A 53,654-nucleotide genomic window follows, 5' to 3' on the forward strand; every position below is an offset into this window, starting at 1 on the left:
ATCCTTGCGGGCCCGATTTTCGCCGGTGCGTTTCCGCCTTTCGGCTTCTTCGCGTTTCCAACCTTACCAGATCCGTTTCCGTCTCTGGCGCCCTGCTGGAGCGGGCTCGGCCGTTTGGCTTTCGCTTTTCGGCCTTTCCGACTCTATCAGATCCGTTTCGGTCCGTTGCCGGTCCGAATTGGCTTCCGATTCCCCGTCGGAGGAGGTTCGCCTTTTGGCTTTTCCGACTTTATCAGAAGACATTCGGTCGAATTGATCGGCCGGAGCTTCCGGTAAGTGGTCGGTTGCGCTTCGCCGAATTGAAATTCCGGCCGAAGCGGAGATGAGACTAACCGTCGCGGATGAACTTGTCCAGTTCGTTGCAACCGTTCGAATCTACCTCCCCCTGCTGCCTGTGTCAACGGGCTTTGGGGGCGAAGAGGAGATTAGCAGGTCAGCGGGGCTCGATGCACATCACGCGGCGGTCGGCAGGGGGGCTTCGCGGTCGGCGAGGTCGACGTCGCCGGTTGCTCCGGCGCGGACGGCGCGGCCGCCGAGGACGTAGACGTACAGGAGGAAGGCCAGTTCGGCGGCGATCCCGATGCCGATGCGGGCCCAGGTGGGGAGGCCGGAAGGAGTGACGAAGCCTTCGAGGGCGCCGGATATGAAGAGGACGGCGGCCAGGCCGACGGCGACGCCGAGGGCGGAGCGGCCTTCCTCGGCGAGCGCCGTACGGCGGGTGCGCGGGCCGGGGTCGATGAGGGTCCAGCCCAGGCGGAGGCCGATGCCGGCGGCGACAAAGACGGCGGTCAGTTCGAGGAGGCCGTGCGGGAGGATCAAGCCGAGGAAGGTGTCGAGGCGGCCCGCGGAGGACATCAGGCCGATGCCGACGCCGAGGTTGAGCATGTTCTGGAAGAGGACCCAGAGGACGGGGAGGCCCGCGAAGGCGCCGAGGACGAGGCACAGGGCGACGGCCTGGGCGTTGTTCGTCCATACCTGGGCGGCGAAGGATGCCGCGGGGTGGCTGGAGTAGTAGGTCTCGTACTGGCCCCCGGGGCGGGTCATGTCGCGGAGGTCCTCCGGGGCGCCGATGGCTGCCTGGACCTCGGGGTGCGCGGCTATCCACCAGCCGATGAGGGCGGCGACCGCGGTGGAGAGGATCGCGGTGGGGATCCACCAGTGGCGCAGTCGGTAGACGGCTGCCGGGAAGGCCGTGGTGAAGAAGCGGGCGGTGTCGCGCCAGGATGCCTTGCGGGCGCCGGTGACCGTACTGCGGGCGCGAGCCACGAGGGACGTGAGGCGGCTGGTCAGCGCGGGGTCGGGAGCGCTGGAGAGGAGCAGGGAGAGGTGCGTGGTGGTGCGTTGGTAGAGGGCGACCAATTCGTCGGTCTCGGCTCCTGTGAGGCGGCGTTTGCGGCCCAGCAGTGTTTCGAGACGGTCCCATTCGGCGCTGTGGGCCGTGATGAAGACATCGAGGTCCATAGGGTGTCGCTCCTCGCAGCGCCGTGGGTGAGTGCTCGGTCAGCTTGGCAGACTGGCCGTGTCCGGCGTGGGGTGGGCGGGATTTCGGGGATCGAGAGGGAGTGGGGCGCGGCGTGAGTGAACTCGTCACGGGTGAAGCGGTGGTGCTCGGGCTGCGGCCGGCCAGGCTGCCGAGCCGGGGCCTGGCGGTGGCGGTCGATGTCGCCGTGGCCTGGGTGACCTACATCGGCATCTCGCTGATCCTGGTGAGCGCGACCTCGTCCATGGACAGTGCGGCGGTGGCGGCCGTGTCGGTGGCGGCGTTCGTGCTGGTGCAGGTCGGGATCCCGATCGTCATCGAGACGCTGAGTCAGGGCCGGTCGCTGGGAAAGCTGATCTGTGGGCTGCGGGTCGTACGGGAGGACGGCGGGCCGATCCGGTTCCGGCACGCGTTGGTGCGCGGGGCAATGGGGGCCATCGAGATCGTGATGACGATGGGGGTGGTGGCGGCCATTGCGTCCTTGGTGTCGGCGCGTGGGCGTCGACTGGGTGATGTGTTCGCCGGGACGCTGGTCATACGGGAGCGGTTGCCCGTGGCGGAGGCCGGGACGGCGCTGCCGCCACCGCCTCCGTGGCTGGTGGCGGAGCTCGGGGCGCTGGACCTTTCGCGGGTGCCCGATGGGTGGTGGCTGACCGTGCGGCAGTACCTGGCGCGGATGGGACAGCTGGATCCGCAGGTCAGCGGGGCGATGGCGGGGCGGCTGGCGGAGGACTTGCGCGGGTTCACCGGGGTGCCGGCGCCTGCGGGGGTGCATCCGGCGGCGTATCTGGCGGCGGTGGCCGGGGAGCGGCAGACGCGGGAGTCGCAGCGGGCGTTCGGGACGTCGGCATCGGCATCGTCGGCGGCGTCGGCGGTGACCGGGCCGACGGGAGCTGTCGGGGCTGCGCCTGTGGGGTGGGGAGAGGCTGCTCCCGGTGGGCAACCTGGCGTCGGTGGTGGCGGGACCTGGGCCGGTGGGCCGTGGCCGTCGCGCGGGCCTATGGAGACAGCGGGGGATGTCGTGGCTTCCGGGGGCGGGCACGGGGCGCCGTCGGCGGGCGGGGCTTGGGCTTCGCCCGGGGGTGGGGCCGGGGCTTCTGAGGCTGGGGGCGATGCCGGGAGGCCGCGTGGTGACGGTGCTGACGGTGCCGGGTCATTGGGGGCGCCGGTGCAGGGGCGTGCGGGTGAGGCGGGGGACGGTGGCGGAGGGCGGCCGCCGCGTACAGGGTTTGCGCCGCCGGTGTGAGGGGCCGTGGACGGGGGCGCGGCGGGGGGCGGAGCGGAGCAGGCGGGTCAGGAGAAGGTCGACGGTGGGGACTCGAGGGATTCGAGTTCGATGCCGGGGGCGGACAGGACCACGTCGCCGGCGATGTGGACGGTGTGCTGTTCGCCGGTTTCCAGGTCGTTGACCTGGTATTCGTCGGCGATGAGCGGGGCGTTGTCAGTGGCGTGTGGTGTGCTTTTCAGCAGGGCCCAGGACTGGTCGAGCGTGCGGGGGGCGAGGACGGGGGGTGTGAAGGCGACGAGGCGGGTGCGGACGGCGCCGGCGCCGAGGGCGGGGCGCAGCAAGCGGGCGGTGGCGATGAGGAACGCGGGGGACGCGCCGGTGAAGGCGTGGGCGGGGACGTTGCCTTCGGTGGCGTGTTCACCGGTCGGGTCGGTGCGTACCCAGGTGACGCCGTCCAGGGCGGCGCCGCGGACCTGCCAGGCGGAGGCGTGCAGTTCGAGGCGGATGGGGCGGCCGAGTTCGTCGAGGGTGAGGTCGACGGAGCCGGTGTGGTCGCCGGAGGGGTTGACGATCTGGGAGACATAGCGCCAGCCGGAGGGGCCGGTGGCGCAGTGGAAGTGCTCTTCACCCAGGGGGGCGTGATCGTGCGGGTCGTGGAGGGAGTAGTGGCCGCGGGGCATCGGGGGCAGTCCTTCGGCCGGCGACGGGCCGGTGTGTCGGGGATGGCGGGTCTGTATGGAGACCTTATGGGCCAGGCCCCCGCCGTGGAGGGCGAGGGCCTGGTGTCACCGGCTGCTGTGGGTGAGCACCAGCTGGTCAGGGCGGCTGACCGGCCGGTGATCGCCGCTGGATCAGTAGCGGTAGTGGTCGGGCTTGTACGGGCCCTCGACCTCGACGCCGATGTAGGCGGCCTGCTCGGGGCGCAGCTCGGTGAGCTTGACGCCGAGCGCGTCGAGGTGGAGCCGGGCGACCTTCTCGTCGAGGTGCTTGGGAAGCACGTAGACGTCGGTCGGGTACTCCGCGGGCTTGGTGAACAGCTCGATCTGGGCCAGCGTCTGGTCCGCGAACGAGTTGGACATCACGAAGGAGGGGTGACCGGTGGCGTTGCCCAGGTTGAGCAGACGGCCCTCGGACAGCACGATCAGGACCTTGCCGTCCGGGTGGGTCCAGGTGTGCACCTGCGGCTTGACCTCGTCCTTGACGATGCCCTCGATCTGGGCCAGACCGGCCATGTCGATCTCGTTGTCGAAGTGACCGATGTTGCCGACGATCGCCTGGTGCTTCATCCGGGCCATGTCGGACGCCATGATGATGTCCTTGTTGCCCGTGGTGGTGATGAAGATGTCGGCGGTCTCGACGACCTCCTCCAGGGTGGTGACCTGGTAGCCGTCCATCGCCGCCTGAAGCGCGCAGATCGGGTCGATCTCGGTGACGATGACGCGGGCGCCCTGGCCGCGCAGCGACTCCGCGCAGCCCTTGCCGACGTCGCCGTAGCCGCAGACCACGGCGGTCTTGCCGCCGATGAGGACGTCGGTGGCGCGGTTGATGCCGTCGATCAGGGAGTGGCGGCAGCCGTACTTGTTGTCGAACTTCGACTTCGTCACGGCGTCGTTCACGTTGATCGCCGGGAAGAGCAGGTCGCCGTCGCGGTGCATCTCGTAGAGACGGTGCACGCCGGTGGTGGTTTCCTCGGTGACACCGCGGATCTCGGAGGACAGGTTCGTCCACTTCTGCGGGGACTCCGCCAGTGTGCGGGTCAGCAGCTCCAGGATGGCGCGGTGCTCGTCGCTCTCCGCGGTCTCGATCGCGGGGACCTTGCCGGCCTTCTCGTACTCAACGCCCTTGTGGACCAGGAGGGTGGCGTCGCCACCGTCGTCGAGGATCATGTTCGGGCCGCCGGTGGGCGAGTTGGGCCAGGTCAGCGCCTGCTCCGTGCACCACCAGTACTCCTCCAGGGTCTCGCCCTTCCAGGCGAAGACCGGGATGCCCTGGGGCGCGTCGGGCGTGCCGTTCGGGCCCACCGCGATGGCCGCGGCGGCGTGGTCCTGGGTGGAGAAGATGTTGCAGGAGGCCCAGCGGACCTCGGCGCCCAGCGCGGCCAGGGTCTCGATCAGGACCGCGGTCTGCACGGTCATGTGCAGGGAACCGGTGATGCGGGCACCGGCCAGCGGCTGGGCGGCGGCGTACTCCTTGCGGATCGCCATCAGACCGGGCATCTCATGCTCGGCGAGGGTGATCTCCTTGCGGCCGAAAGCGGCGAGGGACAGGTCGGCGACCTTGAAGTCCTGGCCGGTGGCTGCTGTCGTCATGCGTGCTGCTCCTCGAGCGTCGAGGTGGATGGGCGGGCAGTCTGCGGCGCGGGCTGGGGTCCCCCCAGCTACCACTGGGGGAGTTCGAGCGTACGCGGAAGCGGACGCACCTCTCCCCCTGGCCACAGCGCAGTCCGTCGGAGGCCCTCTCTCCCTCGGCCGGTCCGCGGTGCGGGCCGCCCGACCGCCATCAGCAGCGACGTCTGGCACTGGTCACGAATCTACACCGATCGACCGCGTGCACCACAGCCCGGAGGGGCCGGTCCAGTGCTGTCCCAGCCAAGGAGGGGCGCGGGGACGGCACGTGATTCCTGGGGTTCCGGTGGGTCGGGGGCCGGTGTCCCGGCCGGCGCGGAGGGGGGCGTCGGAGGGGTTTGCGGGCGCCGTGCCGTCATGCAGGATGCCGGGAGCGCGGATCACGGGCACGACCGCGCACACGTTCGTAAGGAGAGCCACGTGACCACCAGTGCAGCTGAGCCCCTCAAGGGCGCGGGGACGAGTGGGCAGGGGCTGAAGCTGCTCGCAGTGACGGCCTGCCCGACCGGTATCGCCCATACGTACATGGCCGCGGAGAAGCTGGCCCAGGCGGCCCGGTCCCTCGGGCACGAGATCAAGGTGGAGACGCAGGGCTCCATCGGGGCTGAGAATCTCCTCTCTGACAACGATGTCAGAGACGCGGACGCCATCATCATCGCCGCGGACAAGGACGTCGACCGCAGCCGGTTCGTCGGCAAGCGGGTCCTGGCGGTCGGGGTCGCCGAGGGCATTCACCACCCCGAGCAGCTGATGGAGCGGGTGCGGAGCGCACCGGTATACGGGCGCGCGGAGGGCGACGGGGCCGGTACGGGTTCCGGCGCCGCGCCGCGCCGCGGAGGCTCCGGTGGCGGCAAGGAACGCAGCGTCGCGTACAAGGCACTGATGAACGGCGTCAGTTACATGATCCCGTTCGTGGTGGTCGGTGGTCTGCTGATCGCGATCTCGCTGGCGCTGGGCGGGCATCCGCAGGCCGACGGCGGTCTGGTCATCCCCGACGGTTCGTTCTGGAAGCACGTCAACGACATCGGGGTGATCGGCTTCACGCTGATGGTGCCGATCCTGTCCGGCTATATCGCCTACGCGATCGGCGACCGGCCCGCGCTGGTGCCGGGCATGATCGGCGGCTGGATCGCCAACACCGGCTCGCTGTACGACTCCAAGGCGGGCGCGGGCTTCATCGGCGCGATCGTCACCGGCTTCCTGGCCGGGTATCTGGTGCTGTGGATCAAGAAGGTGGAGGTCCCCAAGTTCGCCCGGCCGATCATGCCGATCATCGTGATCCCGATCGTGGCGACGACGGTGCTCGGGCTGTTCTTCATCTACGTGATCGGCAAGCCCATCTCCTGGGTGTTCACCCATCTCACCGACTGGCTCGGTGGGATGACCGGGTCCAGCGCGATTCTGCTCGGCGCGCTCCTCGGCCTCATGATCGCGTTCGATATGGGCGGTCCGGTCAACAAGACCGCGTTCCTGTTCGGCGCGGGGCTGATCGCGTCCGGCAACCAGACCGTGATGGGCATGTGTGCCGCGGCGATCCCGGTGATGCCGCTCGGCCAGGGGCTGGCCACGCTGGTCCGCCGCCGCCTGTACTCCGAGCAGGAGCGGGAAACGGGCATGGCGGCGCTGTTCATGGGGCTGTTCGGGATCTCGGAGGGCGCGATTCCGTTCGCCGCGGCGCGGCCCGCGCAGGTCATACCGGCGAACATGCTCGGCGGTGCGGTGGCCGGAGCCCTCGCGGGGACGATCGGGGTGACGGACGCGGTGCCGCACGGCGGACCGATCGTGGCGGTGCTGGGCGCGGTCGGCGGGGTGCCGGCGTTCTTCCTCGCCGTAGTGGCGGGCTCGGTGGTCACGGCTCTGACGACGGTGATGCTGGTGGATGTCGCGGAGCGGCGGAAGGGCCGGGGGCCGGCGGGTGCCGGTGGGGGTGGGCTTGCTGCCGCCGCCGAGGGCTCCGTGGTGGTCGCTGGCGGGGAGGCGGTGGAGGCCGGTGTGGAGCCGGTTGTGGCCGGAGTCGGCGTGGGTGGCGGAGCCGGTGGGGGCGGCGGTGCCGGTGGAGGTGGCGGTGCCCGGGTGGCGTCGCGTACGGGCGCGGGGGCGGATTCCGTTCCGGCGTCCGCTGGTGGTCCGGGGCGGGATGCGGGCGGCGACGCGGGCGGCACGGACGCTGATGGCGGCGGCTCCGAGAGCGAGGTCGGCGCCGATGGCAACGTCGGCGCTGGTGGCAACGATGTCAGCAACGGCGGTGCCGGCGACGACGAAAGCCCCGCTCCCGAGGTGCTGTCCGGGTACCTCACCGGGCAGACCGTCAAGACGCAGCTCACCGCCGACGAGAAGGAGGCGGCGATCCGCGAGATGGCCGAGCTGCTGGCCGCTACCGGCAAGGTGGCGGACGTCGACGAGCTGGTCCGGGTGGCGCTGGCCCGTGAGGCGCAGGGGACGACCGGGCTCGGTGAGGAGATCGCCATCCCACACGCCAAGACGGACGCGGTGACCGCTCCGGTCGTCGGCTTCGCACGGTCGGCGGAGGGTGTCGCCTGGGGTTCGCTCGACGGCACACGGGCCAGGCTGATCTTCCTGATCGCGGTGCCGGAGGCGGCGGCCGGGGACGAGCACCTGCGCATCCTGGCGCTGCTGTCGCGGAAGCTGACGGACGCGGACTTCCGGGCCCGGCTTCAGGGGGTGGAGGACGGGGCGGGGATTCTGCGCGTTCTCGGGGAGGTCCAGTAGTGGCTGGGAATTCAGATTGGTCGGGAATTCAGTAGTTACCAGGGCGATCCAGTAGGGCGGGGGCGAACGCATCCCGTAGGGGTGGTGCGGGCCCCCTCGGGGCCCACAACGGGTGGGCTGGGGGCGGTATTCCCGTGGCGTCCAGCGTTCCCTGGGGGCCCAGCATTCCCCGGGGCCCAGCATTCCCCGGGGCGCAGCAGTTCCCGGGTCGCAGCATTCCCCGGGGCGCAGCAGTTCCCAAGGAACGCAGCGTGATCGACGGGACGGGGGCCGAGCATCGACGGGCGGGGGGAGCCCCGAGCGGCTTGGCGAGGCTCGGCTCGTACGGCGAGGGGGCTACGCGCCCCATGAGTACGGCGGAGGCCGCACGTGGCCCGGAGTGCGGCGAAGGCGCCACATGCCCGGGAGTACGGCGGAGGCCCCAGCTGTCCCGCGAGGGCAGCGAAGGTGTCCGCACTCTTCGGAGTACAGCGAAGGCCCCCGCACTCCTGGGGAGTGTGGGGGCCTTGCCGCGTTCTGTGGCGGTGGGGGTGGGCCTGCGACGCGTCAGCGGCCCAGGTGGGGCTGGCGGCCCAGCGTCCCGTGAGGCCGGGGCTCAACCGTCTCATGAGGCCGAGGCTCCACCGTCCCGTGGGCTAGATGCTCAGCAGCCCGCTGACGTTGGGGGCTCAGCAGCCCCGCCGCCCTGCCGCCCCGCCGGACCCGGCCCCGGCCCGGCCCCGGACCCGGAGCCTCAGCCGACCAAGCCCCGACGCCGGACGCCCGGCAGTCCCCCGGCCACCCGGCCCCCCGGGCCACCCGAGCCACCTGATCCCTCGGCCCGCACCCCCGGCCGGAGCCGGCTTACGCTCCGCCCGGTGTCTTCGACGGGTCCGTGCCTGCGGCTGCTGTGGCCTCGTTGTAGATGTCCGGTTCCAGGTAGATGACGCGGGCGATCGGGACGGCCTCGCGGATGCGGGCCTCGGCGGCGTTGATGGCGTTGGCGATCTCGGTGGCGGTGTCGTCGTGCTGTACCGCGATCTTGGCGGCGACCAGCAGTTCGTCGGGGCCGAGGTGGAGCGTGCGCATGTGGATGACGCGGGTGACGACGTCGCCGTCGACGACCGCGGCGCGGATCTTGGCGATCTGCTCGGGGCCGGCCGCCTCGCCCAGCAGCAGCGACTTGGTCTCCGCGGCCAGGACCAGGGCGATCAGCACCAGCAGCGCGCCGATGCACATGGTGCCGATGCCGTCCCAGATGCCGTCGCCGGTGGCGAGGGTCAGGCCGACGCCGCCCAGCGCGAGAACCAGACCGACCAGTGCGCCGAAGTCCTCCAGCAGCACGACCGGCAGCTCGGGGGCCTTGGCGCGACGGACGAACTGGGCCCAGGTCTGCTTGCCGCGCAGCTCGTTGGACTCCTTGATGGCCGTACGGAAGGAGAAGCCCTCGGCGATGATCGCGAAGACCAGGACGCCGACCGGCCAGTACCAGTTGTCCAGCTCGTGCGGGTCGTGGATCTTCTCGTAGCCCTCGTAGAGCGCGAAGACGCCACCGATGGTGAACAGGACGATGGAGACCAGGAAGCCGTAGATGTAGCGCTCGCGGCCGTAGCCGAAGGGGTGCTCGGCGGTCGCCGCGCGCTTCGCCTTCTTGCCGCCGAGCAGCAGCAGGCCCTGGTTGCCGGAGTCCGCGATGGAGTGCACGCCTTCCGCCAGCATCGAGGACGAGCCGCTGAAGGCGAAGGCCACGAACTTCGCTGCGGCGATCGCCAGGTTGGCGCCCAGCGCCGCAACGATCGCCTTTGTCCCGCCTGATGCGCTCATAGGTGCCGCATACCCCTTCCGTCGTCCGGGCTTTACCGCCCCTTTAATGCTGTGCGGCGGTCATTGTTGCAGCCCGGCCCGGGGCGGTGACCAGGAGGCCACCTGGCGGACGGTTTCCGGCCGCCGGGACGAGCCTGCCAAGGGCGCTGTCCCGCCCTCTGCACCGTTGCCGACGGCCAGGGCGTGCCGGGCGGCCCGAGCCGGACGCCCCCGACCGGACCATGCGGAAACCGCTACACCACCACCGTCGCGCGAAAAAGCGTGCCGTCCCCGGAGAGCGTGATCCGCTCGCCGGCCGGTACGAACACCGACTCGCCGGGCGCCAGGGCCAGCCCAGCGTCGGCACCGTCACCGGCCCCGGCCTCCGCCCCCGCATCGGCCTCCCGCAGCCGTACGGTGCCCGCCGTGCAGAGCAGGATCTGCGGCGTGCGGGAGGGCAGTGCGCGCGGTGCGGCGCCGGGGGCCGTCGCGAAGCGGGAGAGCCGGAACTCGTCGATGGGGGTCTCGTAGACCTCCTCGCCGTTGACGTCCTCGGGGCGCAGCACGCCCGCGTCACCGGCCTCGAAGCGCACCACCCGCAGCAGCTCCGGGACGTCCACGTGCTTGGGGGTCAGTCCGCAGCGCAGCACGTTGTCGGAGTTGGCCATCAGCTCGACACCGAGCCCGCCGAGGTAGGCGTGCGGGATGCCGGCGCCGAGGAACAGCGCCTCGCCGGGCTGGAGTTGGACGTGGTTGAGCAGCATGGCGGCGAGGACGCCGGGGTCGCCCGGGTAGTGGTGGGCGAGGACGGCGTAGGCGGCGTAGGCGTCGGCGTGCGGTCCGCCCTTGGCCGCCAGCTGGTCGGCGGCGACGGCGGCGCGTTCGACGGTGCCGGCGATCGCGTGGTGCTCGGCGCTCAGTACGGCGGTGAGCACCTCGCGCAGCGCGTCCTCCTCGGGGCTGGCGCGCAGGATGTCGACGTACGGCTTGAGGTCGTCGACGCCGAGGCCCTCCAGGAGGTCCGCGGCCTGCGCCGGGTGCCGGAAGCCGCACAGCCCGTCGAAGGGGGTGAGCGCGACGATCAGCTCGGGCTTGTGGTTGGCGTCCTTGTAGTTGCGGTGGCCGGCGTCGATCGGGATGCCGCGCCGCTCTTCGTCGGCGAAGCCTTCGGCGGCCTGCGTCCGGTCGGGGTGGACCTGGAGGGAGAGCGGGGAGCCTGCCGCGAGCAGCTTGAGCAGGAAGGGCAGCCGGGGGCCGAAGGCGCGGACGGTGTCGGCGCCCAGTTCGGCCTCGGGGGCGGCGTCGATCACCTCGGCCAGGGAGACCGGCCCGGCACCGCGGTCAATCCGGGAGGGGGCGCCGGGGTGGGCGCCCAGCCACATCTCGGCCTGGGGTTCGCCGGTCGGCGCGGTGCCCAGGAGCTCCGGGAGGGCGGTGGTGGAGCCCCAGGCGTAGGGGCGCACGGTATTGGCGAGGCGGTCCATGGGGCGGCTGCTTCCTGACAGTGGTACGTGCTGCGGGGTGGTGCCACGGGCCCGCGGGTGCGGGCCGACCGTCAAAGATCACTCGGTCCCGGCGAGCGCCAGGTAAACGGCGGCGAAATCCACGATGGCGAGTAGCTCAGCGGCCTTCTCCAGGTCGCTGCCGGTGTCGGCCTCCAGCTCGCTGACGGCGGTGTCGCGCTCCTCGGCGAGCGCCTGGGCGGCGCGGGTGGCGGACAGCGGGCCCGGCTCGCTCTCGCGCAGCAGGACGACCCTGGCGTGCAGCGCGGCGGGCTGCTCGACCCGGTCGCGGAAGAAGTCGTCGGGGTCGGCGCCGGCGGCCAGGGCGCCGGCCAGCAGGGTGCGGTGGGTGGCGAGCGCCTCGGGCAGCTCGGCGGCGAGCGCGGGGCGGCCGGCCAGCCCGGCCAGCTCGGTGGCGAAGTGCCGGCCGACGGCGCCGGCGATGGTGCCTTCGGTCCAGATCAGCGGGAGCGCGTCGGCGAGGTCGGCGGCCAGGGTCTTGCCGGGGTTGGTGTACGTGGGGATGGCGGGGCCGCAGCGTTCGGCGAGCTGGTCGAGGCGGTCGGCGAGCTTGCCCAGGGCCTCCGGCGGGGCGCTGAGCAGGCCGATCCGGTCGGCGAGCGAGAGCAGCGGGATGAGCACCGACCAGAGGGTGCCGGGGGCGGCCGGCGGGGCGCCCTCGACGTCGAATTCGGCGTCGTAGGGGGTGGTCGCCAGGGGGACGGCGAGGCCGCGGGCCTGGGTGACGGCGTCGGCGAGCGGGCCGCCGGCGGGGGTGACGGCGACGACGGCGCAGCCGCGGCGGGATGCCTGCTCGACCAGCTCGGCGAGGCCGGGGTCGGCGGCGTCGGGGCCGGGGAGCAGCAGCAGGTCCAGGGGTCCGGCCCAGCCGGGCAGGGCCCAGCGCAGTGCGCCGGGCAGCGGGGCGACGCCGGTGGGCTGGATGAGGGTGACCGGGCAGTTGCCGCCGCCGAGCGCCCTGAGGAGGTCTGCCACACCGGCCGCGGCGGGGCCGGGGCCGGCGACGAGGACGGCGCGCGGCCGCCCGTCGGGGGTCAGCTCGGGGATGCCGGACTCGGCGGCGCTGCGGGCGGCGGTGCGGACCCGGGCGCCGGATTCGGCGACGCCGCGCAGCAGGCCGAAGCGGTCGGCCCCGGCCAGCGCGTCAGGGGTGTCGAGGAGTGACTCGTCGAGCATGGTGGGCGCGGCCTCCGAATCGCCGGATCGGGCGGGGGTGTGCCGGGCGGCGCCGGGACGGGCCCGGCGGGGCCCGGTCAGGCGGGGCGGCGTGCCTCGTCGACGAGGAGTACGGGGATGCCGTCCCGGACGGGGTAGGCGAGGCCGCAGTCGCCGGAGGTGCAGATCAGCTCGGGGTCGGACGCGGAGTCCGCGGTCCGGTCCTGGAGGGGGGCATGGCATGCCGGGCAGGCAAGGATCTGGATCAAGCTGGCTTCGACCGGCATGGAGGCTGCTCCTTCGGGGCGGTTGCGGCGTGGCCAGCGTACCGCCGGGCGGGGGCGGGAGGCGTGCTCGGCGGTGATTCCGGGTGGTGCACGGGGGTGCGGGCGGCGGGGACACCGCTGCCGCCCGCCCCCTCGGCGACGTGCTCCGACGGCCCGCCGCGGGTGTCGGGCGGCGGGGCGCGGGGGCTCAGCCGCGGATGATCGCCAGGGCCTCGTCGCGGATCCGGTCGGCGGTGGCGGTGTCGCGGGCCTCGACGTTCAGCCGGAGCAGCGGCTCGGTGTTGGAGGCGCGGACGTTGAACCACCAGTCGTCGGCGGTGATGGTCAGGCCGTCCAGCTCGTCGAGGGTGACGCCGTCGCGGCCCTGGTAGGCGGTCTTGATCGCGGCGAGCCGGCCGGTCTGGTCGTCGACGGTGCTGTTGATCTCGCCGGAGGCCGCGTACCGGTCGTACTGCGCGACCAGCTGCGACAGCGGGCCCGGCTGGCCGCCGAGGGCCGCGAGGACGTGCATCGCGGCGAGCATGCCGGTGTCGGCGTTCCAGAAGTCGCGGAAGTAGTAGTGCGCGGAGTGTTCGCCGCCGAAGATGGCGCCGGTGGTGGCCATCTCCTCCTTGATGAAGGAGTGCCCGACGCGGGTCCGGACGGGCTCGCCGCCGCTCTCCCTGACGACCTCCGGCACCGACCAGGAGGTGATCAGGTTGTGGATGACCGTGCCGCCGGGGTGCTTGGCCAGTTCGCGGGCGGCGACCAGGGCGGTGATCGCGGACGGGGAGACCGGGTCGCCGTTCTCGTCGACGACGAAGCAGCGGTCGGCGTCGCCGTCGAAGGCGAGGCCGAGGTCGGCGCCGGTCTCGCGGACCCGGGCCTGGAGGTCGACGATGTTCTTGGGATCGAGCGGGTTGGCCTCGTGGTTGGGGAACGAGCCGTCCAACTCGAAGTACATCGCGTCGAGTTCGAGCGGCAGGCCAGCGAAGACGGTCGGGACGGTGTGGCCGCCCATGCCGTTGCCCGCGTCGACCACGACCTTCAGCGGGCGGATGCCGCTGAGGTCCACCAGGGCGCGCAGGTGGGCGGCGTAGTCGCCCAGGACGTCGCGCCGGGTGACGGTGCCGGGTGCGGCGACCGGTTCCGGGGCGCCCTGGTCCGACCAGCGCTCGACCAGTGCGCGGATGTCGGCGAGGCCGGTGTCCTGGCCGACCGGGGCCGCGCCGGCCCGGCACATCTTGATGCCGTTGTACTGGGCGGGGTTGTGCGAGGCGGTGAACATGGCGCCGGGCAGGCCGAGGGAGCCGCTGGCGAAGTACAGCTCGTCGGTCGAGCAGAGACCGATCTGGGTGACGTCCGCGCCGCGGGCCGCCGCACCGCGGGCGAAGGCGCCCGACAGGCCGGGCGAGGAGGGCCGCATGTCGTGTCCGATCACGATCGCGTCCGCAGCGGTGACCTCGACGAAGGCCGCCCCGAACAGCTCGGCCAGGGGTTCGTCCCACTGGGCGGGGACGACGCCGCGTACGTCGTACGCCTTCACGATCTGCGACAGATCAGTCACAGCCAGCCCTCCTGGAGAGTCTCTATGTCCTCCCAACCTACCGGGCGGCCCGCTGCGGTGGCCCGCTGTCCCCGTGTGCCTGCCGCCGCGTGGCCGTAGTTGGCCGGATGCGGCGGGCGGGGGCGGTGATGTGCCGGTGGGACTGCGCGGTTCAGGAGTCCGGTGAGCGCAGCACCCGGAGGTGGCCGCGGCGGGCGACCTCCATGGGGTGGGTGTCGCGGTCGCCGGGGGTGTGGGTGCCGCCGGCGGCGCGTTCCTGGGGGCGGGCGGCTTCCCGCACGGCGTTCGCCAGGGCTTCGAGATCGTCACCGCTGGGGCGGGCCGGGCCGGAGTCGAGGGCGAGGCGGACGACCTCCCAGCCGCGGGGCGCGGTCAGCCGCTCGGAGTGCTCGGCGCACAGGTCGTAGCAGTGCGGTTCGGCGTAGGTGGCGAGCGGTCCGAGCACGGCGGTCGAATCCGCATAGACGTACGTCAGCGTTGCGACGGCGGGGCGGCCGCACGCAGTGCGCGAACAGCGACGTACAGGGCTCACGACGTTGGACGGTACCGCACTCTTGAGCGGGCCGCGACGACTCTCCCCCGGCTCACCCAACCGTGTCGTCCCGCTTCGTCCGATGCGTCTGACCTGCACCCGCTCGACCTGACCTGGACCGGCCGGGCCGCGACGGACCGCGTGCGGCACGGAAACCCGTCACGACTCGATGCATTTCCTGCCATTCCGCCGTCGATCTGCGATCTCATACAGGGATGCAAACGAACACATCGCGGACAGGACCGGTCAGCCGACGACATGCCACGTCTTGCCGCGCTCCCCGGTGTCCGGGGGTCCTTGACGGCTACGCTCGATGCTGATGGACAGCCCTGTACCTCCCCGACCGCCGAAGCCGCGGCTCCGGCGCCGCGACCGGCACGGCCGCGGCATGCGCGGCCCGATCGCGCCGCCCCAGGTGCCGCTGTCGGTGACCCGGGCCGAGGCTTTCGTGGATCTTGTGTATGACTCCCGGGACCGGCTGGAGCGGCGCTGGCCGCAGCTCTCCCAGGTCGACTTCCTGATCCTGGAGGTGCCCGGTTTCGGCCCGGACGACGGGCCGGACGCGACCGGCGACGCGGAGACCGTGCCGCTGGGGCGGATGCTGCCGGCCGCGGGCGGACATCGCGACCGGATCGTGATCTACCGGAGGCCGGTGGAGATCCGTACGAAGGGCCGCGACGAGCGGGCGCTGCTCGTCCATGAGGTCGTGGTCGAGCAGGTCGCCGAACTCCTGGGGCTGGCCCCGGAGTCGGTGGACCCGCGCTACGGCCAGGAGTGAGGCCGTCGCGCGGGTCCGGGGGCGGGTGCGCGGCTCAGTTCGTGAGGACCGACAGGTCCTGGCCCGCGGCCGGGACGAGCACCGAGCCGCGGTCGTCGGGCAGCGGCTGGACGGTGAACGCGGGCACCCCGCCCTGGGGGCGGGCGAGCATCCGGGCCGCGTAGACGGGACCGCTGCCGGGCTCCGGCTCCACCGTCAGGGCGTAGGCGCCCTTCAGCCCCTGCGGGCGGGGCGGCTCGACATCGAGGCTGCTGCCGCCCTTGACCGTGTAGGTCTTGGTGACCGGGGTGCCGCCGCCGCTGCCCGCCGAGGCGGTGACCTTCACCTTGGCGTCCTTGCCCTTCTCCGGCGCGACCAGCGAGAGGGTGCTGCCCTTGTCGCGGTTGTCGGCGGCGGTGGCGCGCTTCTCGACCGGCCGGGTCGCGGGGATGAACGCCATCTCCTGCTTGGCGCCCTTGCCGCGGGTGACCCGCAGCGCGGCCGTGACCGGGGCCTTGGAGTCACCGTCGGAGGGCGTGAGCACCAGCGAACCGGCCTCGCCCTTGGTGAGGTCCTTGAGGTCCACGGCGGTGGTCATCCCGCTCTTGAGGTGCAGGGTCTCCAGCCCGGCGGGCGTGATCAGCCCGGTCGGGGTGGCCAGTTGGACCTTCAGATCGGCATCGGACTCACCGGGCGCGAGGGCGACCAGCCGCACGGAGGTGGCGTCCTTCGGGATGCCGGGGAGCACCACGCTCGGCGCCGGGTCGGCGGCGGGCGGCAGCCAGTCGCTGCCGAGCGTGCCGTCGCTCGCCTGGACCGCGGCACCCACCCGGCCCTCGCGCGCGACGACATGCAGCGAGGCGTTGGTGGTGGGCGTGGCGGTCAGCGTGGAGAGCAGCACCGGGACCGTGGTGTGCGGCGGTACGGAGATGTCCTCCCCCGCCGAGCCCGCCAACGACCCGTCCTTGCCGTGGAGTTCGAGGTCCACGACGGCCGGGACCGGGTCGGGGTTGGTGAGGTGGACGTAGTCCTGGCGGTCGGTGGCGGTGCTGACACCGGGGAACCAGAACGTGGTGTCGGGAGTGGTGCAGCTCAGCCCGAGGAGGCCACGGCCCGCGCCGGCGGCGACGGAGGTGGTCTGCTGCACGGTCCAGCCGGGCGCGAACATGCCGTCCGCGGAGCCCACGAGGGCGGGGGCGTCGGGCTTGTCGGTGGTCGCGGTGACCGGCTTGCCGGCCTCCTGGAGGGGCACGACGGGCTTGGTGTCGCGGGGGGCGACGGTCTGCCCGGCCGCGGCGTCCGCGGCGCCCTTGCCCTTGTCCTTGCCCTTCTTTCCGCCCTTGCCGCCGGCTCCGTCGCCGGCGTCCCGCACGGTCCCGGCGGGCCGCAGCTCGGCGGTGCCCTTCTTGCCGTCCGCGCCGGCCGCGGCGCCCTTGGGGGCGAAGGCCGTGTAGTTGGTCTCGCCGACCTCGGAGGAGGTCGGGGCCGGGCAGAGCAGCGCGGAGCGCTGGACGGGCAGCCGGCTGCTGCCGCGCGGGGCGTCCCGGCCGTCGCCGTCCGGGGCGGCCACGGCGGCGACGCCGGTGACCGCGGCCAGCGCGACGGCCACGCCGATCAGGGACATCATGGTGCGCTTCACTGCTGGTCGCTCCCGTCACGGCGCGGCTCGGGGTAGGAGCCGGAGTACCCCGGGTACTCGGTGCCGTCGTCGTAGGGCTGCTGGTGCTGCGGCCCGCCGTCGCCGTACTGCTGCTGCCCGTAGCCGTACGGGTCGTAGGCGCCCGCCTGGTAGGGGTCCGCGTACGGGTCGGTGGCCTGGTAGGGATCGGCCGGCGGGTACGGCCGGCCGTACTGCCCGGCCTGGAACGGGTCGGCGGGGGCGTAGGGCTGCTGTCCGGCGGGGTGGGCCGGGGGCACGGTGCCGTCCGGCACGCCCTGCTGGGCGGCCTGCCACTCCTCGTAGGAGGGCTGCTGCGGCACCGCCGCATACGGGTCGCCGGGAGCGGTGGGGACGGCGTCCTGGACCGCGTCCTGGCCGGGGGCCGGTGCGGCCGCCGGGGCGGGCGGCTGCTCACCGGCCCGCGCGGCGGGGACGCCCGGCCCGGCCGCCTCGGGGGCGCCGGCCGCCTCGGCCTGGGCCCGCAGGCGGCGCGCCCGGCGGCCGTCGCCGGATACCGCGGCGGCCTGCGCGGCGGCCGCGTCCTCCGGCAGGTCGTCGTCGATCTCCCGGCGGCGGCCCGGCAGCGCCAGCACCACCAGGACGACGGCGAGCAGGCCCTGCGCCCACAGCCACAGGGTGTGGCCGATCGGGTTCTCGTGGGTGAGGTCGAGGGTGCCGCCCTCCGCGGGGAGCGTGAAGCCCTGGGCCCAGCCGTCGACGGTCACCGGCTTGAGCGGAGTCCCGTTGAGGGTGGCCTGCCAGCCCGGGTCGGCGGTGTCCGCGAGGCGCAGCACCCGGCCGCTGTCGCCGCCGGACACCTTGGTGTGTGCCTCGACGGGGCCGGAGGGTACGGCGACGGGTGCGGCGGTCTCGCCCGCGCTGGTGCCGTCCTTGGCGGCGCCCGGGACGATGGAGACCCGCGAGACCCGGCGGTCGACGCGCCACAGGGCGCTGCCGTCGTCCTGGCTGAGCCGGGTCAGGCCCGGCGTCGCGTCCAGCACCCGGCCCATTTCGCGCGGCGCCCCGTCCCTGACCAGGACGTAGCGGACCGCATAGCCGCCGAGCTGGTTGGTCTGGTCGGCGCCGGAGCCGGCCACGAGATGGGCGACGATGCCGCCGAGCCGCTTGTCCTCGCCCGCCGCGGCGGCCAGATCGGCGTCGCCGAGCCGGGCACCGGAGCCGCGGACGAGGGTGTAGCCGACCCGGCCGGGCGAGCCGTCGAGGACGAGGGTGCGGGCCCGGTCGGCGGTGCCGGACTCCTCGGCGACGAACGCCGGGACCTGCTCCGGATTACGCCGCTCCAGCGGACCGGACGCGCCGGTGATCATCCAGCTGACCGCGGCGTAGAGCGGGGCGAGCACGGACGCCAGCGCGATCAGCACGGCGACCGGCTGCTTCCAGCCGAAGCCGAGGCTGGCCATCCGGGTCCGGATGCCCTCCGCGCCGATCGCCGCGGCACACAGCAGCGCCAGCCCGTAGACCAGCATCGCGGGCCCGGTCCAGCCGGAGCCGTTGCCCAGCGCCGCGAGCAGCAGCCCGGCCAGCGCCACCGCCCAGGCGGTACGGATCGCGCGCTGCCGCTCGTCGCGCAGCGTCGCGGCGAGCGCGGCCAGGACGATGCCGAAGAAGAGCACCCCGCCGGCGGCCTTGGGACCGCCGGGGCTGAGCCCGATGAGGTCGAGCACGGAGGCGGATCCGGCGCCGTAGTCGAGTCCGGCCTCCTGGAAGAAGGCGGACGGCCGGCTCAGCAACGACAGCGACCAGGGCGCGAGCACCACGAACGGCACCACGGCCACCACCAGGAAGCGCAGCCCGTAGGCGAGCATCAGCCCACGGCTGCCACTCCGCTTCGCTCCGTCTCCGCTCGTTCCCGAGCCTCCGGATGCGGAGCCCAGGAACCGCAGCACCAGCAGCCCGATGCCGAGCAGCACCGCGATCGGCCAGACGACCGGGGTGAAGGCCATGGTGAAGGTGATCAGCAGCGCATACGCCCAGGTGGCGCGCCAGCTGGGGCGGGTGCCCACGGGCAGCCGCAGTCCGCTCGCGGCGAGCGCGGCCCGCGCCATCAGCGGCAGCAGGACGGCGAGCACCGCGGTGCCCAGCCGGCCGCCCGCCAGCGCGCCGGCGGCCGCGGGCAGGAAGGCGTAGGCGATGCTGCCCCAGGCCCGCAGCAGCCGGGAGGCGACCAGCGGGCGGGAGGCGAAGTAGGCGGTGAGTCCGGCCAGCGGGACGGAGCAGACCAGCAGCAGGGTGACGGCGAAGCCGGTGCTGCCGAAGAAGATGCTCGACAGCAGGGCGACGATCGCCAGGTAGGGAGGCGCGGAGGCGCTGCCGCCGACGCCGACCGCATGCCAGCTGTCGAGATACGCCGACCACAGGTCGGACACGCTGCCGGGCGCGGGCAGCATCGCCCCGCCGGTCAGCGCACCGGAGCCGAGCAGTCCGCGGCAGGCGACCAGCGAGACCACCAGCAGCAGGAGGAAGAGCAGCGGGGCCGGTTTGCGGGCGATCCGCTTGAGCCGGGCGAACTGCTCGATCTCCAGGAAGTCCGCGTCATCGCCGCCGGGCCCGGATTCCACCGCACCGTGCCGGCCGGCCGAGGCCACATCCGGTGCGGCCCGCCCGGCGAGGTTGCCGGCGACCTGTTCGACGGTGGCGCGGACGGTCGCGCCGGGAGGCGGGAAGAGCGGCCGCAGCTCGCTCGCGTCGACCGCGGGCCGGCCTCTCCGTTTCCGCGCGGCGAGGATCTTGCCGGGCCGCAGCAGCGTGCCGAAGAGTCCGGCGAGTTCGTCCAGCGCCTGGCCCGGGACCTTGCCGACGAGGTAGGCGAGCACCCGCAGGAAGGTGCCGATCAGCAGCCGCAGCAGGACGTACGGGAGGGTCGCGCCGCGGGTGTTGGCGAGCAGGGTGTAGACGGCGCCGGCCTTGTCGACGCGGTGCGGGTTGGCGACCGAGCGGCCGACGCAGTCGATGGGGCGGCGCTCGCGGGCGGATGCCTCGGCGTGCCGCAGGATCGCCTCCGGCGCGATCAGGACCTGATGCCCGGCGGCCTGGGCGCGCCAGCACAGGTCCACGTCGTCCCGCATCAGCGGCAGCCGGCGGTCAAAGCCGCCCAACTCCTCGTAGACGTCACGGCGGATGAGCATGCCGGCGGTGGAGACGGACAGCACCGAGCGCACCTGGTCGTGCTGGCCCTGGTCCTGTTCGCGGCGGTCCAGGCCGGTCCAACGGCGGCCGCTGCGCGCGATGCTGACCCCGGCCTCCAGCAGTTGCCGGCGGTCGTACCAGCTGCGCAGCTTGGCGCCGACGATGACGGTGGAGGGGCTGGCGTCGGCGACCCGCAGCAGCTCGGCGAGCGCGTCCGGCTCGGGTGCGCAGTCGTCGTGCAGCAGCCACAGCCACTGGACCGGTTCGCCGTGCGGCAACTCCGGCATCTCGTACGCCTCGTCGTGCCAGGTGCGGGTGACCGGGTCCCAGCCGCTGGGCCGGCGCAGATACGGCAGGTCGTCGGGGGTGAGCACGGGGGCCGTGCGGACCGCTTCGTCGACGGCGGTGCCGAATCCGGAGCGGCGGGCGAGGTGCAGCACCCGCTGGTCCCCGATGGCCTCCGCGAGCAGCTGGGCGGAGTGGTCCGCGCTGCCGGTGTCGGCGCCGATGACGTTCTGCACCGGGCGCTCCTGGCCGAGCAGGCCGGTGAGCGCGTCGGGCAGCCAGCGGGCACCGTCATGGGAGACGATCACGGCGGTGACGACATGCCGTGGGAACTCTGGGGCTGCGGCTGCGTATGAGGCGGACTGGGCCGCCGACTGGCTGTGCACGGACATCGAGGTACGGGCCCTCCGGACCCGGGAGTTCGAAGGCCCGCGGCGAAGTCGCGCTGGGCCCCCGCCCCCGGAAGACACTGCGACGGACTACGAGGCGACGCGCGCGGCCTGCGGGGCGGCGGCGCATCTCGGACGGGGCCCCACACTAATGGTTCGCGCCGGTGCCCCGACCGGGCCCGTACGAAGGAGTACACAGCAGTCCGCCTCCGGCGAGCGGGTCGCTGGAGGCGGAGGGTTCGCTATAGGGGGATATGGGGAGTTGAGGGGGTACGGCGGCGTGGTCCACGGGGCCGCCCGCCGTCGGTCCGGCCGGCTGCGCTGTCATCGTCAGACGGCGGCCTTCTTCAGCCGGCGCCGCTCGCGCTCGGACAGGCCGCCCCAAATGCCGAAGCGCTCGTCATTGGCGAGCGCGTACTCCAGGCATTCGGACCGGACTTCGCAGGCGAGACAGACCTTCTTGGCCTCGCGGGTGGAGCCACCCTTCTCCGGGAAGAAGGACTCGGGGTCGGTCTGGGCGCACAGTGCGCGCTCCTGCCAGCCGAGCTCCTCATCCGCCTCCTCGACCAGCAATTCCTGGAACAGCTCGGTCATGTGCGCCCCTCGTCTGTCTTTACGTCCCCGTGATCAAGCCGTGATCGATTTCGGCTGAACGACACGAGTGAAATTACAAGTGTGGTGATCCGGGCCAGTCAAGCCGAGATCTGCTATTGAGCCTCTTATTCACTCGGCGGAACCAAGCGGATGCGGAAAGTGTTCAAATCAGTAAAAACCAGGACACTTTCCCGGGCGTGCCACCCGGCACGTCCTCTTCACTCACCAAGACGCAACCAGGCGGCGTTCACGTTGCACCCCACGCTGCCGAAGCGGGGGAGATCACAGACCGATCACGGGACCGCAACGGCGTTTGAAAGCGCGGTTGCCGGTCGATGTCTCCGCGCCGGAAGCTGCACAAACCTTTCGCCGGGCGGAGTAACCGGATGAGGTGAAAGATTTACGTCAAACCAGACATCCGGTTGACATCGCGGCGCGAACCCGGTCTCCTTGACCCCATGCCAGCGACCCTCGCGCCCCGACCGACCCGTAGCCACGGGTCGCTCTGCGCTGCGCAGGCTCTCTGTTGCTGTCGCTGTTCCAGCTGTTGAAGCCACCGAGCTCCAGCCTTTCGCTCGCACCACCCCGCAGCGCGTTCTGCTCCGCGCCGTAGCGCCACGCCCCCCACAGGGAGAGCCCGCGCCGCGCCGCAGCCCTCCCCCGCGTCACCCCAGCACTTTTGCCGAGGAACCCGAAACGCCATGAACAGCGACGTCCAGATCGCCGGCGACCCGCTCGCCATCCCCCACCTGCTGCCGCCCGTTCCCGCCCACCCGGCCACCGTCGCCGGCTTCGCGGGGCTGGCCCGCTCGATCGCCGCCGACCGCGCCGCCTGGGCCCCGCTGGTCCGCTACGACGCCACCACCCGCTGGTACCACCGGCTGCGCACCGGGCCGGGCTACGAGGTGTGGCTGCTGAGCTGGGTGCCCGGGCAGGGCAGCGGCCGGCACGACCACGGGGCGTCCTCCGGTGTGCTGACCGTCCTGGAAGGCGAGTTGACCGAGCACGTCGAGGACGGACCCCGTACGCTCACGGCCGGCGCCCAGCGGGTGTTCGCCCCCGGCTACGTCCACGAGGTCGTCAACGACGCCCTGACGCCGGCCGTCAGCCTGCATGTGTACTTCCCCGGGCTGACCAATATGCCGATGCACCCCAGCCAGGCCACGGACACCGGGGCCGCCACCGCGCCGCCCGGGATACCGGCGCCCTGACACAGCGGGGCGTTCCGCACTGCCGTGCCCGCCCGTCGCCCGGCCACCGCCCCTCATCGACTCAGCCTTCGGCTGACACACTGCCCGCCCGTCGCCCGGCCACCGCCCCTCATCGACTCAGCCTTCGGCTGACACACTGTCTTTATGCGAATCGTGGTTCTGGCCGGCGGTATCGGCGGCGCCCGCTTTCTGCGGGGACTGAAGGCAGCGGCTCCGGACGCGGACATCACCGTCATCGGGAACACCGGCGACGACATCCATCTGTTCGGGCTCAAGGTGTGTCCCGACCTCGACACCGTGATGTACACGCTCGGCGGCGGCATCAACGAGGAGCAGGGCTGGGGCCGCACCGACGAAACCTTCCGGGTGAAGGAGGAGTTGGCCGCCTACGGCGTCGGCCCCGAGTGGTTCGGGCTCGGTGACCGGGACTTCGCCACCCACATCGTGCGGACCCAGATGCTCGGTGCCGGGTACCCGCTCAGCGCCGTCACCGAGGCGCTGTGCGCACGCTGGAAGCCCGGTGTGCGGCTGCTGCCGATGTCCGACGACCGGGTCGAGACCCATGTGGCCGTCGACGAAGAGGGCGAGCGCAAGGCGATCCACTTCCAGGAGTACTGGGTGCGGCTGCGGGCCTCGGTGCCCGCCCATGCCGTGGTGCCGGTCGGCGCCGATCAGGCCAAGCCCGCGCCGGGCGTGCTGGAGGCCATCGCCGCGGCGGATGTGGTGCTGTTCCCGCCGTCCAATCCGGTCGTCAGTATCGGGACGATCCTGGCGGTGCCGGGTATCCGGGAGGCCATCGCGGAGGCCGGGGTGCCGGTGGTCGGGCTCTCGCCGATCGTCGGCGACGCCCCGGTCCGCGGGATGGCCGACAAGGTGCTGGCGGCGGTGGGGGTGGAGGCGACCGCCGCGGCCGTCGCCCGCCACTACGGGTCCGGGCTGCTGGACGGCTGGCTGGTCGACTCCGTCGACGCGGGTGCGGTGGCCGAGGTCGAGGCGGCCGGGATCCGCTGCCGGGCCGTGCCGCTGATGATGACCGACCTGGACGCCACGGCCGCGATGGTGCGCGAGGCGCTGGAACTGGCCGCGGAGGTCCGGGCGTGAACGACGCCGACGGGGTGCCCGCCTACCGGGTGTGGGCGCTGCCGGGAGTGCCCGAGGTGCGGCCCGGCGACGACCTCGTCAAGCTGATCGTGGCCGCGGCGACCGCCGACGGAGTGCCCCGACTCGTCGACGGCGACGTGCTGTTGGTGACCTCGAAGATCGTCAGCAAGGCCGAGGGCCGGGTGGTCGAGGCCGCCGACCGGGAGGCGGCGATCGATCAGGAGACGGTGCGGGTGGTGGCGCGCCGCGGCACCCTGCGGATCGTGCAGAACCGGCAGGGGCTGGTGATGGCCGCGGCCGGTGTCGATGCCTCCAACACCCCCTCCGGGACGGTGCTGTTGCTGCCGGAGGACCCGGACGCCTCGGCGCGGGCGCTGCGTGCGGGTCTGCGCAGCACGCTCGGTGTCGATGTCGGTGTCGTCATCAGCGACACCTTCGGGCGGCCCTGGCGCAACGGGCTCACCGATGTCGCCATCGGCGCGGCCGGGGTGCGGGTGCTGGACGATCTGCGCGGCGGCACGGACGCCTACGGCAATCCGCTCAGTGCGACGGTGGTCGCCACCGCCGACGAACTGGCCGCAGCGGGCGACCTGGTGAAGGGCAAGGCCGCCGGGCTGCCGGTCGCGGTGGTGCGGGGGCTCGGCCATGTCGTCGGGGAGACCGGCGAGAGCGCCGGGGCGCGCGCCATGGTGCGCAGCCCCGAGGACGACATGTTCCGGCTGGGCACCTCGGAGGCCGTACGGGAAGCGGTGACGGCGCGGCGTACGGTCCGGGCCTTCACCGGCGAGCCGGTCGATCCGGGGGCGGTCCGGCGCGCGGTGGCGGCGGCGGTCACCGCCCCGGCACCGCACCACACCACGCCCTGGCGGTTCGTGCTCCTGGAGACGGCGGAGGCGCGGGTGCGGCTGCTGGACGCGATGCGGGACGCCTGGATCGCGGATCTGCGCCGGGACGGCAAGTCGGAGGAGTCCATCGCCAAGCGGATCCGGCGCGGCGACGTCCTGCGGGCCGCGCCGTATCTGGCGGTGCCGTGCATGGTGACGGAGGGCGCGCACCCCTATCCCGACGCGCGGCGGAGCACGGCGGAGCGGGAGATGTTCCTCGTGGCCCACGGCGCGGGGATTCAGAACTTCCTGGTCGCGCTGGCGGGCGAACGGCTCGGGTCCGCCTGGGTGTCGTCGACGATGTTCTGCCGGGAGGTGGTCCGGGACGTGCTGGGGCTGCCGGCGGACTGGGAGCCGATGGGGGCGGTGGCCATCGGGCGGCCGGCGACCGCACCGCCGCCGCGCCCGGCGCGGGACGCCGACGCCTTCGTGGTGGTGCGCTGACCCGCGGCCCCGCTGCCCTTCGGTCCGCGCCCCCGCGTGCCGGTCACAGCCGGGCTATGTCCCCCACGGGGAAGCGCGGGGCGCGGCGCGGCGGGACGCGGCCGGACAGCAGGATCAGCCGGGCGGCGCGGTGCCGCTGGCCCTCGTAGGGCGCGAGGAGTTCGAGCATCTCTTCGTCGGTGGTGCCGCGGCGGCCGGTGAGGGCATAGCCGATGATCTTCGGCAGATGCAGATCGCCGACCGTGATCGCGTCGGGGGCGCCGAGGGTGCGCTGAAGGGTCTCCGCGGCGGTCCAGGGGCCGATGCCGGGCAGCGCCATCAGCCGTCGGGTGGCGTCCGCGAGGTCCATCCGCGCGGCCTCCTCCATCCGGCGGGCGGCCCGTACGGCGCGCAGGATCGCGGACGAGCGCTTGGCGTCGACGCCCGCGCGGTGCCACTCCCAGGAGGGGATCAGCGCCCAGCCGCGCGGCTCCGGCATCACCCGCATCCGCTCCCAGGGGCCGGGGGCGGGCTCGCCGTGCCGCTGGAGCAGCAGGCGCCAGGCGCGGTATGCCTCGTCGCTGGTGACCTTCTGCTCCAGGACCGAGGGGATCAGCGACTCCAGGACCAGGCCGGTCCGCGCCAGCCGGACGCCGGGGTGGCGGCGGCGGGCCTCATGGACGATGCGGTGGCGGGCCGTCAGCCGCGCCGGGTCGTCGGACTCCCCCAGCAGCTCGGGGAGGCGGTCCAGCAGCCAGTCGGCGCCCGGTCCCCAGCCCTCGGCCTCGACCTGGCCGGCGGCCGGGCGGGCCGCGATACGGAGCGTGCCGGGCCCCTCGGGCGTACGGCAGGCGCGCCACACCTCGCCGTCGCGCACACCGAACGCGGGGTCGCCGGGGCCGCGCTGGAGCACACCGAGCGTGCGGTGCAGGTCGAGCGGGCCGGGCGGATCCCAGGTACGGGCGGGCATGCGGCCAGGTTAGGCGATGGGGGTGACAGGCGAGGCGGGCCGTGGGGGGCGTAGGCGGGTGGGCCGTGGGGGTGGGCCGTAGGGGGTGGGCGAACACATCCCGTAGGGGTACCGAGCGCCCCCTCGGGGCCGACAACGGGGTGGGGTGGGGCGGTATTCCCGCGGGTGGGCATTCACGGGGTGGGGCGGGGGCGATGGGGTACGGCGGGGCGCGGCAGGAGCGAGCGGGCGCCCCGGCGTCGCCTACTGGTCGGACGAGAAGCGCACCGAGCCGGTGGGGATCTCGGCGTTGCACCAGATGCGGATGCCGTCGCGCAGTTCGTTGTCGGCGCCGATTCGCGCGCCGTCGCCGATGACCGCGCCGTCCAGGACCGTACGGGCCCCGATGTGTGCGCCGGCGCCGATCAGGCTGTCGCGGATCCGGGCGCCCGGCTCGATGACCGCGTCTTCGAGGACGGCGCTGCCGTCGATCTCCGCGCCGGCGCCGATGACGGTGCGCGGGCCGACGACGGTGCCGCCGGTGAGCTTGGCGTCGGTGGCGACCTCGGCGGTCTCCAGGATCAGGCGGTCGCCGCAGCGGCCGGGCACCGCCGGGGACGGGGCGCGGCCGAGGACCAGGTCGGCGGAGCCGCGGACGAATGCCTGCGGGGTGCCGAGATCGAGCCAGTAGGTGGAGTCGACCATGCCCTGGAGGTGGGCGCCGTCGGCGAGCAGGCCGGGGAAGGTCTCGCGTTCCACGGAGACCGGGCGGCCGGCCGGGATGGTGTCGATGACCGACCGGTTGAAGACGTAGGCACCGGCGTTGATCTGGTCGGTGACGATCTCCTCGGGGGTCTGCGGCTTCTCCAGGAAGGCGGTGACCCGGCCGGTGTCGTCGGTGGGCACCAGGCCGAAGGCGCGCGGGTCCTCGACCCGGGTGAGGTGCAGGGAGACATCGGCGCCGGAGGTGCGGTGGGTGCCGACGAGGGCGGCGATGTCCAGGCCGGTGAGGATGTCGCCGTTGAAGATCAGCACCGGGTCGTCGGGGGCGGAGTGCAGCCGCGAGGCGACATTGCGGATGGCGCCGCCGGTGCCCAGCGGCTCCTCTTCGGTGACGTACTCCAGGTGCAGGCCGAGCGCCGATCCGTCGCCGAAATACGGCTCGAAGACCTCGGCGAGGTAGGAGGTGGCGAGGACGATGTGCTCGATGCCGGCCGCCCGGGCGCGGGCCAGTTGGTGGGTGAGGAACGGCACGCCCGCCGCCGGGACCATGGGCTTGGGCGTATGCACCGTCAGCGGGCGCAGCCGGGTGCCCTTGCCGCCGACCAGGAGGATCGCTTCAGTCACCTTGTCTTCTCTGCTTCCTGCTGGGGTCGGCCGATCGGCGGACCAGTGTAGGCAGACGGGCGCCCGGGCGGCCCGGTGGTGGGGCGCTCCCGTGCCGTTCAGGCCACGGGGGTTCACGGGCCGGGAGGGCGGACGTCGTGGCAGCTAGGACGAGCGGGGCGCGGGAACGGTTGAGTGGTCCCCGCAGCCTGCACCGTGACAGACCCGCGCAAACCCGGAAGATGCCGAAAGCGCTGAAAGCGCCGAAGGTGTCGCCGTGCCCGGCCGGTGGCGGCTCAGCGGCCCCGGCCGCCCGTGGCGCCACTGGCCAGCCCGGACTGCGCAACGGCCCCGGCCGCCGGTGGCGGCTCAGCGGCCCTGGAGGGTGGCCGCGGCGCGGCGGGTGGCGGCGAGCTTGCTGTAGAGGTGTTCGCCGGGGCAGTCGGTGGTGAAGCCGTCCCGGTGGCCGGAAATGACGTGCAGCGGGACCTTGGTGCCCTTGGGGAAGCGGTTGCCGCCGCCGGACAGCAGCTGGGTGGTGGCGCGCGGGTCGACGCTGTGGAGCCCGAGCTTCCAGGCCGTCAGACGGGCGATGGCCTCGACGGCGGGCTGGGGCGGCTCGTCGTCGGTGAAGGTGCCGAGGACGGCGATTCCGGTGCTGTCGGTGTTGAAGCCGAGGGTGTGGGCACCCATGACGGGTTTGGCGACGCCGCCCGCGCGGCCCTCGTAGACCGTTCCGCACCTGTCGATGAGGAAGTTGTAGCCGATGTCCCGCCAGTGGTTGCTCTTGACGTGGAAGCGGTACATGGCGCGGATCAGCGAAGGGGCCTCGGCGCAGTCGTAGTTGTTGCCCGAGCCGCTGTGGTGGACGAAGGCGGCGCGGACGGTACGGGTGTAGGTGAATGCCTTCTCGCGCAGCTGCTCGTCGGCGCCCCAGCCGGCCCGGGTGACGATCCGTGGGCGCGGCCCGACGAAGGTGTGGCTCGGCGGCGCCCCGTCCACCGCGGCGATGTCGGCCTGGGAGGCGGCCTGGTCGAGGGCCGGGATCTCGGTGGCGCCGAGCGGGGCGAGCTTGGTGTTGGCGGCGGAGGCGGCGGTGGCCTCGGGGGTGAGCGGGGCCGGGGGGTCGGCGTGCGCGCCGCGGACGGCGCGCGGGGGCCGGCCGGGGTCGACGAGTTCCAGCCGCAGCCCGCCCGGGAGGGTGGCCCGGGCGCGGTGGCGGGCCTCGGGGGTGATGCGCAGTTGGACGGCGTCGGAGTCACCGACCCACAGCGGTGCGGTGCTGCCGCGTACGTCGCTGTCGCGCCGCTCGGCGGAACCGGGGTCGGGGGCGTCGTCGTTGTGGACCTGGACGTCCTGCCAGCCGGACCAGTCGCCGCTGCCGGTGGCGCGGGTGCGGACCTGGACCCGGCCCCGCAGCTCGGCGGCGGCGTCGTCCCAGACGACTCCGAGGAGCGAGAACGGCCGTACGGTGCGGGCCGGCAGGCCGAGCGACTGGGGCGTGGGCGCCGGGGTGGCGTCCCGGGCGTCGGGGCGCGGGGCGGGTGCGCCGAGCGCCGCCACCGGCAGGGACTGGGTGCTGCCCGGCAGTTCACCGGAGCGGGCGGGGCGCGGCGCGGCGGCGGGGGCGGCGCTCGCACCGGCCGCCGGCACGAGGGGCAGCGCGAGGGCGGCGGTGCACACGGCTCCGAGACAGGTCGCAAGGAAGGGGCGCATGGTCAAAATCCTGGACATGGCCGGGCTGAACGCGCCAACGGTGACCTGACGGGGCATCGGCCGATCCGGTGGCGTGGGCGCGCCGGGCCCGACCCGCCGTCAGCCGCCGCCGCGCGTACCCTGGCCGCGATGAACGCCACCGATCGCACCCCCGCCGACCTGCTGAGTTCCGCGCTCGCCGCGGACCCGGCCCGCCCGCTGGTGACCTTCTACGACGACGCCACCGGCGAGCGCGTGGAACTGTCCGTCGCGACCTTCGCCAATTGGGTGGCCAAGACCGCCAACTACCTCCAGGGCGATCTGGCCGCCGAGCCCGGTGACCGGCTCGCGCTGCTGCTGCCCGCGCACTGGCAGACCGCCGTCTGGCTGCTGGCCTGTTCGTCCGTGGGCGTGCTGGCGGAGGTGGACGGCGATCCGGCCGCCGCCGATCTCGTGGTCGCCGGGCCGGACCGGCTGGAGGCGGCGCTCGCCTGCTCCGGGGAGCGGGTGGCGCTGGCGCTGCGCCCGCTGGGCGGCCGTTTCCCGCAGCCGCCGGCGGGCTTCGCGGACTACGCCGTCGAGGTGCCGGGCCAGGGTGACCGGTTCGCGCCGTTCGCTCCGGTGGACGCGGGGGCCGCGGCGCTGGTCGTCGGCGGCGAGGAGCTGACCGGGGCCGGCACCGTGGCACGCGCGCTGGCGGACGCCGAAGCGGCCGGGCTGCCGGAGGCGCCCCGGGTGCTGTCGGGGCTGGGCTACGACACCTGGCAGGGCCTGTCGTACGGGCTGTACGCGCCGCTGGCGACCGGCGGCTCCGTGGTGCTGTGCCGCCACCTGGACCGGCTGGGCGCCGAGGCCGCCGCCGACCGGGAGAACAGCGAGAAGATCACGTTCCGGGCGCCGCTGCCGCACTGAGGAAGCGGACCTCCCCCGTCCGGCCGACCGGACGCGCCCCGGGCGGGCCGGTACGTCCGTTTCAGGCCAGGATCTTGAGTACGTACAACCCTGCGCGGGTTTCGTCCGTCTCTTGTTCCGTCCGAGCCTGCGTGCGGGCGCGACGCCGACTCCGTGAGGGATGGACGCACAGGTGACCGAGACCCCCGAGCCCCCCAGGTTCGCCGGCTGGGCCGCGCGCCCGGCCGGGGGCCGGGGAGCGGACGGGCCGGGGCCGCCGCGCATCCCGCCGTACCGGTGGCGCCGCCGGCTCGCGCTGGGGATCGCCGGTTTCGTGCTGGCCGGGGCCGGTACCGGCTGGGCGGTGTACGCCAAGCTCAACGGCAATATCCACACCGACAGCGCCACCGAGCGGGAGCTGCGGAAGTGGGAGTCCGAGCGGCCGCCGGCGGGCCCGCCGAACGCCGGGAACGTGCTGCTGATCGGCTCCGACAGCCGTACCGGCGGCAACGTCCGGTACGGCCACAGCCGCGGCCAGCGCTCGGACACCACGATGCTGCTGCATCTCGCGGCGGACCGGCAGAGCTCCACCGCGGTGAGCATCCCGCGCGATCTGATGGTCGAGCTGCCGCACTGCAAGCGCCCGAACGGCACGGAGACCGGCCCGGCGCCGGCCCCGTTCAACGAGGCGTTCGCGGCGGGCGGCCCGGCCTGCACGATCCGTACGGTCGAGAAGCTGACCGGGATCCGTATCGACCACTACTTGATCATCGACTTCGTCGGCTTCACGAAGATGGTGGACGCGGTGGACGGTGTGGAGGTCTGTCTGCCGCGGCCGGTGCACGATCCCGAGGCCCATCTGAGCCTGTCCGCCGGCCGGCAGACCCTGCACGGTGAGGACGCGCTCGGTTACGTACGGGCACGAAAGAGTCTGGGGAACGGCAGCGATACCCAGCGCATGGAGAGGCAACAGCGATTTCTTGGCGCACTCGTGAAGAAAGTGCAGAGCAATGGTGTCCTGCTCAATCCGACCCGGCTGTATCCGGTGCTGGATGCCGCGACGAGTTCACTGACCACGGACAGCGGGCTGGCTTCCCTGAGGGGGCTGTACGAATTGGTGCGCAGCACCCGCCGCATTCCTACCGACCGGGTGCAGTTCATGACCGTGCCGCGGCAGGAGTACCACCTGGACCCCAATCGCGATGAGCTGCGGCAGCCGGACGCCGGGCGGCTCTTCGCGCGGCTGCACGGGGATCTTCCGGTGACCGTGACGCCCCCGAAGGACGCCGGGGAGGAACCGGTCCGCACCGGAAACGGATCGTCGGACGACCGGCCGGACGCACCGTCCGGGCCGGCCCCGAGTTCGGGTCCGGCGTTTCCCGGGACGACGGCGGAACACGGGGTCTGCGAATAAAGAGGCCGCAAAACAAGTAGACGACTCGAATGGATTGGGCGGATTGCCCAGTTGTAGGTAAGTGGAATTTGTCACGAGCGTCGCGGGGCGCTGAACTGGGCGGATAGTGTGAGCGATCCGGTCGCTCGACCAAGCCGACCGATGAACCAGCAATCTCGATCGACCTACCGAGCGCCTTGAGGGGATGGCGCCGCGTGGCACCGACGGAGGACTCAAGGCACCGTGGACGCGCAAGGCCGTGGGCGAGCGGGCGACAACAACGTCGATCCCGCCGATCAGTGGGTGTTCGATCCGGACACCGGCAACTACGAACTGCGGCTTGACCCTGGTCAAGCCGCCGCTCGGCCCTCCGACCGCACTGCGGCCGGCAGACGCGCCGCCCGTAAGCGGGACGCCGAGGTCGGCGACACCGACACCCGGCCGCTGCCGACCCAGCGCGGCCGGCGGGACGGGAGCACCCCGGACGGAGACGGCGAGCGTCCGGCCGGCGGCCGGGCGGCGCGCCGTGCTGCCGCCGCCCGTACGGCGACAGCCACGGCGGCGGAGGCGGGCCCGGCGGGCCGCCGGAAGCGCAAGCCGAAGAAGTCGGGGAAGAAGCGGGCGCTGCACTGGACCGCCGGTGTGGTGGGCTTCGTCCTCGTCGCCGGCTGCGGCGCCGCGTACTACATCTACCAAGAGCTGGACGGCAACATCTCCAAGGTCGATGTCGGCGTGGAGAACGACGCGGTGTCCGACGGCCCGGTGAACCTCCTGATCATCGGCACCGACTCCCGCTCCGGGAAGGGCAACGGGGGCTACGGCGACGCCGGCAGCGTCGGGCACGCGGACACCACGATCCTGATGCACATCTCCAAGGACCGGACGAACGCCACCGCGCTGAGCATCCCGCGCGACATGATCACCGACATCCCCAACTGCCCCACGAAGCAGAAGGACGGGTCGACGAAGAACATCCCCGGCGAGCAGGGGGTGCGCTTCAACACCAGCCTGGGCCAGGAGAGCCGGGACCCCGGCTGCACCTGGCGCACCGTCGAGAAGATGACCGGGCTGAAGATCAACCACTTCATGATGGCCGACTTCAACGCGGTCAAGGAGCTGTCCAACGCGGTGGACGGCGTCGAGGTGTGCGCGGGCAAGGACATCAACGACCCCAAGTCGCACCTGAAGTTGAAGGCCGGCCGGCACATCGTCAAGGGCGAGCAGGCGCTGGCGTTCGTCCGTACCCGGCACACCGTCGGCTTCGGCAGCGACCTCAGCCGGATCGAGCTTCAGCAGCAGTTCCTCAGCTCGCTGATCCGCAAGCTGAAGTCCAGCGCCTTCAGCAGCCCCACCAAGCTCCTCCAGGTCAGCCAGGCGGCGACCAAGGCGCTGACCGTCGACACCGGGATCGGCACCGCGAGCAAGCTGCTGGACTTCGGCACCGATCTGAAGAAGGTCGACATCGACAAGGTCACCTTCGCCACCGTGCCGGTGCTGGACAACCCCAAGGACCCGGCCACCGTCATCATGGACAAGGCCAAGGCGGACCCGCTGTTCGCGATGGTGCGGGCGGACCACACCCTGGCCAAGGGCAAGAAGGGCAAGGGCAAGAAGTCCGGCCCGGTCAAGAAGGCCCCGCCCGAGGCGGTACGCGTCGATGTCACCAACGGCGGCGGACCGATCGGCTCGGCCCAGGAGACCGTGGACTGGCTTCAGAACACCAAGTCCGCCAAGCTCTCCACCAACGCCGGCAACGCGCCGTCGAAGCTGTCCGCCACCCGCCTCGAATACGCGCCCAACCAGGCCGACCAGGCCGCCACTCTGGCCGACTGGATGGGGCTGCCCAAGAGCGCGCTGAAGAAGTCCGGGCAGAACGCCGGTGACCGCCAGCCGATGAAGCTGGTCCTCGGCAAGGACTTCAAGGCGCCGGGTTCACCGATCGAGGCACCGACCGAAACCCCGGACGGGGTGCAGAACGTCAATGCAGATGACAAGAACATCTGCGCAAAGTGAATTGAGCGGGATCCGGCCGCCCCGCCGAGGCGCCGAGCGCACGACTGACAACGGGGAGAGGGCCGAATGGGGCAGAGCAGTGTGCGTGGGGACCGGTCGCGTCGGAGACGCCGGCCGGAAGCGGCGGAGCCGGTCCGGGACGACGGTGTCTATGAGGACCAGGGGCTGCCCCCGGACGCACCCGGCTGGACGCCGCCCGAAGGCGGTGCCGTCGCCGCCGCGGACGGGGACGGGGACGTGCCCGCCGACGGCGGCGGGCACCGCCGAGGGGGGCAGCCGCGCCGCAAGGGCCGCAAGGTGCTGCGGTGGACCGCCCTCACCCTCGCCGTCCTGATAGTGGGCGGCGCGGGTGCCGGGTACTGGTACTACGAGCACCTCAACGCCAACCTCCGCAAGGCGCCGAGGTCCCTGGGCGGGGACGGCCTGAAGAAACCGGACCCCAACGCCTTCGGACAGAGCCCGCTGAACATCCTGCTGCTGGGCTCCGACGGCCGGAACAACGCCAAGAACATCGAGCTCGGCGGCGCCCGCCAGGACGCGGACCGCAAGCCGCTCGCCGATGTGCAGATGCTGCTGCACGTCTCGGCGGACCGCAGCAACATGTCGGTGATATCCATCCCGCGGGACACCCGGGTGACGATCCCCCGGTGCACGGACCCGAAGACCCACGAGGTCTTTCCGCAGACCTCCGCGGCCATCAACCAGTCGCTCCAGCACGGCGGTCCGGGCTGCACCCTCGCCACCTGGCAGGAGCTGACCGGCATCTACATCGACCACTTCATGATGGTCGACTTCTCCGGCGTGGTGGACATGGCGGACGCCATCGGCGGCGTCCCGGTCTGCGTCGACGGGAACGTCTACTCGCACGACAGCAAGGGGCACGGCAGCGGGCTGAAGCTCACCAAGGGCACCCACTCCGTCAAGGGCGTCCAGGCGCTCCAGTGGCTGCGCACCCGTTACGGCTTCGAGGACAACACCGACATCGGCCGGGCCAAGGCCCAGCACATGTACATGAACTCGATGGTCCGTCAGCTGAAGAAGGACGCCAAGCTCACCAACCCCGGGGAGCTGCGCGATCTGGCGGAGGCGGCGACCAACGCGCTGACCGTCGACGACGGTCTCGACACCGTCAAGAAGCTCTACGACCTCGGCGGCGATCTCAGCCGGGTGCCGACCAAGCGCATCACGATGGTCACCATGCCCTGGCAGTACGGCCCCGGCGAGTCGTATGTCATGCCCAAGCCCGGCGACGCGGAGGCGACCTTCGGGCTGCTGCGCAACGACACCGCGCTGGACGGCAAGGACAAGAAGAAGAAGGCCACCCCGGCCCCCAAGGCGTCAACTCCCAAGGACCAGCTGAAGGTTGTCGTGCAGAACGGCACCAACAGCACGGTGAACGGCCCGGTCTCCGGCCGCGCGTCGGCCGTCCAGCAGCAGCTGTCCGGGCTGGGCTACACCGCGGCCGGCACCGACTCCGCGCTCACCACCCAGGCCGACACCACGATCACGTACCGGGACAAGGCGCAGCGGGGCGACGCCCTGGCGCTGGCGAAGGCGCTCGGACTGCCCAAGGACGCGGTCCGGGAGTCGAGTTCGGCCACCGGGATGCGGCTGGTGGTCGGCAACGACTGGCGTACCGGCCCGTCGTACCCGGAGCAGCCGGGCGACGAGAAGGACGCGGACAAGGCCCCGGACAGCGCGGACGCGCTCAACGGTGAGGACACCAAGGCTTGTATGAAGGTGAATCCGTCGTACAGCTTCTAGCGCGTACGCCTTCTAGGCGGGGCCCGGGGTTGCCGCTACCAGGCCGGGGGCCGGGCCTGCCTCGGCCGGCGTTGCGCTGCGGCGCCCCTGTGTTTTTTTCCCCGCCGCCCCCCCTTCGGGGGGTGGGCGGGTGTAGAGGGCAGGGCCTCGCGCGCCGGCCCCGCGAAGGAGCCGGCGGTGACCCGTCTACTCGGCGTCCGCCGCCGGGGTCATGACCGCCGGGCGGCGGCTGGCGATGACCTTCTTGGCGAGTGAGCGGGGGCTGGTCAGGAAGCCCGCGCCCCAGGCCATGTGCATGGTCGCCAGGGCCACCGGGATCTGGACGCGGGCCTTGAGCGACAGCCCCTTGCCGGCCGGCACCGAGCCCGCGGTGATGGCGGCGAGGTAGCCGGCCGGGACGACCAGGCCCCAGGGGGTGACGGCGGCGCCGACCACCAGGCCCGCCGCGATGGCGCACACCGCGGCCGGCGGCGCGAGATAGCGCAGATTGATCGAACCGGCGTGGTAGCGGGCGACGACATGGCGCCACTTGCCGTAGTCCTTGTACTGCTTGGCCAGCGCCTTGACGCTCGGCCGCGGGCGGTACTGGACCTTCAGCTCGGGCGAGAACCAGATCGCCCCGCCGGCCTCCCGGATCCGGAAGTTCAGCTCCCAGTCCTGGGCGCGGATGAACTCCTCGTTGTAGCCGCCCTGCTGCTCCAGTGCCTCGCGGCGGAAGACGCCGAGGTAGACGGTCTCGGCGGGACCGGCCTGCCCGCCCGTGTGGAAGGCGGCGTTGCCCACCCCGATCTTGGAGGTCATCGCCGCGGCGACCGCGTCCTCCCAGGCGTTCTCGCCCTCGGCGTGCATGATGCCGCCGACGTTCGCGGCGCCGGTCTCCTCCAGGAGGCGCACGGCGGTGGCGATGTAATTCGGCGAGAGCATGCCGTGGCCGTCGACGCGGACCACGATCGGGTGCCGGGACGCCTTGATCGCGGCGTTCAGCGCGGCGGGGGTGCGGCCGGTGGGGTTGGGCACCGTGTGCACCCGGGCGTCCTCGGCGACGAGCTCGGCGGCGATCTCGTCCGTACGGTCCGCGGACGGGCCGAGGGCGATCACCACCTCCATCTCACCGGCGTACTCCTGCTCCAGGATGTGCCGGACCGAATTGCGCAGGTGACGTTCCTCATTGAGCACCGGCATGATCACGGAGACGGCCGGGGGCTGCTGCTGCGGCATGGTTCCTCGGGGGTACGGCCCGCGGCGGAGCCGCCAGCGACGGCAGCGCCCGCCGGGAGACTGCAGAATCGCGCCCACGTTACCGCGAATGGGGGACGCCCTCGGACGCAGCCGGGTGGCCGGATGCCGGACGCCCGGCGTGTGGTGCTTTGCAGCCGATCATATGGACCTACGGTGTCCTCGTCCGATTGATCCCGGCTTGCCCGCTCCCCTGCTGCCCCGTCCCCGTGCCGCCCCGCTCCCCGCCGGGCCCCGACCACGCCGTCCAGCCGCGGAGGTGTCCCCCGTGACCGCGCCGTTCCGCTCCCCCCGTCCGGCCCGGCGCCGGGCCGCCCGGCCCGGTACGCGCCGGCGTCCGCCGGGCCCGCGCTGGGGGCTGCGGATCGGCGCCGTCGTGTCCGTGCTGCTGCTGGCCGCGAGCGGCGTCGGGCACGCCGTGGTCACCGGGGTGGAGAGCGGCATCGGCCGGGTGGACGCCTTCACCGGCATGAGCAACCGGCCCGGGGGCGGCGACGGGCTGAACTTCCTGGTCGTGGGCACGGACGGGCGCGACCGGCTCAGCGCCGCGGAGAAGCAGAAGTACCACCTGGGCGGGGCGCCCTGTCACTGCACCGACACCCTGATGCTGGTGCACCTCTCCGCCGACCGGGACCGCGCCAGCGTGATCAGCCTGCCCCGCGACTCCTACGCCGAGGTCCCCGCCCATACGGACGCCGTCACCGGCCGGCAGCGCGCCAAGCACCCCATCAAGCTGAACGCGGCCTACGCCGAGGGCGGCCCCAGCCTCACCGTGCGGACCGTCGAGCACATGACGGGGGTGCATATCGACCACTACCTGGAGGTCGACTTCACCAGCTTCATGCGCAGCGTGGACGCGGTCGGCGGGGTGGAGATCTGCACCGTACGGCCGCTGCGCGACAGCTTCACGGGGCTGGATCTGCCGGTCGGCAAGTCGCGGCTCAACGGCGGCCAGGCGCTCCAGTACGTGCGCTCACGGCATGTCGACGGCTCCGCCGACCTCGGCCGGATGCAGCGCCAGCAGCGCTTCCTGGCCGCTCTCATCCACAAGATCACCTCCTCCGGAGTGCTGATGAACCCCATCCGCTTCAGGGATGTCGCCGACACGATGCTCCGGTCCGTACGGGCCGATTCGGGCTTCGGGGCCGGCGACCTGGTCGACCTCGGGCAGGCGATGCGCGGTTTCACCCCGTCGTCCTCGGAGTTCACGTCCGTGCCGCTGGGCGATGTGGCCCAGCCCGTGCCGGGGGTCGGCTCGACCGTGCGCTGGGACCCGGTGCAGGCGCCGAAGCTGTTCCGGGCGATCCGCGAGGACCAGCCGATCACGGTGCCCCGGGACCGGGAGGAGCCGCGGGCCAGGGTCGTGGACATCCCGCCGGGCCAGGTCCAGGTGCGGGTCGACAACGGCAGCGACCGGACCGGGCTCGCCGCCACGGTGGCGAAGGAGCTGCACGCCACCGGCTTCGCCACCACCGGCGTCCCCGGCAACTCCGCCCACGGCAAGGTGCCCCGGACGGTCATCGTCTACGACCCGCGCTGGGACCGCTCGGCCCGCTCGCTGGCCGCCGCGCTGCCGGGCGCACAGCTGCGGCCGGCGGCCGGGCGGGGCCCGGTGATGCAGGTGACGGCCGGCCAGGGCCAGGGGGCGGTGCAGCGGGTACGGGCCGAGGAGCCGCCGCAGAAGCCGGGCCGGATCTCGGCGATCACCGGGGACGAGGCAGTGTGCCCATGAGTGAGCGGAGCGAGCTCATTATCAAAGGGTGCGTGCCTCGCGAATGCGAGGCCGAGCGAAGCGAGGGTTCGGCATGAGCGTTCCCGCGCCCCGTCGTACCGCGCCCCGGCCGCCCGTGCGTCGTCCGGAGGCCCGCTGCCGTGCGCGCCGGGTCACGGTGGCCGTCGCCGCGCTGTGTCTGGTCGCGGCCACCGCCGCCGCGGCGCCGCCGGCGCCTCCCGCGCCGACCGGCTGCGGGGAGCTGGTGCGCGGCCGGCTGTGTCTCCAGGGGCCGGTGGGGGCCGACGGGATGTACACCGCGACCTACCGGCGGAACGGGGCGGCGGCCGGTCTCGACGAGATCGCCGTGCGGCTCGGCTACCAGCGCAAGAACGACCGGATCACCGCCTTCCCCGGCTGGTTCGGCACCCGGCGGACCCAGGGCGGCGCGGTCGGGCTGAGCGGCCGGGTGGAGATGCTCGCGGAGGAGTGCATCCGGGGCGTCATGGAGCGGGGAGAGACGCTCTACGTCACCAAATGGACCTGCGATTGATGCCCGTGATGCCTGAGATGCGCGAGACGCACGAGATGTATGCCATGTACGGGATTTCCTGAAAGGGGCGCACTGTGTGGCAGGTTGTGCTGGGTATCACCCCCACCACGGTGACGCTCTTCCTGGTCCTGGCGCTGGCCGTGGCGGTGGCGTTCGCCCTGTGGACGGCGCTCGCCCCCGACAGCGGCGCACCGCGCAGCGCGGCCCGTGCGCTGCTGGCGGGCTGGCTGCTGCTGTTCCTGCTGGCGACGCTCGCGCCGAGCCAGCCGATCGGCTCCGGGGACGCGACGGTGTGGTGGCGGCCCGGTGAGGGGCTGTTCGATCTGGGCGCCCAGCTGGAGCCCGGGGAGCTGGCGATGCTGGTGCGGCGGCAGATCGCCAACGCCGCGCTGTTCGTGCCCGCACCGCTGCTGCTGCGGTTCGCCGCGCCGCGCACGTCGGCCGCCGGGGCGTTCCTGCTGGGCGTGGGGCTGTGCCTGGTCGTCGAGACGGCGCAGCTGCTGATGCGGGCGGGGCGGATCGCCGATGTCGACGATGTGATCTGCGCGGCGGCCGGCACCGTCATCGGTACGGGGCTGGCGCTGGCGGGGCAGCTCGGGGTCGCCGCTATGCGTCGTCGATGCCTTCCGCGGCGCGCCGTTCGCGCAGCTCCATGATCGCGCGCCGGCGGGCGAGGCGGTGCGTCCGGCGGATCTGCGCCTCCTGGTAGCGGCGCTTGTCACGCTCGGTCTCGGGGAGCACCGGCGGCACCCGGCGCGGCTTGCCCTGTTCGTCGACGGCGGCGAAGACGAGGTAGGCGGAGCCGACCTGCTGGGCCGGGCTGGATTCGTTCCAGCGCTCGGCCAGGACCCGTACGCCGACCTCCATCGAGGAGCGGCCGGTCCAGTTGACCTGGGCGCGTACATGCACGAGGTCGCCGATCCGGACCGGTTCGAGGAAGGCCATCTCGTCCATGGAGGCGGTCACGGCCGGCCCGCCGGAGTGGCGGCCGGCCACCGCGCCCGCCGCATCGTCGACGAGCTTCATGATCACGCCGCCGTGCACCGTTCCCAGGAGGTTCGTGTCGCCGGCCGTCATGATGTGGCTGAGCGTGATGCGGGACACGGAAGTGGGCTTGCCCACCACCTCGTCCTCGGGATTGTCGGTGACGAGTTCGGTCATGGAGCCAGCCTAAGCGTCGCCCGTACGGCCCCGCCCCGCCCCCGTCGTGAGACTGGTCTCGCCATCTGCGCAGGTCCGTGACACAGGTCTCATGGCCACCGCCGGAAACCATCCGGAATGGTTGCTTCCATTAGTGCAGGTCGGAATGGTCATGGCCGCTTCTGGTATGCGGCGGAAGGCCGCCGTAGCTTTGCATCAGCTCTGCAACAGCACTGGCCCGATCCGGCACCCGCCCTATGGAGCACCCCCCTTCGGCGTGCACACTTCCCCGTATGAATGAGTGGCCCAACGGGTGGTCCGGCGACCAGAGCGGCAACCGGTACGGATACGGCAGCGGCAGTGCCGAGCCGGAGGGTGCGCGCGCCATGCCCCAGGTGCGGCGCGGCGCAGGCCCCGGCTATCAGGGGCACGAGCCTCCGATGCCGGCCTCGATGTCCCCGCGCAGGGGCGCGACCGTGCCGCCGCAGCAGTCCCAGGGCTACGACGATTCCTACGACGACGGCTACAACACCGGCCAGGTCTACGGCGGTGGCCGCGGCGGCGGTGCCGGCTACGACGACTACGGCGCGGCCGGCCGCGGCCGGCCGCGCCCCCGCTGGGGCAAGCGCATCAAGTGGACGGTCATCACTCTGGTCGCGGTGCTGGCGGTCACCTCGGTCGCCACCTACTTCTGGGCCGACGGCAAACTCCGCCGCAAGGTCGACCTGAGCAAGGTCATCGACCGGCCGGAGACCGGCGACGGCACGAACTACCTGATCGTCGGCTCGGACAGCCGCGAGGGCATGACCGCCGAGCAGAAGCGCAAGCTGCACACCGGCTCCGCCGAGGGCAAGCGCACCGACTCGATGATGATCCTGCACGACGGCAGCAACGGCCCGACGCTGATATCCCTGCCGCGCGACTCGGACGTGGAGATACCCACCTACATCGGCTCGGACTCCGGCAAGAAGTACCCGGGCACCGGACGGCACACCAAGCTCAACGCGGCCTACGCCGAGGACGGCCCGGAGCTGCTGGTGCGCACCGTCGAGTACAACACCAAGCTGCACATCGACCACTACGTCGAGATCGGCTTCGCCGGCTTCGCCAACATCGTGGACGCCATCGGCGGGGTCGAGATGGACCTCCCCAAGGCGATCAAGGACAAGGACTCCGGCGCCGACTTCCCGGCCGGCAAGCAGACCCTCAACGGCCAGCAGGCGCTCGCCTACGTCCGCACCCGGCACGCCTTCGCCCAGCAGGACCTGGACCGGACGAAGAACCAGCAGAAGTTCCTGGCGACGCTGGCGAGCCAGACCGCCACCCCCGCCACGGTCCTGAACCCCTTCAAGCTCTACCCGACGATGAGCGCCGGCCTGGACACGCTCGTCGTCGACAAGGACATGAGCCTGTGGAGCCTGGGTGAGATGTTCTTCGCGATGAAGGGCGTCACCGGCGGCGAGGGCAAGTCCATGAACATGCCGGTCTCCGGCAGCAACGGCGGCAACCTGGTCTGGGACAAGGCCAAGCTCCGCCAGCTGGTGCAGCAGCTCAACAACGACGAGAAGGTCACCGTCAGCGGCAACTGACCGCGGAGACTGCGGAGACTGCGGAGACAAAGAGGCCCCGGACCGCCGCTGCGGTCCGGGGCCCTCTGCTGGTCCCTGCGCCTACTGCGGCAGGTTGCGCGCCATCACGATCCGCTGGACCTGGTTGGTGCCCTCGTAGATCTGGGTGATCTTGGCGTCCCGCATCATCCGCTCGACCGGGTAGTCACGGGTGTAGCCGTAGCCGCCGAGCAGCTGGACGGCGTCCGTGGTGATCTCCATGGCCGCGTCCGAGGCGTAGCACTTGGCCGCCGCGCCGAAGAACGTCAGGTCCTCGCCCTTGCCGCCGGCCGATATCCGCTCGGAGCGGGCGGCCGCGGCGTAGGTCAGCTGGCGGGCCGCCTCCACCTTCATGGCCATGTCGGCGAGCATGAACTGCACGCCCTGGAAGTCGCCGATCGGCTTGCCGAACTGCTTGCGCTCCTGGACGTAGCCCTTGGCGTAGTCCAGGGCGCCCTGGGCGATACCGAGCGCCTGGGCCGCGATGGTGATGCGGGTGTGGTCCAGGGTCTTCATGGCGGTGGCGAAGCCGGTGCCCTCCGCGCCGATCATGCGGTCGGCGGGGATCCGGACGTTGTCCAGGTAGACCTCGCGGGTCGGCGAGCCCTTGATGCCGAGCTTCTTCTCCGGGGCGCCGAAGGAGACCCCCTCGTCACCCTTCTCGACGACGAAGGCCGAGATGCCCTTGGAACGCTTCTCCGGGTCGGTGACGGCCATCACCGTGTAGTACTCGCTGACGCCGGCGTTGGTGATCCAGCGCTTGACGCCGTTGAGGATGTAGTGGTCGCCGTCGCGGACGGCCTTGGTCTTCATCCCCGCCGCGTCCGAGCCGGCGTCCGGCTCGCTCAGGCAGTACGAGAACATCGCGTCGCCCTTGGCCAGCGGGCCCAGGTACTTCGCCTTCAGCTCCTCGGAGCCGGAGAGGATCACCGGCAGCGAGCCGAGCTTGTTGACCGCCGGGATGAGGGAGGACGACGCACAGACGCGGGCGACCTCCTCGATGACGATGACGGTCGCCAGCGCGTCGGCGCCGGCCCCGCCGTATGCCTCCGGTACGTGGACGGCGTGCAGGTCGTTGGCGACCAGCGCGTCGAGCGCCTCCTGCGGGAAGCGGGCCTCCTCGTCCACCGCGGCGGCGAACGGCGCGATCTTCGCCTCGGCGAGCGAGCGCACCGACTCGCGGAGCATGTCGTGCTCCTCGGATGGCCGGTACAGATCGAAATCAGCGGTTCCCGCCAAGGTTTCTCACTCCCCTGTGAGCTGACTGCCAGTGCTAACTACCGTTAAGTAACCCAATTACCTCTCCGGATTCTAGGCGCCGATCCCGGGCCGCGGATACGTGAGGTTGCCGACAGTTACCCACGCGGCCCGGAAGCGGCTGGAGTAGGCCATTCCCCTCCCGACTATGCTCGGTCAGCGCCGTTTTCCCCAGTCCCTCCCGTCACCCGACCACCGCCCCTCAACGCCGGCGCTACGCGCCGCACCCTCCCTCCCGTCGCCCGACCACCGCCCCTCAACGCCGGCGCTGCGCGCCGCACCCCTTATTTGGAGCTTCCATGCCCCTCAAGATCACCGTGATCGGCACCGGCTACCTCGGCGCCACCCACGCCGCGGCCATGGCCGAGCTGGGCTTCGAGGTGCTGGGGCTCGATGTGGTCCCCGAGAAGATCGAGATGCTTCAGCGGGGCGAGGTCCCGATGTACGAGCCCGGTCTGGAGGATCTGCTGCGCCGCCATGTCGCCGGGATCGAGGGGTCGACCGGCCGGCTGCGCTTCACCACCTCCTTCGAGGAGGCCGGCGCCTTCGGCGATGTGCACTTCGTCTGCGTGAACACCCCGCAGAAGCACGGTGAGTACGCCTGCGACATGAGCTACGTGGACAGCGCCTTCGACGCGCTGGCGCCGCATCTGACCCGGCCCACGCTGGTGGTCGGCAAGTCCACGGTGCCGGTGGGCAGCGCGGCGCGGCTCGCCGCGCGGCTGGCCGCGGCCGCCCCCGCGGGCGAGGCCGCCGAGCTGGCCTGGAACCCGGAGTTCCTGCGCGAGGGCCTCGCCGTCAAGGACACCCTGCACCCGGACCGGATCGTCGCCGGTGTGGCCGGCGAAAGGGCCGAGGAGCTGCTGCGGGAGGTGTACGCCAAGCCGATCGCCGAGGGCTCGCCGTTCATCGTCATGGACTACCCGACGTCCGAGCTGGTGAAGACCTCCGCCAACTCCTTCCTGGCGACCAAGATCTCCTTCATCAACGCTATGGCCGAGGTCTGCGAGGCGGCCGACGGCGATGTGGTGAAGCTGGCCGAGGCCATCGGGCACGACGACCGGATCGGCAAGAAGTTCCTCCGGGCCGGCATCGGCTTCGGCGGCGGCTGCCTGCCGAAGGACCTGCGGGCGTTCATGGCCCGCGCCGGTGAACTGGGCGCCGACCAGGCGCTGACCTTCCTCCGCGAGATCGACTCCATCAACATGCGGCGCCGCGGCCACATGGTCGAGCTGACCCGGGACGCGGTCGGCGGCGGCTTCCTCGGCAAGCGGGTCGCCGTACTGGGCGCGACCTTCAAGCCGGACTCGGACGACGTCCGCGACTCCCCCGCGCTCAATGTCGCCGGCCAGATCCACCTCCAGGGCGGCCAGGTGACGGTGTACGACCCGAAGGGCATGGAGAACGCCCGGCGGCTCTTCCCGACGCTGGCGTACGCGGACACCGCGCTGGAGGCGGTGCGCGGCGCGGATGTGGTGCTGCATCTGACGGAGTGGCGCGAATTCCGTGAGCTGGACCCGGCGGCCCTGGGCGAGGTGGTCGCCGAGCGCCGCATCCTGGACGGCCGGAACGCCCTGGACCCGGCGCTGTGGCGCAAGGCCGGCTGGACGTACCGCGCGCTGGGCCGCCCCCAGGCGTGAGCGGCCCCTACTCGGACTCCGCGCGCCGGGCGCGGTAGGTCCGCATCTTCGCCCGGCTGCCGCAGACCGCCATGGTGCACCAGCGGCTGCGGCCGGCCGGGCTCCGGTCGTAGAAGACCCAACGGCAGTCATGGGCCTCGCATGCCTTGAGCCGGGTCCAGGTACCGTCCGCGACCGCGGCCGCGATGCCCGCCGCGATCCGGGCGGTGAACTGCGCGGCGCCACCGAGCCCCGGCGCCGGACGCAGCGCGGCGCCACCGTCGGGAGACACCCCCAGGACGAGCGGCGCCGCGGCGAACAGCCGGTCCAGCGTCCGGGCCGTCCGCTCCGGCACCCCGGTGCCGGCGGTATGCGCCAGACACACCTCCCGGAGCGCCTCCCGCAGCTCCCGCAACTCCCCGAGTGCCGCCAACGCCCCGCGCCCCGGGGCGGGTTCGGGCACCCCGTGCTCACGCAGAAAGGCGCCGGGGCCGCCACCGTCGGCGGTCAGCGCGTCCGCGCCGGTCTCGATGTCGAGGGTGTTCACCAGATCCTGCACCCACCGCAGGGAATCCGGAGCTGTTCGGGATGCCACCCTTGCCACGTTACCGATACTCGGCAATCATGCGGTAACGAAGTTACCGGTTGAGTGGATGAGGAGGTAACGCCATGAGTCTGATCAAGCTCGGCGTCGTCGCACTGGACTGCCCCGACCACCGGGCGCTCGCCAACTTCTACGCGGAGGTACTCGACTGGCAGGTGACGGGAGGCGACGACGACTGGATCGAAATCGCCGGCCCCACCGGCCGCACCCTCGCCTTCCAGCAGGTACCGGAGGCGGACTACCGTCCGCCGCAGTGGCCGGGCCAGGAGATCCCCCAGCAACTCCACCTCGACTTCGACGTCCGCCGCGCGGACATCGACGAGGCCGAGCGCAAGGTACTCGCCCTCGGGGCGAAGCGAGTCCAGGGCGATGCGGAGGGCCGCGACTGGCGGGTCTATCTGGACCCGGCGGGGCACCCGTTTTGTCTGTGCCTCAAGTAGTCACGTTCTGACGGGCCTCCGCGGGCGCCTACCGACTACGAGCGGCCGGCCCCACCCACCGTCACTCACTCCCCCAACGGGAGGGGACGGGCCGGAGGGGCTGGTGTGTGGGACGTCAAGCGAAGCAGTCCCACGCACCGGCCCCGGAGGTCCGTCCCCGCACCCACAAACCACCCCGCCCGCCGCAGGCGCAACGGCGAGAAACACCCACGGCGGGAAAGACAAAAAACGCAGGGCTAACCCAAGCGTCACCCGGAAACGTCCTCCGCCGCGCGCACGACTCGCACCGCGTTCTGCCAAGTCAGCTTGGCCAGATCCCCCTCCGACCACCGCCGATCCATCAGCTCGGCGATCAGATTCGGGTACCCCGCGACATCCGCCAGCCCGTCAGGCGTGAACGCGGTGCCGTCGAAGTCCCCGCCGATGCCGATGTGGTCGACGCCGGCGACCTCCCGCATGTGGTCGAGGTGATCGGCGACGGTCGCCACGGTGGCCTTCGGGCGCGGGTCGACCGCCTCGAAGGCTCGCTGGACGGCCATGCCCGCCCCCGTCGTGTCGAGGTGGTGCAGACCGTGGGCGCGCATGTTCTCGTCGGCGCGCTGCGTCCACTCGACGGCCGCGGGCAGCACGAACTTCGGCACGAAGGTGGCCATCGCGACGCCGCCGTTGGCGGGCAGCTGGGCGAGTACGTCGTCGGGGATGTTGCGCGGGTGGTCGCAGACGGCACGGGCGGAGGAGTGCGAGAAGATCACCGGCGCGGTGCTGACGCGCAGTGCGTCCCGCATGGTGTCGGCCGAGACGTGCGAGAGGTCGACCAGCATCCCGCAGCGGTTCATCTCCCGGACGACCTCTTCGCCGAAGGCCGTCAGGCCGTGATGGCGCGGCTCATCGGTCGCGGAGTCCGCCCAGTCGATGGTGTCGTTGTGGGTGAGCGTCATGTAGCGCACGCCCAGCTCGTAGAGCGCGCGCAGCGTGCCCAGCGAGTTGTTGATGGAGTGGCCGCCCTCGGCGCCCATGAGGGACGCGATCCGGCCCTCCGTGCGGGCCGCCTCCATGTCGTCGGCGGTGCGGGCCGGCCGCAGCACGTCGGGGTAGCGGGCGACCAGCTGCCGGACCACGTCGATCTGTTCGAGGGTGGCGGTGACGGCCTTGTCGCCCGCGTAGTCGGAGCGGACGTAGACCGACCAGAACTGCGCGCCGACGCCGCCGGCCCGCAGCCGCGGCAGATCGGTGTGCAGGTGCGCGGACTGGTCGGTGGCGATATCGCGTTGGTCGAGGTCGTAGCGGACCTGCTCGCGCAGCGCCCAGGGCAGGTCGTTGTGACCGTCGACGACGGGCCAGCGGGCGAGCAGGTCCCGTGCCGCCCCCTGGGATGAGCTCACTTGGCGCCGCCGAAGCCGAAGCCGTTCGGGGTGGCGACCTTGCTGCGCAGCCGCTTGCCCTTCTCGGTGGCCTGGTCGTTCAGCTCCTGCTGGAACTCCCGCATCCGGGCGAGGAGTTCGGGGTCCTGGGTGGCGAGGATGCGGGCGGCCAGCAGGCCGGCGTTGCGGGCGCCGCCGACGGAGACGGTGGCCACCGGCACGCCGGCCGGCATCTGCACGATGGAGAGGAGGGAGTCCATGCCGTCCAGGTACTTCAGCGGGACGGGGACGCCGATGACCGGCAGCGGGGTGACCGAGGCGAGCATCCCGGGGAGGTGGGCGGCGCCCCCGGCGCCGGCGATGATCACCTTCAGCCCGCGCTCCGCGGCCTGCTCGCCGTACGTGATCATCTCGCGCGGCATCCGGTGCGCCGAGACGACATCGACCTCGTGGGGGATCTCGAACTCGGCGAGGGCCTGGGCGGCGGCCTCCATGACGGGCCAGTCGGAGTCGGAGCCCATGACGATGCCGACCACGGGGGACGGGGCGGAGGAGCGGTTTTCGGGCGACACACTGGACGTCATTCGGTGATCGTTCCTCGCAGGTATCCGGCGGCATGAGCGGCGCGCTCGCGCACGTCGGCCAGGTCGTCGCCGTAGGTGTTGACGTGTCCGACCTTGCGGCCGGGCTTCACGTCCTTGCCGTACATGTGGATCTTCAACTGCGGGTCCCGCGCCATGCAATGGAGGTACGCGTAATACATGTCGGGGTAGTCGCCGCCGAGGACATTGGCCATCACCGTCCAGCGGGCGCGCGGGCGCGGATCGCCGAGCGGGAGGTCGAGCACGGCCCGGACGTGGTTGGCGAACTGCGAGGTGATCGCGCCGTCCTGGGTCCAGTGGCCGGAATTGTGCGGGCGCATGGCGAGCTCGTTGACGAGGATCCGGCCGTCGGCGGTCTCGAAGAGCTCGACGGCCAGATGGCCGACGACCCCCAGTTCCTGGGCGATGCGCAGCGCCAGCTCCTGGGCCTGGCCGGCGAGCTCGGAGTCGAGGCCGGGGGCGGGCGCGATCACGGTGTCGCAGACGCCGTCGACCTGGATGGACTCCACGACCGGGTAGGCGACGGCCTGACCGTGCGGGGAGCGGACGATGTTGGCCGCCAGCTCGCGGGTGAAATCAACCTTTTCCTCCGCGAGGACGGGCACCCCGGCGCGGAACGGCTCCTCGGCCTCCTTGGAGGATCGTACGACCCAGACGCCCTTGCCGTCATAGCCGCCGCGGACGGTCTTGAGGATCACCGGAAACCCGTCGCCCTCGGCCGCGAACCGCGCCACGTCCGCCGGGTCGGCGACGATGCGGTGCCGTGGGCAGGGCACGTCGATCGCGTCCAGCTTCGCCCGCATCACCCCCTTGTCCTGGGCGTGCACGAGCGCGTCGGGACCGGGCCGGACGGGGATGCCGTCGGCCTCCAGTGCCCGCAAGTGCTCGGTGGGAACGTGCTCGTGATCGAACGTGATCACATCGCAGCCACGGGCGAAGGCGCGCAGCGTGTCCAGATCTCGGTAGTCGCCAATGACGACATCACCGACCACCTGAGCCGCGGAATCCTGCGGAGTGTCGCTGAGGAGCTTGAATTTGATGCCGAGGGGGATACCCGCCTCGTGGGTCATACGGGCGAGCTGACCGCCACCGACCATGCCGACTACCGGGAACGTCACGCCCCCCAGGGTATCCGCACGGCTCCGCTGCCCCGATACCGGCTTGGATGATCCTCTGAGTTCGCGCGTTCGAAGAGCGCCGATGGAAGATCGACACCGGCCCCGGCGCCCGGGCCGGGGTGCGGGACCGGCGCCCGGAGCGGGCCCGGCACAAGGGGAGGCCGGATGGAGCACAGCGGCATATCGAGGGGCACCAGGACGCTGGTGATCGTCGTCGCGATCACCGCGCTGCTGATCGCCCTGCACTCCCTTTTCAGCCAGTTGTCCGCGCCGGAGGTCTATGGCGCGGACGACACCGAGATCGTGGTCTCCCCCGGTGACCGCTTCAGCGTGCGGGTCACCGACGACCCCGCCGGCGGCTATCGCTGGATCATCGCCGAGCCGCGCCCCGATCCGGCCGTCCTCAAGGGCACCGGCGGGCACCTGGCCACCGGCGGTCCGCCGCCCGCCGGGCCCGCCCGCTACCTCGCCTTCGAGGCCGTCCACCCGGGCCGTACGGACTTACGGCTGCTGCGCTGCCGGCGCTGCGGCCCCGGCGCGGCCGACGAGGCGGGCGCCCGGAGCCTCAATTTCCGCGTCACGGTCCGCTGACCCGGACGGCCCTCGGGGGGTTGCCCGCGGCCCCGTCGTGCGGCAGGCACCCGCCTCGGGGCGTGGTTAGCATGAGGGAGCGGACCAGGGTTGACGGCCCGCGGACGCCGCATACGACGGGGAGCTGAACGATCACCATGAGTGAACGGAGCGCACTGCGGTCGCGGCTGGAGGCGCTCACTCGTGAAGTGGTGAAGTTCGGCGCGGTCGGCGGCGCGGGGGTCGTGGTCAACTTCGCGGTGTTCAACCTCGTACGGCAGCTGACCGAGGTTCCCGTCGTCCGGGCCAGCATCATCGCGACGGTCGTGGCGACCGGCACCAACTACCTCGGCTACCGCTACTTCACCTACCGCGACCGCGACAAGCGGGGCCGTACCAAGGAGCTCACGCTCTTCCTGCTGTTCAGCGCGGTCGGCCTGGTGATCGAGAACGGCCTGCTCTATGTCGCGACCTACGGCTTCGACTGGGACAGCCCGCTCCAGAACAACCTCTTCAAGTTCCTCGGCATCGGCCTCGCCACGCTCTTCCGCTTCTGGTCCTACCGCACCTGGGTCTTCCGTACGCTGCCCGCCCGCGAGGCCATAGAGACGGCCGAGTCCTTCCTCGCCGACGGCTCCCGGCGGCCGCGCAGCCCCTCCCGTAAGTAGCCCGGCGCGCTCCGGCCGCGCCGCGCACGCCCGGCCGCACACGCCCGCCGCCCACTCCTCGGCGGGCTCCGCTCACTCCTCGGCGGCGGGCTCCGCCTCCCGGGCCAGGAACAGCGCGAAGACCGGCGGCTGCTGCTGGAGCAGCTCCAGCCGGCCGCCGTCCGCCTCCGCCAGATCCCGTGCGACGGCCAGCCCCAGCCCGGTGGAATTGCGGCCGGACACGGTCCGCTCGAAGACCCGCGCGCCGAGGTCCGTCGGCACCCCCGGCCCGGCGTCGGTGACCTCGACGACCGCCTGGTTGCCGGTGACCCGGGTCCGCAGCGCGACCGTCCCGTCGCCGTGCATCAGGGAGTTCTCGATCAGGGTGGCCAGCACCTGGGCGACCGCGCCGGGCGTGCCGACGGCCCGCAGCCCCTTCTTGCCGGAGCGCACGATGGCCCGCCCGGCGCTGCGGTAGGCCGGCCGCCACTCCTCGATCTGCTGCTTGACCACCTCGTCCAGGTCGAAGGCGACCGCGGAGCCGCTGCGCGGGTCCCGGGAGTTGGTCAGCAGCCGCTGGACGACATCCGTCAGCCGCTCCACCTGCGCCAGCGCGATGGTGGCCTCTTCCTTCACGGTGTCCGGATCGTCGGTGAGGGTGATCTCCTCCAGCCGCATGGACAGCGCGGTCAGCGGCGTCCGCAGCTGGTGGGAGGCGTCCGCGGCCAGCCGCCGCTCGGCGGTCAGCATCCGGGCGATCCGCTCCGCGCTGGCGTCCAGCACATCGGCGACCCGGTCCAGCTCCTGGACGCCGTAGCGGCGGTGGCGCGGGCGGGGGTCGCCGGAGCCCAGCCGCTCGGCGGTCTCCGCGAGGTCGGTGAGCGGCGCGGTCAGCCGGCGGCCCTGGCGGACGGCCAGGATCACCGCCGCGATGATCGCCAGCAGCGCCACGGCGAGAATGACCAGCAGCGTCCGGCCGATCTCCGCGCTGACCATGGAGCGGGACTCCTGGACCGTGACGGACTCACCGCGGTCGCCCCGCACCCTGGACTCGATGACACCGCCCGAGGGCCGCTGCCCGATCTCGATCGGCGTCTTGCCGGGCACCGAGATCCGCGCGTACCGCTTGGCGGTGATCTGCTCGGAGAGGATGTCCGGGGTGATCTTCTCGCCGCTGCCCAGCCGGCTCTCCACTATCCCGACGAGCCGGATCGCCTCGGAGGCCACGCTCTCCTGCGCACCGGCCTCGATGGTGCGGGTCTCGACGATGACGAGCGAGACACCGAAGACGGCGATCACGACGAGCACCACGGCGAGCGTGGAGTTGATCAGGCGGCGACGCACGGGCTGCCGGCTCCTTCAGCTTTTTTCGAAGCGGAAGCCGACACCGCGGACGGTGGCGATGTAGCGGGGGTTGGCGGCATCGTCCCCGAGCTTCTTGCGCAGCCAGGAGATATGCATGTCGAGCGTCTTGGTGGAGGACCACCAGGTGGTGTCCCAGACCTCGCGCATCAGCTGGTCGCGGGTGACGACCCGGCCGGCGTCCCGCACCAGGACCCGCAGCAGATCGAACTCCTTCGCCGTGAGCTGGAGTTCCTCCTCGCCCATCCAGGCACGGTGCGACTCGACGTCGATCCGCACCCCGTGGGTGGCCGGCGGCTGCTGGGGCTCGGCGGTGGAGCCGCGGCGCAGCAGGGCCCGTACGCGGGCGAGGAGTTCGGCGAGCCGGAAGGGCTTGGTGACGTAGTCGTCGGCACCGGCGTCCAGGCCCACCACGGTGTCCACCTCGTCGGCGCGGGCGGTCAGCACCAGGATGGGGAAGGAGTGGCCTTCGTTGCGCAGGCGGCGGGCGACCTCCAGGCCGTCCATCCCGGGCAGCCCCAGGTCCAGGACGACGAGGTCGATGTTCCCCTGGAGACCGGCGTCGAGCGCGGTCGGGCCGTCCTCGCGCACCTCGACTTCGTAACCCTCGCGGCGCAGTGCGCGGGCGAGCGGCTCCGAGATGGACGCGTCATCCTCGGCGAGCAGTACACGGGTCATGGCCCGATGGTAGTCCGATGTACCCGCGCCGAGGGGCGGACCAGCGCGGATGGCCGACGACGGACCGTTCCTGCACCGATAGCGCCCTGAGCTGCACAAGCCTCGGGCGCGCGCGGGAGCGCGGGAGCGAACGGTGGGCGCCGATGGTTCCCCGTGGCGGTGTGACCGTTGTCTCACGCAGGCCCCTGCTGACAGAACGAGTCGTATGGTGGATGAACGTCCGTCGCACCACTTCCGGGACCTTTGACTCTCAACTGACGTCATCGGTCCCTCGTTGTGTCCGGGACCGCCACCAACGGCCCCGTCCCACAGTGATCGACCTGCCGACCGGGTCCGGCGCGCTTGCCCCACGGGGGCGTGGAATCCGGGGTACGACCGTCCTGCCGGCGCCCTTCATCGGTGCCGAACCTCCCGGACGTGGAGGCGGGCGGGACTACCCGGTGCCGGTCACCCCCCACCCGGGCGCGTATCGGCCTGCGAACGCGTCCCGTAGCAGCAAGGAAGCATCCATGGCGTCCAGCCTGACGAAGGACGCTGCCCAGCAGGGGAACCCTGCGAACGGCGGCAAAACCTTCTTCGGCCACCCCCGCGGACTGGCCACTCTCTTCATGACCGAGATGTGGGAGCGCTTCAGCTTCTACGGCATGAAAGCACTCCTCCCGCTGTACCTGATCGCGCCCGGCGGCATGCATATGCCGGCGACCACGGCCACCGCGATCTACTCCGTGTACATGGCGATGGTCTATCTGCTCGCCATGCCGGGCGGTTGGATGGCCGACCGCTTCTGGGGGCCGCGCAAGACGGTCGCCATCGGCGCCGGTGTGGTCATCGCGGGCCACATCACGCTGGCCCTGCCCACCTCGGCGAGCTTCTTCGCCGGTCTCGTGCTGGTCGCGCTGGGCTCCGGCCTGCTGAAGGCGAACATCTCCACGATGGTCGGCCACCTCTATGACGGCCCGGAGGACCCGCGCCGTGACGGTGGCTTCACGCTCTTCTACATCGGCATCAACCTCGGCGCCTTCCTGGCCCCGCTGAGCATCGGCACCGTCGGCGAGAACGTCAACTGGCACTTCGGGTTCACGCTTGCCGCCGTCGGCATGGCGCTCGGCCTCGCCCAGTTCCTGCTCGGCACCCGCCATCTCAGCGCGGAGAGCAGCGTCGTCGCCCAGCCCGCGACGCCCCAGGAGCGGGCGTCCGTGCTGCGCAAGGGCCTGATCTGGCTGATCGTCGCGGCGGTGTTCTACACCGCGCTCGCGGTGACCGGGAACTTCGCCGACTGGGCGCTGATGCCGATCACCATCGCCGGTCTGGTCATCCCGATCGCGGTCCTGGCCCGTATGAAGCGCGACAAGGAGCTCACGGACCTCGAACAGTCCAAGCTCTCGGGCTACATCTGGTTCTTCGTGGTCGCCGCCATCTTCTGGATGATCTACGACCAGAACGGCTCGACCCTGTCGATCTTCGGTGAGCACTCCACGACGAACGACCTGCTGGGCTTCCACTTCCCGACGTCCTGGTACCAGTCGCTGAACCCGATCTTCATCATGGCGCTCGCCCCGCTGGTCGCCTCGGCGTGGCTGTGGCTGAACAAGCGCGGCAAGGAGCCGAGCACCGCCGTCAAGTTCGCTTCCAGCCTCGCGCTGATCGGTATCTCGTTCGGCGTCTTCCTCATCCCGCTGATCGACACCGCCGCCAACGGCGGCAAGGTCAGCCCGATGTGGCTGGTGGCGATCTACTTCATCCAGACCGTCGGTGAGCTGTGCCTCTCCCCGGTCGGCCTGTCGGTCACCACGAAGATGGCGCCCGCCAAGTACGGCTCCCAGATGATGGGTGTCTGGTTCCTCGCGGTCACCGCGGGCGACTCGGTGGCGGGTCTGCTGACCTCGCCGCAGCTGAACGTCGACCTGAACACCTCGTTCTCGGTCGCCGTCGAAGCCTGCCTCGCGGTCGTCGCCGGCCTCGGCATCTGGTCGTCCCGCAAGCGGGTCAAGGAGATGATGGGCGGCGTCAACTGACGCCTGCCGGCCCCGTACAGCGGAAGGGGGCGTCGCACCACCGG

At 72.1% G+C, this 53,654-nt stretch carries 44 protein-coding genes; 20 read left to right on the forward strand and 24 right to left on the reverse strand.

The features are described from left to right. Positions 1–276 (forward strand): hypothetical protein (locus tag ACFWJW_RS29970; protein ID WP_387247293.1); only part of this gene is annotated, 276 nt, incomplete at its 5' end. Positions 277–453: 177 nt separating this feature from the next. Here ACFWJW_RS29970 and ACFWJW_RS29975 read toward each other — a convergent pair. Continuing rightward, positions 454–1,461, reverse strand: coding sequence for a stage II sporulation protein M (locus tag ACFWJW_RS29975; protein WP_387247295.1), 1,008 nt, complete (start codon positions 1,459–1,461; stop codon positions 454–456). 113 nt (positions 1,462–1,574) lie between these two features. Between ACFWJW_RS29975 and ACFWJW_RS29980 the strand changes: the two genes are divergently transcribed. Beyond that, positions 1,575–2,726: an RDD family protein gene (locus ACFWJW_RS29980; RefSeq protein ID WP_387247348.1), complete on the forward strand. Its 1,152-nt coding sequence runs from the start codon at positions 1,575–1,577 to the stop codon at positions 2,724–2,726. Positions 2,727–2,773: 47 nt separating this feature from the next. On the opposite strand, the gene ACFWJW_RS29985 is transcribed toward ACFWJW_RS29980, so the two are convergent. Together ACFWJW_RS29985 and ahcY are read right to left on the reverse strand one after the other, a co-directional pair. Next, positions 2,774–3,388 (reverse strand): hypothetical protein, encoded by a 615-nt coding sequence (locus ACFWJW_RS29985; RefSeq protein WP_387247297.1) that lies wholly within the window; start codon positions 3,386–3,388, stop codon positions 2,774–2,776. Positions 3,389–3,559: 171 nt separating this feature from the next. After that, positions 3,560–5,017, reverse strand: coding sequence for an adenosylhomocysteinase (gene ahcY / locus ACFWJW_RS29990; RefSeq protein WP_387247299.1), 1,458 nt, complete (start codon positions 5,015–5,017; stop codon positions 3,560–3,562). 456 nt (positions 5,018–5,473) lie between these two features. On the opposite strand from ahcY, the gene ACFWJW_RS29995 reads away from it, so the two are divergent. Further along, positions 5,474–7,783, forward strand: a complete 2,310-nt coding sequence (locus tag ACFWJW_RS29995) for a fructose-specific PTS transporter subunit EIIC (RefSeq protein WP_387247301.1) — start codon at positions 5,474–5,476, stop codon at positions 7,781–7,783. 843 nt (positions 7,784–8,626) lie between these two features. On the opposite strand, the gene ACFWJW_RS30000 is transcribed toward ACFWJW_RS29995, so the two are convergent. The 6 genes from ACFWJW_RS30000 to ACFWJW_RS30025 form a co-directional block, all read right to left on the reverse strand. After that, a complete protein-coding gene (locus tag ACFWJW_RS30000; RefSeq protein ID WP_387247303.1) occupies positions 8,627–9,586 on the reverse strand; it encodes a cation diffusion facilitator family transporter in 960 nt (319 codons plus the stop codon). Between the two features lie 233 nt (positions 9,587–9,819). Next, positions 9,820–11,049, reverse strand: a complete 1,230-nt coding sequence (gene manA, locus ACFWJW_RS30005; protein ID WP_387247305.1) for a mannose-6-phosphate isomerase, class I — start codon at positions 11,047–11,049, stop codon at positions 9,820–9,822. A gap of 78 nt (positions 11,050–11,127) precedes the next feature. Continuing rightward, a complete protein-coding gene (locus ACFWJW_RS30010) occupies positions 11,128–12,264 on the reverse strand; it encodes an SIS domain-containing protein (RefSeq protein WP_387247307.1) in 1,137 nt (378 codons plus the stop codon). A gap of 77 nt (positions 12,265–12,341) precedes the next feature. After that, complete coding sequence (locus ACFWJW_RS30015; RefSeq protein ID WP_042156554.1) at positions 12,342–12,530, reverse strand: Trm112 family protein; 189 nt, start codon at positions 12,528–12,530, stop codon at positions 12,342–12,344. A gap of 187 nt (positions 12,531–12,717) precedes the next feature. Then, positions 12,718–14,076, reverse strand: a complete 1,359-nt coding sequence (locus ACFWJW_RS30020; RefSeq protein ID WP_387247309.1) for a phosphomannomutase/phosphoglucomutase — start codon at positions 14,074–14,076, stop codon at positions 12,718–12,720. A gap of 151 nt (positions 14,077–14,227) precedes the next feature. Then, positions 14,228–14,668, reverse strand: coding sequence for a DUF3499 domain-containing protein (locus ACFWJW_RS30025; protein WP_168479449.1), 441 nt, complete (start codon positions 14,666–14,668; stop codon positions 14,228–14,230). A 259-nt stretch (positions 14,669–14,927) separates the two neighbouring features. Here ACFWJW_RS30025 and ACFWJW_RS30030 point away from each other — a divergent pair, with 259 nt between their 5' ends. After that, complete coding sequence (locus ACFWJW_RS30030; protein WP_387247311.1) at positions 14,928–15,386, forward strand: metallopeptidase family protein; 459 nt, start codon at positions 14,928–14,930, stop codon at positions 15,384–15,386. A gap of 34 nt (positions 15,387–15,420) precedes the next feature. Here the strand turns inward: ACFWJW_RS30030 and ACFWJW_RS30035 are convergent, their stop codons facing one another. From ACFWJW_RS30035 to ACFWJW_RS30045, 3 genes are all read right to left on the reverse strand, one after another. Beyond that, positions 15,421–17,004 (reverse strand): DUF5719 family protein, encoded by a 1,584-nt coding sequence (locus tag ACFWJW_RS30035; RefSeq protein WP_387247313.1) that lies wholly within the window; start codon positions 17,002–17,004, stop codon positions 15,421–15,423. Beyond that, complete coding sequence (locus ACFWJW_RS30040) at positions 17,001–20,849, reverse strand: glycosyltransferase (RefSeq protein WP_387247315.1); 3,849 nt, start codon at positions 20,847–20,849, stop codon at positions 17,001–17,003. The genes ACFWJW_RS30035 and ACFWJW_RS30040 overlap by 4 nt, the downstream gene beginning before the upstream one ends. Positions 20,850–21,176: 327 nt before the next feature. After that, on the reverse strand, positions 21,177–21,440 hold the full coding sequence (locus ACFWJW_RS30045; RefSeq protein ID WP_003983763.1) for a WhiB family transcriptional regulator: 264 nt from the start codon (positions 21,438–21,440) through the stop codon (positions 21,177–21,179). A gap of 701 nt (positions 21,441–22,141) precedes the next feature. Between ACFWJW_RS30045 and ACFWJW_RS30050 the strand changes: the two genes are divergently transcribed. The 3 genes from ACFWJW_RS30050 to ACFWJW_RS30060 all read left to right on the forward strand — a co-directional run bounded on the left by ACFWJW_RS30050 (position 22,142) and on the right by ACFWJW_RS30060 (position 25,080). Next, positions 22,142–22,651 (forward strand): cysteine dioxygenase, encoded by a 510-nt coding sequence (locus tag ACFWJW_RS30050; protein WP_387247317.1) that lies wholly within the window; start codon positions 22,142–22,144, stop codon positions 22,649–22,651. 144 nt (positions 22,652–22,795) lie between these two features. Further along, positions 22,796–23,752: a 2-phospho-L-lactate transferase gene (cofD, locus tag ACFWJW_RS30055; protein ID WP_387247319.1), complete on the forward strand. Its 957-nt coding sequence runs from the start codon at positions 22,796–22,798 to the stop codon at positions 23,750–23,752. Beyond that, entirely contained in the window at positions 23,749–25,080 is a 1,332-nt protein-coding gene (locus ACFWJW_RS30060; protein ID WP_387247321.1) for a coenzyme F420-0:L-glutamate ligase, read from the forward strand. Before cofD ends, ACFWJW_RS30060 begins: the two co-directional genes overlap by 4 nt. Before the next feature lie 43 nt (positions 25,081–25,123). Here the strand turns inward: ACFWJW_RS30060 and ACFWJW_RS30065 are convergent, their stop codons facing one another. The 3 genes from ACFWJW_RS30065 to ACFWJW_RS30075 form a co-directional block, all read right to left on the reverse strand. Then, complete coding sequence (locus ACFWJW_RS30065) at positions 25,124–26,029, reverse strand: DNA-3-methyladenine glycosylase family protein (protein WP_387247323.1); 906 nt, start codon at positions 26,027–26,029, stop codon at positions 25,124–25,126. A gap of 243 nt (positions 26,030–26,272) precedes the next feature. Next, entirely contained in the window at positions 26,273–27,355 is a 1,083-nt protein-coding gene (locus ACFWJW_RS30070; protein WP_387247325.1) for a sugar phosphate nucleotidyltransferase, read from the reverse strand. A 348-nt stretch (positions 27,356–27,703) separates the two neighbouring features. After that, complete coding sequence (locus ACFWJW_RS30075; protein ID WP_387247327.1) at positions 27,704–29,050, reverse strand: peptidoglycan recognition protein; 1,347 nt, start codon at positions 29,048–29,050, stop codon at positions 27,704–27,706. Positions 29,051–29,179: 129 nt separating this feature from the next. On the opposite strand from ACFWJW_RS30075, the gene ACFWJW_RS30080 reads away from it, so the two are divergent. From ACFWJW_RS30080 to ACFWJW_RS30095, 4 genes are all read left to right on the forward strand, one after another. Next, positions 29,180–29,941, forward strand: coding sequence for a TIGR03089 family protein (locus tag ACFWJW_RS30080; protein ID WP_387247328.1), 762 nt, complete (start codon positions 29,180–29,182; stop codon positions 29,939–29,941). A gap of 160 nt (positions 29,942–30,101) precedes the next feature. Further along, positions 30,102–31,334, forward strand: coding sequence for an LCP family protein (locus ACFWJW_RS30085; protein ID WP_387247329.1), 1,233 nt, complete (start codon positions 30,102–30,104; stop codon positions 31,332–31,334). 222 nt (positions 31,335–31,556) lie between these two features. Continuing rightward, positions 31,557–33,326 carry an LCP family protein gene (locus ACFWJW_RS30090; protein ID WP_387247330.1) on the forward strand — a complete coding sequence of 590 codons (1,770 nt, stop codon included), beginning with the start codon at positions 31,557–31,559 and terminating at the stop codon, positions 33,324–33,326. Between the two features lie 66 nt (positions 33,327–33,392). Then, a complete protein-coding gene (locus ACFWJW_RS30095) occupies positions 33,393–35,090 on the forward strand; it encodes an LCP family protein (RefSeq protein WP_387247331.1) in 1,698 nt (565 codons plus the stop codon). Between the two features lie 186 nt (positions 35,091–35,276). Here ACFWJW_RS30095 and ACFWJW_RS30100 read toward each other — a convergent pair whose 3' ends face one another. Then, the gene (locus ACFWJW_RS30100; protein ID WP_387247332.1) at positions 35,277–36,308 is read right to left on the reverse strand and encodes a glycosyltransferase family 2 protein; all 1,032 of its coding nucleotides are present in this window, start codon (positions 36,306–36,308) and stop codon (positions 35,277–35,279) included. 286 nt (positions 36,309–36,594) lie between these two features. On the opposite strand from ACFWJW_RS30100, the gene ACFWJW_RS30105 reads away from it, so the two are divergent. The 3 genes from ACFWJW_RS30105 (at position 36,595) to ACFWJW_RS30115 (ending at position 39,246) form a co-directional block, all read left to right on the forward strand. Further along, on the forward strand, positions 36,595–38,058 hold the full coding sequence (locus ACFWJW_RS30105) for an LCP family protein (RefSeq protein WP_387247333.1): 1,464 nt from the start codon (positions 36,595–36,597) through the stop codon (positions 38,056–38,058). 73 nt (positions 38,059–38,131) lie between these two features. Beyond that, entirely contained in the window at positions 38,132–38,590 is a 459-nt protein-coding gene (locus ACFWJW_RS30110) for a hypothetical protein (RefSeq protein WP_387247334.1), read from the forward strand. 74 nt (positions 38,591–38,664) lie between these two features. Further along, positions 38,665–39,246 (forward strand): VanZ family protein, encoded by a 582-nt coding sequence (locus ACFWJW_RS30115; RefSeq protein WP_387247335.1) that lies wholly within the window; start codon positions 38,665–38,667, stop codon positions 39,244–39,246. Here the strand turns inward: ACFWJW_RS30115 and ACFWJW_RS30120 are convergent. Further along, positions 39,197–39,751, reverse strand: a complete 555-nt coding sequence (locus tag ACFWJW_RS30120) for an acyl-CoA thioesterase (protein WP_387247336.1) — start codon at positions 39,749–39,751, stop codon at positions 39,197–39,199. The genes ACFWJW_RS30115 and ACFWJW_RS30120 overlap by 50 nt on opposite strands. Before the next feature lie 272 nt (positions 39,752–40,023). Here ACFWJW_RS30120 and ACFWJW_RS30125 point away from each other — a divergent pair, with 272 nt between their 5' ends. Next, positions 40,024–41,319 (forward strand): LCP family protein, encoded by a 1,296-nt coding sequence (locus ACFWJW_RS30125; RefSeq protein ID WP_387247337.1) that lies wholly within the window; start codon positions 40,024–40,026, stop codon positions 41,317–41,319. An 81-nt stretch (positions 41,320–41,400) separates the two neighbouring features. On the opposite strand, the gene ACFWJW_RS30130 is transcribed toward ACFWJW_RS30125, so the two are convergent. Then, the gene (locus ACFWJW_RS30130; protein ID WP_018087089.1) at positions 41,401–42,576 is read right to left on the reverse strand and encodes an acyl-CoA dehydrogenase family protein; all 1,176 of its coding nucleotides are present in this window, start codon (positions 42,574–42,576) and stop codon (positions 41,401–41,403) included. Positions 42,577–42,893: 317 nt separating this feature from the next. On the opposite strand from ACFWJW_RS30130, the gene ACFWJW_RS30135 reads away from it, so the two are divergent. Continuing rightward, positions 42,894–44,234, forward strand: coding sequence for a UDP-glucose dehydrogenase family protein (locus ACFWJW_RS30135; RefSeq protein ID WP_387247338.1), 1,341 nt, complete (start codon positions 42,894–42,896; stop codon positions 44,232–44,234). Positions 44,235–44,241: 7 nt separating this feature from the next. Here ACFWJW_RS30135 and ACFWJW_RS30140 read toward each other — a convergent pair whose 3' ends face one another. Further along, positions 44,242–44,808 carry a CGNR zinc finger domain-containing protein gene (locus ACFWJW_RS30140; RefSeq protein WP_387247339.1) on the reverse strand — a complete coding sequence of 189 codons (567 nt, stop codon included), beginning with the start codon at positions 44,806–44,808 and terminating at the stop codon, positions 44,242–44,244. 74 nt (positions 44,809–44,882) lie between these two features. On the opposite strand from ACFWJW_RS30140, the gene ACFWJW_RS30145 reads away from it, so the two are divergent. After that, positions 44,883–45,257, forward strand: coding sequence for a VOC family protein (locus ACFWJW_RS30145; RefSeq protein ID WP_387247340.1), 375 nt, complete (start codon positions 44,883–44,885; stop codon positions 45,255–45,257). Positions 45,258–45,505: 248 nt separating this feature from the next. Here ACFWJW_RS30145 and ACFWJW_RS30150 read toward each other — a convergent pair whose 3' ends face one another. The 3 genes from ACFWJW_RS30150 to ACFWJW_RS30160 are packed head-to-tail and all read right to left on the reverse strand — an operon-like array spanning position 45,506 to position 48,338. Next, entirely contained in the window at positions 45,506–46,639 is a 1,134-nt protein-coding gene (locus ACFWJW_RS30150; RefSeq protein ID WP_387247341.1) for a dipeptidase, read from the reverse strand. Then, a complete protein-coding gene (purE, locus tag ACFWJW_RS30155) occupies positions 46,636–47,202 on the reverse strand; it encodes a 5-(carboxyamino)imidazole ribonucleotide mutase (protein ID WP_387247342.1) in 567 nt (188 codons plus the stop codon). The genes ACFWJW_RS30150 and purE overlap by 4 nt, the downstream gene beginning before the upstream one ends. Then, positions 47,199–48,338: a 5-(carboxyamino)imidazole ribonucleotide synthase gene (locus tag ACFWJW_RS30160; protein WP_387247343.1), complete on the reverse strand. Its 1,140-nt coding sequence runs from the start codon at positions 48,336–48,338 to the stop codon at positions 47,199–47,201. The genes purE and ACFWJW_RS30160 overlap by 4 nt, the downstream gene beginning before the upstream one ends. Positions 48,339–48,503: 165 nt before the next feature. On the opposite strand from ACFWJW_RS30160, the gene ACFWJW_RS30165 reads away from it, so the two are divergent. Together ACFWJW_RS30165 and ACFWJW_RS30170 are read left to right on the forward strand one after the other, a co-directional pair. Next, a complete protein-coding gene (locus tag ACFWJW_RS30165; RefSeq protein ID WP_387247344.1) occupies positions 48,504–48,929 on the forward strand; it encodes a hypothetical protein in 426 nt (141 codons plus the stop codon). Between the two features lie 137 nt (positions 48,930–49,066). Further along, positions 49,067–49,576 (forward strand): GtrA family protein, encoded by a 510-nt coding sequence (locus ACFWJW_RS30170; protein ID WP_387247345.1) that lies wholly within the window; start codon positions 49,067–49,069, stop codon positions 49,574–49,576. Between the two features lie 72 nt (positions 49,577–49,648). On the opposite strand, the gene ACFWJW_RS30175 is transcribed toward ACFWJW_RS30170, so the two are convergent. Together ACFWJW_RS30175 and ACFWJW_RS30180 are read right to left on the reverse strand one after the other, a co-directional pair. Further along, the gene (locus ACFWJW_RS30175) at positions 49,649–50,899 is read right to left on the reverse strand and encodes an ATP-binding protein (protein WP_387247346.1); all 1,251 of its coding nucleotides are present in this window, start codon (positions 50,897–50,899) and stop codon (positions 49,649–49,651) included. A 15-nt stretch (positions 50,900–50,914) separates the two neighbouring features. Further along, a complete protein-coding gene (locus tag ACFWJW_RS30180; protein WP_033266590.1) occupies positions 50,915–51,595 on the reverse strand; it encodes a response regulator transcription factor in 681 nt (226 codons plus the stop codon). A 509-nt stretch (positions 51,596–52,104) separates the two neighbouring features. On the opposite strand from ACFWJW_RS30180, the gene ACFWJW_RS30185 reads away from it, so the two are divergent. Continuing rightward, on the forward strand, positions 52,105–53,610 hold the full coding sequence (locus tag ACFWJW_RS30185) for a peptide MFS transporter (RefSeq protein ID WP_387247347.1): 1,506 nt from the start codon (positions 52,105–52,107) through the stop codon (positions 53,608–53,610). Positions 53,611–53,654: the final 44 nt, after the last annotated feature.

Source organism: Streptomyces sp. NPDC127097 (assembly GCF_042724075.1).
GTDB lineage: Bacteria > Actinomycetota > Actinomycetes > Streptomycetales > Streptomycetaceae > Streptomyces.

What these genes read in the sequence shown, in the direction of transcription:
- cofD (WP_387247319.1), top strand. Translation starts at nt 22,796, where the DNA reads ATGCGAATCGTGGTTCTGGCCGGCGGTATCGGCGGCGCCCGCTTTCTG.
- ACFWJW_RS30165 (WP_387247344.1), top strand. Translation starts at nt 48,504, where the DNA reads ATGGAGCACAGCGGCATATCGAGGGGCACCAGGACGCTGGTGATCGTC.
- ACFWJW_RS30180 (WP_033266590.1), bottom strand. Translation starts at nt 51,595, where the DNA reads ATGACCCGTGTACTGCTCGCCGAGGATGACGCGTCCATCTCGGAGCCG.
- manA (WP_387247305.1), bottom strand. Translation starts at nt 11,049, where the DNA reads ATGGACCGCCTCGCCAATACCGTGCGCCCCTACGCCTGGGGCTCCACC.
- ahcY (WP_387247299.1), bottom strand. Translation starts at nt 5,017, where the DNA reads ATGACGACAGCAGCCACCGGCCAGGACTTCAAGGTCGCCGACCTGTCC.
- ACFWJW_RS30030 (WP_387247311.1), top strand. Translation starts at nt 14,928, where the DNA reads ATGGACAGCCCTGTACCTCCCCGACCGCCGAAGCCGCGGCTCCGGCGC.
- ACFWJW_RS30000 (WP_387247303.1), bottom strand. Translation starts at nt 9,586, where the DNA reads ATGAGCGCATCAGGCGGGACAAAGGCGATCGTTGCGGCGCTGGGCGCC.
- ACFWJW_RS30040 (WP_387247315.1), bottom strand. Translation starts at nt 20,849, where the DNA reads ATGTCCGTGCACAGCCAGTCGGCGGCCCAGTCCGCCTCATACGCAGCC.
- ACFWJW_RS30085 (WP_387247329.1), top strand. Translation starts at nt 30,102, where the DNA reads ATGGACGCACAGGTGACCGAGACCCCCGAGCCCCCCAGGTTCGCCGGC.
- ACFWJW_RS30075 (WP_387247327.1), bottom strand. Translation starts at nt 29,050, where the DNA reads ATGCGCCCCTTCCTTGCGACCTGTCTCGGAGCCGTGTGCACCGCCGCC.
- ACFWJW_RS30125 (WP_387247337.1), top strand. Translation starts at nt 40,024, where the DNA reads ATGAATGAGTGGCCCAACGGGTGGTCCGGCGACCAGAGCGGCAACCGG.
- ACFWJW_RS30015 (WP_042156554.1), bottom strand. Translation starts at nt 12,530, where the DNA reads ATGCCGGTCGAAGCCAGCTTGATCCAGATCCTTGCCTGCCCGGCATGC.
- ACFWJW_RS30100 (WP_387247332.1), bottom strand. Translation starts at nt 36,308, where the DNA reads ATGCCGCAGCAGCAGCCCCCGGCCGTCTCCGTGATCATGCCGGTGCTC.
- ACFWJW_RS30120 (WP_387247336.1), bottom strand. Translation starts at nt 39,751, where the DNA reads ATGACCGAACTCGTCACCGACAATCCCGAGGACGAGGTGGTGGGCAAG.
- purE (WP_387247342.1), bottom strand. Translation starts at nt 47,202, where the DNA reads ATGACGTCCAGTGTGTCGCCCGAAAACCGCTCCTCCGCCCCGTCCCCC.
- ACFWJW_RS30045 (WP_003983763.1), bottom strand. Translation starts at nt 21,440, where the DNA reads ATGACCGAGCTGTTCCAGGAATTGCTGGTCGAGGAGGCGGATGAGGAG.
- ACFWJW_RS29985 (WP_387247297.1), bottom strand. Translation starts at nt 3,388, where the DNA reads ATGCCCCGCGGCCACTACTCCCTCCACGACCCGCACGATCACGCCCCC.
- ACFWJW_RS30080 (WP_387247328.1), top strand. Translation starts at nt 29,180, where the DNA reads ATGAACGCCACCGATCGCACCCCCGCCGACCTGCTGAGTTCCGCGCTC.
- ACFWJW_RS30135 (WP_387247338.1), top strand. Translation starts at nt 42,894, where the DNA reads ATGCCCCTCAAGATCACCGTGATCGGCACCGGCTACCTCGGCGCCACC.
- ACFWJW_RS30145 (WP_387247340.1), top strand. Translation starts at nt 44,883, where the DNA reads ATGAGTCTGATCAAGCTCGGCGTCGTCGCACTGGACTGCCCCGACCAC.
- ACFWJW_RS30010 (WP_387247307.1), bottom strand. Translation starts at nt 12,264, where the DNA reads ATGCTCGACGAGTCACTCCTCGACACCCCTGACGCGCTGGCCGGGGCC.
- ACFWJW_RS30050 (WP_387247317.1), top strand. Translation starts at nt 22,142, where the DNA reads ATGAACAGCGACGTCCAGATCGCCGGCGACCCGCTCGCCATCCCCCAC.
- ACFWJW_RS30110 (WP_387247334.1), top strand. Translation starts at nt 38,132, where the DNA reads ATGAGCGTTCCCGCGCCCCGTCGTACCGCGCCCCGGCCGCCCGTGCGT.
- ACFWJW_RS30095 (WP_387247331.1), top strand. Translation starts at nt 33,393, where the DNA reads ATGGGGCAGAGCAGTGTGCGTGGGGACCGGTCGCGTCGGAGACGCCGG.
- ACFWJW_RS30065 (WP_387247323.1), bottom strand. Translation starts at nt 26,029, where the DNA reads ATGCCCGCCCGTACCTGGGATCCGCCCGGCCCGCTCGACCTGCACCGC.
- ACFWJW_RS30170 (WP_387247345.1), top strand. Translation starts at nt 49,067, where the DNA reads ATGAGTGAACGGAGCGCACTGCGGTCGCGGCTGGAGGCGCTCACTCGT.
- ACFWJW_RS30185 (WP_387247347.1), top strand. Translation starts at nt 52,105, where the DNA reads ATGGCGTCCAGCCTGACGAAGGACGCTGCCCAGCAGGGGAACCCTGCG.
- ACFWJW_RS29975 (WP_387247295.1), bottom strand. Translation starts at nt 1,461, where the DNA reads ATGGACCTCGATGTCTTCATCACGGCCCACAGCGCCGAATGGGACCGT.